The organism is Paenibacillus sp. FA6 (genome assembly GCF_051550225.1).
In the GTDB taxonomy this organism is placed as follows: domain Bacteria; phylum Bacillota; class Bacilli; order Paenibacillales; family Paenibacillaceae; genus Paenibacillus_AQ.
The window spans coordinates 461,371-519,041 of sequence record NZ_CP188820.1 but is presented as its reverse complement, the minus strand read 5'-3'; the positions used below and the strand labels follow the sequence as shown (position 1 = coordinate 519,041).

General features: G+C 42.3%; 44 protein-coding genes, 8 tRNA genes, 3 rRNA genes and 2 riboswitches (1 of these 57 running past the window's edge). Of the genes, 19 read left to right on the top strand and 36 right to left on the bottom strand.

What is annotated here, in order from left to right; all coding sequences use genetic code 11:
• Positions 1 to 275, bottom strand: the 5' end (the start) of a protein-coding gene (locus ACP8HI_RS02360) for a metallophosphoesterase (RefSeq protein ID WP_438349540.1). 961 nt of this gene lie to the left of the window's left edge; the window shows 275 of its 1,236 coding nt (coding positions 1-275); the start codon lies at positions 273 to 275; its stop codon lies off the left edge, out of view.
• Between the two features lie 521 nt (positions 276 to 796).
• Between ACP8HI_RS02360 and ACP8HI_RS02355 the strand changes: the two genes are divergently transcribed.
• Genes ACP8HI_RS02355 through ACP8HI_RS02345 form a run of 3 tightly spaced genes read left to right on the top strand, consistent with a single transcriptional unit; the run spans position 797 to position 4,143 of the window.
• Positions 797 to 1,504 carry a polyphosphate polymerase domain-containing protein gene (locus tag ACP8HI_RS02355; RefSeq protein ID WP_438349539.1) on the top strand — a complete coding sequence of 236 codons (708 nt, stop codon included), beginning with the start codon at positions 797 to 799 and terminating at the stop codon, positions 1,502 to 1,504.
• Positions 1,504 to 2,235 carry a DUF4956 domain-containing protein gene (locus ACP8HI_RS02350; protein ID WP_438349538.1) on the top strand — a complete coding sequence of 244 codons (732 nt, stop codon included), beginning with the start codon at positions 1,504 to 1,506 and terminating at the stop codon, positions 2,233 to 2,235. Before ACP8HI_RS02355 ends, ACP8HI_RS02350 begins: the two co-directional genes overlap by 1 nt.
• A gap of 21 nt (positions 2,236 to 2,256) precedes the next feature.
• On the top strand, positions 2,257 to 4,143 hold the full coding sequence (locus ACP8HI_RS02345; protein WP_438349537.1) for a CotH kinase family protein: 1,887 nt from the start codon (positions 2,257 to 2,259) through the stop codon (positions 4,141 to 4,143).
• A gap of 174 nt (positions 4,144 to 4,317) precedes the next feature.
• Here the strand turns inward: ACP8HI_RS02345 and ACP8HI_RS02340 are convergent, their stop codons facing one another.
• From ACP8HI_RS02340 to ACP8HI_RS02325, 4 genes are all read right to left on the bottom strand, one after another.
• Complete coding sequence (locus ACP8HI_RS02340; RefSeq protein ID WP_438349536.1) at positions 4,318 to 4,986, bottom strand: HAD family hydrolase; 669 nt, start codon at positions 4,984 to 4,986, stop codon at positions 4,318 to 4,320.
• A gap of 503 nt (positions 4,987 to 5,489) precedes the next feature.
• Positions 5,490 to 7,040, bottom strand: a complete 1,551-nt coding sequence (locus tag ACP8HI_RS02335) for a sensor domain-containing diguanylate cyclase (protein ID WP_438349535.1) — start codon at positions 7,038 to 7,040, stop codon at positions 5,490 to 5,492.
• A gap of 33 nt (positions 7,041 to 7,073) precedes the next feature.
• Complete coding sequence (locus ACP8HI_RS02330) at positions 7,074 to 8,900, bottom strand: ABC transporter ATP-binding protein (protein ID WP_438349534.1); 1,827 nt, start codon at positions 8,898 to 8,900, stop codon at positions 7,074 to 7,076.
• Entirely contained in the window at positions 8,881 to 10,623 is a 1,743-nt protein-coding gene (locus tag ACP8HI_RS02325) for an ABC transporter ATP-binding protein (protein WP_438349533.1), read from the bottom strand. The genes ACP8HI_RS02330 and ACP8HI_RS02325 overlap by 20 nt, the downstream gene beginning before the upstream one ends.
• 452 nt (positions 10,624 to 11,075) lie before the next feature.
• Between ACP8HI_RS02325 and qoxA the strand changes: the two genes are divergently transcribed.
• From qoxA to ACP8HI_RS02300, 5 genes are all read left to right on the top strand, one after another.
• Positions 11,076 to 12,104, top strand: a complete 1,029-nt coding sequence (qoxA, locus tag ACP8HI_RS02320) for a cytochrome aa3 quinol oxidase subunit II (RefSeq protein ID WP_438349532.1) — start codon at positions 11,076 to 11,078, stop codon at positions 12,102 to 12,104.
• A 69-nt stretch (positions 12,105 to 12,173) separates the two neighbouring features.
• Positions 12,174 to 14,117: a cytochrome aa3 quinol oxidase subunit I gene (qoxB, locus tag ACP8HI_RS02315; RefSeq protein WP_438349531.1), complete on the top strand. Its 1,944-nt coding sequence runs from the start codon at positions 12,174 to 12,176 to the stop codon at positions 14,115 to 14,117.
• Positions 14,114 to 14,710: a cytochrome aa3 quinol oxidase subunit III gene (gene qoxC, locus ACP8HI_RS02310; protein ID WP_438349530.1), complete on the top strand. Its 597-nt coding sequence runs from the start codon at positions 14,114 to 14,116 to the stop codon at positions 14,708 to 14,710. The genes qoxB and qoxC overlap by 4 nt, the downstream gene beginning before the upstream one ends.
• A 4-nt stretch (positions 14,711 to 14,714) precedes the next feature.
• Entirely contained in the window at positions 14,715 to 15,002 is a 288-nt protein-coding gene (gene qoxD, locus ACP8HI_RS02305) for a cytochrome aa3 quinol oxidase subunit IV (protein WP_438351681.1), read from the top strand.
• Between the two features lie 131 nt (positions 15,003 to 15,133).
• Positions 15,134 to 15,370, top strand: a complete 237-nt coding sequence (locus ACP8HI_RS02300) for a DUF6953 family protein (RefSeq protein WP_438349529.1) — start codon at positions 15,134 to 15,136, stop codon at positions 15,368 to 15,370.
• Between the two features lie 72 nt (positions 15,371 to 15,442).
• Here ACP8HI_RS02300 and ACP8HI_RS02295 read toward each other — a convergent pair whose 3' ends face one another.
• Together ACP8HI_RS02295 and ACP8HI_RS02290 are read right to left on the bottom strand one after the other, a co-directional pair.
• Complete coding sequence (locus ACP8HI_RS02295) at positions 15,443 to 16,117, bottom strand: pectate lyase (RefSeq protein WP_438349528.1); 675 nt, start codon at positions 16,115 to 16,117, stop codon at positions 15,443 to 15,445.
• 224 nt (positions 16,118 to 16,341) lie between these two features.
• On the bottom strand, positions 16,342 to 17,208 hold the full coding sequence (locus ACP8HI_RS02290; RefSeq protein ID WP_438349527.1) for a VOC family protein: 867 nt from the start codon (positions 17,206 to 17,208) through the stop codon (positions 16,342 to 16,344).
• A 347-nt stretch (positions 17,209 to 17,555) separates the two neighbouring features.
• Positions 17,556 to 17,659, top strand: a riboswitch (TPP riboswitch).
• A gap of 35 nt (positions 17,660 to 17,694) precedes the next feature.
• Here ACP8HI_RS02290 and ACP8HI_RS02285 point away from each other — a divergent pair.
• From ACP8HI_RS02285 to thiE, 6 genes are read left to right on the top strand one after another with little or no spacing between them, the layout of a single operon-like run.
• Complete coding sequence (locus ACP8HI_RS02285; protein WP_438349526.1) at positions 17,695 to 18,549, top strand: ABC transporter ATP-binding protein; 855 nt, start codon at positions 17,695 to 17,697, stop codon at positions 18,547 to 18,549.
• A complete protein-coding gene (locus ACP8HI_RS02280) occupies positions 18,530 to 19,306 on the top strand; it encodes an ABC transporter permease (RefSeq protein ID WP_438349525.1) in 777 nt (258 codons plus the stop codon). Before ACP8HI_RS02285 ends, ACP8HI_RS02280 begins: the two co-directional genes overlap by 20 nt.
• Entirely contained in the window at positions 19,303 to 20,346 is a 1,044-nt protein-coding gene (locus ACP8HI_RS02275; protein WP_438349524.1) for an ABC transporter substrate-binding protein, read from the top strand. The genes ACP8HI_RS02280 and ACP8HI_RS02275 overlap by 4 nt, the downstream gene beginning before the upstream one ends.
• A 24-nt stretch (positions 20,347 to 20,370) precedes the next feature.
• Positions 20,371 to 21,165 carry a hydroxyethylthiazole kinase gene (thiM, locus tag ACP8HI_RS02270; RefSeq protein WP_438349523.1) on the top strand — a complete coding sequence of 265 codons (795 nt, stop codon included), beginning with the start codon at positions 20,371 to 20,373 and terminating at the stop codon, positions 21,163 to 21,165.
• 50 nt (positions 21,166 to 21,215) lie between these two features.
• On the top strand, positions 21,216 to 22,043 hold the full coding sequence (gene thiD / locus ACP8HI_RS02265; protein ID WP_438349522.1) for a bifunctional hydroxymethylpyrimidine kinase/phosphomethylpyrimidine kinase: 828 nt from the start codon (positions 21,216 to 21,218) through the stop codon (positions 22,041 to 22,043).
• Positions 22,030 to 22,704 carry a thiamine phosphate synthase gene (thiE, locus tag ACP8HI_RS02260; RefSeq protein ID WP_438349521.1) on the top strand — a complete coding sequence of 225 codons (675 nt, stop codon included), beginning with the start codon at positions 22,030 to 22,032 and terminating at the stop codon, positions 22,702 to 22,704. Before thiD ends, thiE begins: the two co-directional genes overlap by 14 nt.
• 150 nt (positions 22,705 to 22,854) lie before the next feature.
• On the opposite strand, the gene ACP8HI_RS02255 is transcribed toward thiE, so the two are convergent.
• The 12 genes from ACP8HI_RS02255 to ACP8HI_RS02200 all read right to left on the bottom strand — a co-directional run bounded on the left by ACP8HI_RS02255 (position 22,855) and on the right by ACP8HI_RS02200 (position 30,171).
• Positions 22,855 to 22,925: transfer RNA gene (locus tag ACP8HI_RS02255), tRNA-Gly, on the bottom strand.
• A 19-nt stretch (positions 22,926 to 22,944) separates the two neighbouring features.
• A tRNA-Pro gene (locus ACP8HI_RS02250) sits at positions 22,945 to 23,018 on the bottom strand.
• 48 nt (positions 23,019 to 23,066) lie between these two features.
• Positions 23,067 to 23,151, bottom strand: a tRNA-Leu gene (locus ACP8HI_RS02245).
• Between the two features lie 14 nt (positions 23,152 to 23,165).
• Positions 23,166 to 23,241, bottom strand: a tRNA-Lys gene (locus tag ACP8HI_RS02240).
• A gap of 14 nt (positions 23,242 to 23,255) precedes the next feature.
• Positions 23,256 to 23,333: transfer RNA gene (locus tag ACP8HI_RS02235), tRNA-Asp, on the bottom strand.
• Between the two features lie 12 nt (positions 23,334 to 23,345).
• Positions 23,346 to 23,422: transfer RNA gene (locus tag ACP8HI_RS02230), tRNA-Met, on the bottom strand.
• A gap of 19 nt (positions 23,423 to 23,441) precedes the next feature.
• Positions 23,442 to 23,516: transfer RNA gene (locus tag ACP8HI_RS02225), tRNA-Glu, on the bottom strand.
• A gap of 4 nt (positions 23,517 to 23,520) precedes the next feature.
• A tRNA-Asn gene (locus ACP8HI_RS02220) sits at positions 23,521 to 23,596 on the bottom strand.
• Between the two features lie 65 nt (positions 23,597 to 23,661).
• A 5S ribosomal RNA gene (gene rrf / locus ACP8HI_RS02215) occupies positions 23,662 to 23,778 on the bottom strand.
• A gap of 162 nt (positions 23,779 to 23,940) precedes the next feature.
• Positions 23,941 to 26,869 (bottom strand): 23S ribosomal RNA (locus tag ACP8HI_RS02210).
• 397 nt (positions 26,870 to 27,266) lie between these two features.
• A 16S ribosomal RNA gene (locus tag ACP8HI_RS02205) occupies positions 27,267 to 28,824 on the bottom strand.
• The 16S, 23S and 5S rRNA genes sit together here with 8 tRNA genes alongside, the layout of an rRNA operon.
• A gap of 387 nt (positions 28,825 to 29,211) precedes the next feature.
• Positions 29,212 to 30,171 carry a DMT family transporter gene (locus ACP8HI_RS02200; protein WP_438349520.1) on the bottom strand — a complete coding sequence of 320 codons (960 nt, stop codon included), beginning with the start codon at positions 30,169 to 30,171 and terminating at the stop codon, positions 29,212 to 29,214.
• Positions 30,172 to 30,398: 227 nt separating this feature from the next.
• Positions 30,399 to 30,552: riboswitch (FMN riboswitch) on the bottom strand.
• A gap of 202 nt (positions 30,553 to 30,754) precedes the next feature.
• On the opposite strand from ACP8HI_RS02200, the gene ACP8HI_RS02195 reads away from it, so the two are divergent.
• Entirely contained in the window at positions 30,755 to 31,786 is a 1,032-nt protein-coding gene (locus ACP8HI_RS02195) for an S-layer homology domain-containing protein (protein ID WP_438349519.1), read from the top strand.
• Positions 31,787 to 31,879: 93 nt separating this feature from the next.
• On the opposite strand, the gene hflX is transcribed toward ACP8HI_RS02195, so the two are convergent.
• From hflX to ACP8HI_RS02150, 9 genes are all read right to left on the bottom strand, one after another.
• Positions 31,880 to 33,139 carry a GTPase HflX gene (gene hflX / locus ACP8HI_RS02190; RefSeq protein ID WP_438349518.1) on the bottom strand — a complete coding sequence of 420 codons (1,260 nt, stop codon included), beginning with the start codon at positions 33,137 to 33,139 and terminating at the stop codon, positions 31,880 to 31,882.
• Positions 33,140 to 33,766: 627 nt separating this feature from the next.
• Positions 33,767 to 34,132, bottom strand: a complete 366-nt coding sequence (locus ACP8HI_RS02185) for an IDEAL domain-containing protein (RefSeq protein WP_438349517.1) — start codon at positions 34,130 to 34,132, stop codon at positions 33,767 to 33,769.
• A 110-nt stretch (positions 34,133 to 34,242) separates the two neighbouring features.
• Positions 34,243 to 34,386, bottom strand: a complete 144-nt coding sequence (locus ACP8HI_RS02180; protein ID WP_438349516.1) for a hypothetical protein — start codon at positions 34,384 to 34,386, stop codon at positions 34,243 to 34,245.
• Between the two features lie 366 nt (positions 34,387 to 34,752).
• The gene (locus tag ACP8HI_RS02175) at positions 34,753 to 35,232 is read right to left on the bottom strand and encodes a hypothetical protein (protein ID WP_438349515.1); all 480 of its coding nucleotides are present in this window, start codon (positions 35,230 to 35,232) and stop codon (positions 34,753 to 34,755) included.
• 133 nt (positions 35,233 to 35,365) lie between these two features.
• On the bottom strand, positions 35,366 to 36,427 hold the full coding sequence (locus ACP8HI_RS02170; protein WP_438349514.1) for an ABC transporter substrate-binding protein: 1,062 nt from the start codon (positions 36,425 to 36,427) through the stop codon (positions 35,366 to 35,368).
• A gap of 155 nt (positions 36,428 to 36,582) precedes the next feature.
• The gene (gene yjfF, locus ACP8HI_RS02165; protein WP_438349513.1) at positions 36,583 to 37,548 is read right to left on the bottom strand and encodes a galactofuranose ABC transporter, permease protein YjfF; all 966 of its coding nucleotides are present in this window, start codon (positions 37,546 to 37,548) and stop codon (positions 36,583 to 36,585) included.
• Positions 37,541 to 38,578, bottom strand: coding sequence for an ABC transporter permease (locus tag ACP8HI_RS02160; RefSeq protein WP_438349512.1), 1,038 nt, complete (start codon positions 38,576 to 38,578; stop codon positions 37,541 to 37,543). The genes yjfF and ACP8HI_RS02160 overlap by 8 nt, the downstream gene beginning before the upstream one ends.
• Positions 38,571 to 40,097, bottom strand: a complete 1,527-nt coding sequence (locus ACP8HI_RS02155) for a sugar ABC transporter ATP-binding protein (protein WP_438349511.1) — start codon at positions 40,095 to 40,097, stop codon at positions 38,571 to 38,573. The genes ACP8HI_RS02160 and ACP8HI_RS02155 overlap by 8 nt, the downstream gene beginning before the upstream one ends.
• Before the next feature lie 95 nt (positions 40,098 to 40,192).
• Positions 40,193 to 41,236 carry an ABC transporter substrate-binding protein gene (locus tag ACP8HI_RS02150; protein WP_438349510.1) on the bottom strand — a complete coding sequence of 348 codons (1,044 nt, stop codon included), beginning with the start codon at positions 41,234 to 41,236 and terminating at the stop codon, positions 40,193 to 40,195.
• A 263-nt stretch (positions 41,237 to 41,499) separates the two neighbouring features.
• Between ACP8HI_RS02150 and ACP8HI_RS02145 the strand changes: the two genes are divergently transcribed.
• The 3 genes from ACP8HI_RS02145 to ACP8HI_RS02135 are packed head-to-tail and all read left to right on the top strand — an operon-like array spanning position 41,500 to position 45,900.
• Positions 41,500 to 43,326, top strand: a complete 1,827-nt coding sequence (locus ACP8HI_RS02145; RefSeq protein WP_438349509.1) for a histidine kinase — start codon at positions 41,500 to 41,502, stop codon at positions 43,324 to 43,326.
• Entirely contained in the window at positions 43,323 to 44,942 is a 1,620-nt protein-coding gene (locus tag ACP8HI_RS02140) for a response regulator (protein ID WP_438349508.1), read from the top strand. Before ACP8HI_RS02145 ends, ACP8HI_RS02140 begins: the two co-directional genes overlap by 4 nt.
• 1 nt (position 44,943) lies before the next feature.
• Positions 44,944 to 45,900, top strand: coding sequence for a sugar ABC transporter substrate-binding protein (locus ACP8HI_RS02135; protein WP_438349507.1), 957 nt, complete (start codon positions 44,944 to 44,946; stop codon positions 45,898 to 45,900).
• Positions 45,901 to 46,035: 135 nt separating this feature from the next.
• Here ACP8HI_RS02135 and ACP8HI_RS02130 read toward each other — a convergent pair whose 3' ends face one another.
• The 4 genes from ACP8HI_RS02130 to ACP8HI_RS02115 all read right to left on the bottom strand — a co-directional run bounded on the left by ACP8HI_RS02130 (position 46,036) and on the right by ACP8HI_RS02115 (position 50,307).
• Positions 46,036 to 47,070 (bottom strand): LacI family DNA-binding transcriptional regulator, encoded by a 1,035-nt coding sequence (locus ACP8HI_RS02130; protein ID WP_438349506.1) that lies wholly within the window; start codon positions 47,068 to 47,070, stop codon positions 46,036 to 46,038.
• A gap of 39 nt (positions 47,071 to 47,109) precedes the next feature.
• Positions 47,110 to 47,949: a carbohydrate ABC transporter permease gene (locus tag ACP8HI_RS02125; protein WP_438349505.1), complete on the bottom strand. Its 840-nt coding sequence runs from the start codon at positions 47,947 to 47,949 to the stop codon at positions 47,110 to 47,112.
• Positions 47,949 to 48,791, bottom strand: a complete 843-nt coding sequence (locus ACP8HI_RS02120; RefSeq protein WP_438349504.1) for a carbohydrate ABC transporter permease — start codon at positions 48,789 to 48,791, stop codon at positions 47,949 to 47,951. The genes ACP8HI_RS02125 and ACP8HI_RS02120 overlap by 1 nt, the downstream gene beginning before the upstream one ends.
• Positions 48,792 to 48,927: 136 nt before the next feature.
• Positions 48,928 to 50,307 carry an ABC transporter substrate-binding protein gene (locus ACP8HI_RS02115; protein WP_438349503.1) on the bottom strand — a complete coding sequence of 460 codons (1,380 nt, stop codon included), beginning with the start codon at positions 50,305 to 50,307 and terminating at the stop codon, positions 48,928 to 48,930.
• A gap of 331 nt (positions 50,308 to 50,638) precedes the next feature.
• Between ACP8HI_RS02115 and ACP8HI_RS02110 the strand changes: the two genes are divergently transcribed.
• Positions 50,639 to 50,998, top strand: coding sequence for a helix-turn-helix domain-containing protein (locus ACP8HI_RS02110; protein ID WP_438349502.1), 360 nt, complete (start codon positions 50,639 to 50,641; stop codon positions 50,996 to 50,998).
• A 1-nt stretch (position 50,999) separates the two neighbouring features.
• Here the strand turns inward: ACP8HI_RS02110 and ACP8HI_RS02105 are convergent, their stop codons facing one another.
• The 4 genes from ACP8HI_RS02105 to ACP8HI_RS02090 all read right to left on the bottom strand — a co-directional run bounded on the left by ACP8HI_RS02105 (position 51,000) and on the right by ACP8HI_RS02090 (position 57,670).
• Positions 51,000 to 51,929 (bottom strand): hypothetical protein, encoded by a 930-nt coding sequence (locus tag ACP8HI_RS02105; protein ID WP_438349501.1) that lies wholly within the window; start codon positions 51,927 to 51,929, stop codon positions 51,000 to 51,002.
• Positions 51,930 to 51,988: 59 nt separating this feature from the next.
• Positions 51,989 to 52,654 carry a hypothetical protein gene (locus tag ACP8HI_RS02100; protein ID WP_438349500.1) on the bottom strand — a complete coding sequence of 222 codons (666 nt, stop codon included), beginning with the start codon at positions 52,652 to 52,654 and terminating at the stop codon, positions 51,989 to 51,991.
• Between the two features lie 114 nt (positions 52,655 to 52,768).
• Positions 52,769 to 56,296: a hypothetical protein gene (locus ACP8HI_RS02095; RefSeq protein WP_438349499.1), complete on the bottom strand. Its 3,528-nt coding sequence runs from the start codon at positions 56,294 to 56,296 to the stop codon at positions 52,769 to 52,771.
• Between the two features lie 39 nt (positions 56,297 to 56,335).
• Positions 56,336 to 57,670: a UDP-glucose dehydrogenase family protein gene (locus ACP8HI_RS02090; RefSeq protein WP_438349498.1), complete on the bottom strand. Its 1,335-nt coding sequence runs from the start codon at positions 57,668 to 57,670 to the stop codon at positions 56,336 to 56,338.
• Between the last annotated feature and the right edge of the window lies 1 nt (position 57,671).

Sequence of the window (57,671 nt, the reverse complement as noted above, 5' to 3'; positions counted from 1 at the left end):
GTATCAATAGACGATGTTGATCCTGTAATTTCCATTACATTTTCTCCGTCGAACTTTCCTTCTGAACCCTTAACCAACTGCAACACTGAAGCTATATCTAATTTTGTTGTATACCATGTGAACGCACGACTTGTGCGCGCATCATCCTTAATCGTCATCACCAACGACTTCGGCTTCACAGTTTGTCCTGCTTTCATCCATTCTAGGCCCATAACAATGACTAAGATCACTAGAATTATCAAGCCTAACCACACGATCTCTTTTTGCAATTTCACTACGCACCTCCAAATGACTTCATGTTCATTATGACTTAATGATTTGTATATTACGATACCGTTCCATGACTCATGAAGTCAATTCGAATGGATAGAACTAATAGAGGTTGTTCAAAAAGTCACCTTTTGATCACGAAGTATATCATGAAGCTTACTCGACATCGAATATTGAATTCAGCCAGTCCTAGCATATGCTTACGAGGTATGTTTCCTTCGGAAACATTTCAGGTGCTCACGTAGGTACTGCAAGTGTAGGCTTCCGAAGTCGTTTTCTACGAAAACGTGTAGCTCCGCTCCTCACTCCCTACCTTCATCCAATCTTCTGAAGCGTTTCGAAGAAACGCAGCATCGTAAGCATCCACTTTAGTGCTGAAAACCTGACTTTTTGAACTCGCACTAATATAGTTTTGTAAATTCTACGTAAAATTTTCAGTTAACATTCAGTTTACACTCAGAGAAAAATCAGATTAGCACGCTACAATGATTTCAATGGCAACGAAGAAAAGAGGTGTGATTAAAATATGAGTCTTAAATATCGAAATGAACTTAAGTTTTTCATTAATCAGCATCAGTATCATATTATCCGTCAAAGATTAAAGAACCTAGTAGAGCAAGATGATCATGTCGGACCCAATGGCGAGTATGCCATTCGAAGTTTATATTTCGATGATATTAATAACAAAGCTTTACATGAAAAACTAGCGGGAGTTCGAGACCGCTCCAAGTATCGGATTCGAATTTACAATAATAATGATCATGTCATTCATTTCGAGAAAAAAATCAAATTTAGAGATTATATAGCTAAAATCAAAGAACCTCTCACTAGGGAAGTAGCCGATGAACTAATATCTGGTCACTATGAAGTGTTAAGTAAGTCAGACAAGCCTTTACTTATTGAACTGCATGATGAAATGAAGAACCATTTGCTACGACCTAAAGTTATTGTTGATTATGTACGAGAGCCCTTTGTATGTGTGAATGGAAATGTTCGGATTACATTTGATAAAGAACTTAGGACCGGGCTTCATTCCGTTAATATGTTCGACGCCAACCTACATTGCATAAGTGCGATTGACGACAATCTCATCATTCTAGAAGTGAAATACGATGATTATATTCCTGAGTACATCAGAATCGCTTTACAGCTTGAGGGATTAACTAGACAATCTGCTTCAAAATACGTCATGTGTCGTAAATTTCTAAAAACGAACTCTTGGGAGGATTATTAATGATGAGTGCAACAACAACTACAGCAGCAGCTGCAGCAACGACGAATGATACTACAACTAATTTTACAGACATACTAAAAAAATCGGTGACAGATAACTTTGTATCTGACATCAGCATCTCCAAAATATTGATCACGATGGCAGTTTCATTTTTAATAGGATTCTTCATATTTCTTCTTTACAAACGAGTATTCAGTGGTGTTCTATATTCTAAAAGTTTTAACGTATCCCTCATTGGGATGAGCTTGGTAACTTCTATGATCATTATCGCAATTAATTCTAACTTAGTACTATCTCTAGGTATGGTTGGCGCACTCTCCATTGTTCGCTTTAGAACACCTATTAAAGATCCTACTGATCTAATCTTCCTTTTCTGGGCTACCTCTGTCGGTATCGTATGTGGTGCTGGATTCTTCACTCTCGCAGCTATTGGTTCGATTATTATTGGCTTGGTCATGTTCCTATTTATCAAAAGGACATCTATCGAAACCCCTTATTTACTCGTAGTGAACTGTGACGGAGACGAAAGCGAACTAGCTGTTCATAAACAACTGAGTACATCCGTGAAACGATTTAACGTGAAACAAAAAACAATAACCAATGGAAACATAGAAATGACACTAGAACTTCGCCTAGATGATAAAGAAGGAAGCTTTGTCAACCAACTATCGGGAATTGCTGGAGTCAAGAATGCCGTGCTTATTAGCTACAGCGGTGACTATGTATCATAAAGATGGGATGGTGATAACAAGATGACTACAAAAACGTTGAAGCTTGTTCTATGCATCTGTTCCATCTCCATCATGATAGCCATGGTAGGATGTGAAGCAGCTGTACCTACTACAAGCATAGAAGATTCCGGAATTTCAAGTACCGCCAAAACCTCTGAGGTAGATGAGGATAGAGCTACGAAAGTATTCCCTAAAGATAAAGTCATTGATGTCAAAATCACGTTAGACGAAGAAGATTTTCAAAGTATGTTAGACAACGCTTCAGCTGAAGAAATGATGACTGCTTCTGTGGATTATAACGGGGTGCATTTAGACAATGTCGGCATACGTACAAAAGGAAACCTTAGTTTGCGAAGTGTTGTCAGTATGACGGATTCGGATCGATATAGCTTTAAGCTATCTTTTGACGAATACTTATCTAGCCAGACCCTCTTCGGGATCAGTAAAATAAACCTGAACAATAACTACAGTGACGCTAGTTATATGCGGGAATACCTGACTTATGAGCTAGCAGAAGAAATGGGACTTCCCACACCTGGATATTCATTTGTGAATATTTATGTGAACGATACACTGTGGGGATTCTATTTAGCCGTACAACAAGTAGATGAGCAATATCTTGAATCGAACTTTGGGAACTCTTATGGAGCTTTGTACAAAGGTCAAATGACAGGTACAGGAAGCGATCTCGTATGGATTGACAATAAGATAACCTCCTATACTGGACTCGCTCTGAAATCTGAATCGTCCAACAAAGATATTCTTATTGATATGTTGGACGAGCTGAATAACGGTACAGATTATGAGAAGGTTCTCAACGTAGATGATGCTTTAGGATATATAGCTCTTAATGTACTAACTAATAATACAGATAGCTATATAGGTGGTCTTAAACAAAATTATTATTTGTATGAAGATAAAGGTATTTTCTCCATTCTGCCTTGGGACTATAATATGGCCTTCGGTGGATTGGGAAGTTCTAATCTGCTGATTGATGAGCCTACACAAGGAGCCTTAGCTGAACGACCTCTCGTTGCGAAGCTGCTTGCTATTGACGTGTACAAGGATAACTATCATGAAATTCTTCAAAAAGCGACGGAAGGTTACTTGTCTACCCCTGCATTTAGCGAGCGTGTTGAAGAATTATCTGCATTGATCTCATCCTACGTTGAGAAAGATCCAAGTTCCTTCTATACGTACGATGAATATCAAAGCGGCGTCACGAAGCTCAAAACCATTAACGATTCGCAAGTCAGCAATATCAGCCAACAACTTGCTGGAACGATCGCTTCTTCAGGAGACGGTTCAGGAAGTGGTGGCGGTATGGGCGGAGGTATGGGTGGTGGCGGTCGTGGTGGTAACGGCGGCGGTCGTGATATGCCGGCTATGGCAGGAAATAACGAACAGGCTATTCCGACTGAACTCAACGCTCAGGTAGGGCAAGTCGCTCCAACCGATAAACAGGCTAATCAAGGAGATCAAGCTGCAACTGATGGACAGAATACCAATGCCCAAGGCGGATTCCCTGGTATGGGCGGTGAGTTACCAGAAGGTATGGAGGGATTTCCTGATATGGGCGGTAAGTTACCAGAAGGTATGGAGGGATTTCCTGACATGGGCGGTGAGTTACCAGAAGGTATGGAGGGATTTCCTGATATGGGCGGTAAGTTACCAGAAGGTATGGAGGGATTTCCTGACATGGGCGGTGAGTTACCCGAAGGTATGGAGGGATTTCTTGGAGGTATGGGTGGTAACCGCCCCAATGGTATAGGAGACTTTGGTGGCTTCGGTGAGCAAAACACTCAACCACAAGGTACCGTGAAAGAAGCCCTTACAGCGGGCATCGCACTGGTCGTCCTTCTCCTTTCAGGTTTGTTCATTACCTTCTACAAACGTAAAAGACTTTAAGTTCCTAACATGACGAGTTGTAGAACCCTGTCGTACTCGGATCTACGATACTTCACATAGAAAGAATAAGCACACCTTTCCGATTCCTTGCTCGGAAGATTGTGCTTATTCTTTTTCATGAACTCCTTACTCATATTACTTCCTCTTCCCCGATATGAGTGTGGAGGATAGGATCTAGAGTGAGGGGGTGAAGATATGATGGATAAGCTCTTCGAAGTCCACATCACTAAGTTGATCCGCTCTATGAAACACTGGATCGAAGTCCATAAAACTTGTGATTTCGTTCGGAGTGACCACGCAATGCATTCCCGCAGCGGCAGCAGCCCGGGCCCCATGAAGTGAATCCTCTATTGCGATAGCTTCATCAGGTTTAACTTGGAGACATTCCAATGCTTGTATATATAGTTCAGGATCAGGCTTCACATGTGTAACATGATCCGAAGTACGGATACATTCGAAGTAATCTCGAATATTTAATTGATGTAGATATTTCTCTACCCATTTCATTGATGAGCTAGAGGCCAATCCTATTCTAAGTCCAGCTTTCTTAGCTGCTTCAAGGTATTCTAGTACTCCAGGACGAATCTTCTCTTGTTCCATAAGCTTTTTATGCCGAAGATCAATAGCATTTCGGAATGAGTCGCCATCAATGGATAGCTTCTTCTCCGTGATCAAATACTCGTACGGATTAAATCCATTTAAATCCGTTCCAATACACTGGGAATACAATTCCCGTGACAGATCGACCCCATATTCCTTATATGCCTCTTGAAAAGCTACGTACCATGCCGTTTCTGTATCAATAATAGTACCATCAAAATCAAAAATGATTGCTTTTATCATCGATCGATACACCCTCTCTTGATATACTACGAATAATCTTCCCTGAACATATCATATCTTCGGAAGGTCTGCCATCTGCAGCCCATCAATCATCGCAAACAGTTACCTTCTTCCCACTCCATTCACCATTAGTTGCAGAAAGTACATTTAGATTTGGTCAATTCCCTCTAACACTAACTTTAGTTGCATAGAGTACATCTAGATTACTGAAACCCTCGCTTTTCAACGTTTCAGCCACTTTTAAGTGTACTTTTTACAACTATTTCTCGCTTTCAGCCCTTTCCCGCTAATTTAAGTGTACTTTTTGCAGCTATTCCACTGTGCGGGGTGCGGGGTGCGGGGTGCGGGGTGCTCGACTACGACACTCAACAACACATCTACTTAATCCAGCCCCAATATACGCAAAATAAGACCATCCTTATGAATGGTCTATCACGTATTCTTGTGATATCTTGATCATCTAATTCTAAGTTCTCCAGAACCATTAAGTGAGGAACATCTTACTACATTTCATCATCGGAGTAGACTGTTGTTCGATTTCTACCCTCGTTCTTCGATTGGTATAGGGCTGCATCTGCCATTTCAACCAGCTTCTGAGGGCTTTCTATATTATCACAAGAGAACGCTATCCCAATGGATATCGTAATAACTTGACCGTTAAATATTTCTGATGTTTCGAGTTTTTTCCGTAACTTCTCTGCAAGATTGACAGCATCTTGTTTTCCACCGAATTTAACTAGAATCCCAAATTCCTCACCACCATAACGGAAGCTTAAGTCCTCAGCAGAAGCCACGGCTTCTAGTTGAGATGCAACATATCTTAGAGCCTCATCTCCTCTAGTATGTCCAAATTCATCATTGATAAGTTTGAAATAATCCAGATCTATAAGGATTAGACTGAACGCTATTTGTTCATCGAACCATTCTTGGATGGTTCGGTCAAACGTTTTTCGATTGGATAGGCCTGTCAAACTATCCGTTTGAATTTCTGCGTTCAGCAAGTCTAAATATTTATCCATACTTTTATGGAGTTGCCTCACATCATAAATAAATGAGTTAACCTTGGGTAGAGATGGGGGGTTCGCTTTTTGAGAGTCAAGGGCATCTTCTGAAAATTTGACCAAGATATTCAACGGCTTTGATATGTAGCTGGAAACGCGCAAAGCAATGATTAGAATAATAAAGAACAGTGGAATATTCTTTTGCAGCATATTCCTTATCAAATCCCATTTGGGCTTATCCAGTACAGAGATGGGTGTTTGGGATACGACCCCCCATCCACTAATGGGTTCATATGCATACCCTGCAAAGAAAGTTGTGCCCATTGAATTGGTAACCTGATCTGAGCCATTTCTGCCCGATATCACTTTATTGACCACCGCATTATCTATCACAATTTCATTTACTCTACCTTCTTCAGGATGATATAATATCCGTCCTTCCGAATCAACCACGTAGACATACGATCCATTCCCATAGTAATGTTCACCTAACATTCGGCTTAGTACATTGTCGTCTTGAAGGTATATCGTTCCCCCAGCAAGGCCGATATAACTCCCTTTATCATTATATATTGGAGCGGAGATCAATAGGATGAGCCTTCCAGTCGCCCCAACATAGGGCTCAGAAATATTCGACTTTCTGTACATAGTAGCTTGAAGAGATGCATCTGATGTTATGAGTGCTCCAGCAACAAGTCCGGTGTTTCCCGGACTAACAAACTTAATTATTCGGCTTGTATCCGCTATGATGATGGAGTTGAAATACTGTTCATTCCCCTTAAACAACATGTCTAATTCTTTCTGTGAGAAGGATTCATCGCCTGCAATATCAGCAATGGACATCATATTATTCTGTAACACATTTAATAAATCATTCGTATTGGACGCTAGTTTCTTAGCGTATCCATAGTTATTCTCCAAATAGTTCGAGGATAACGATCTCACATTCCCTGATATTGCTAAATATCCACCAATAATAGCGGTTAAGAGTACAGATCCTATCACTAGCATACTTAGAATAGTTCGAAGCTTAAACCCTTTGGATTTTCTCATGGACTGACCTCACTTTGTGACACAAATACATAATTAAGCCAAATATAAACTGTTGTAAAAACCATCTTGCTTGAGTAACTCTTCATGCGTTCCCCGCTCGATGAGGTGTCCATCCTTCAGTACTAGTATCTGATCCGCTTTGCGAATAGTATTCAATCGATGTGCGATAACGAAGCTAGTTCGCCCCTCCATCAATCGTTGCAGCCCTTCTTGTATCTTAATCTCTGTCACTGTATCTATACTACTAGTTGCCTCATCTAAGATCAGAATCGAAGGGTCAGCGAGCATGGCTCTTGCAATTGCAATTAATTGCTTCTGTCCCTGACTAATACCAGCACCTCCATGCTTAAGAAGCTTATCATAACCACCATTCATCCGCTCTATAAAGAAGTGAGCATTAGCCAATCTTGCTGCCATTTCAACTTCCTCATCACTTGCAGTAAGCTTCCCATAACGAATATTATCACGAATCGACCCTTCAAATAGGAATGAATCCTGTAGTACAAACCCCATATGAGAACGCAAGTTCTCACGATGGATTGTCCTAATATCATGTCCGTCTATTGCAATTTCCCCATGATCTATCTCATAGAATCTAGCAAGTAACTGAATGAGCGAAGTCTTTCCCGCTCCTGTCGGTCCAACCAATGCGATCATCTCGCCCGGCGAAACCTCAAAGCTCACGTCACTCAACGTAGCAATTCCTTCATCATAAGCAAATGATACATTAGAAAAGCTAACGGCACCTTTCACTTCATCTAATAGGATTCCCTTTGACTCATCCTTTTCTTCATCTTCCTCGTCAAGAATCTCGAACACGCGCTCTGCCCCTGCAATCGCAGACAGCATTGTGTTCCATTGATTCGCCAAGTCATTCAGCGGTCTTGTGAACTGTCTCGCATACTCTACGAATATGACGATCACACCAATCGATATCTCCCCCCGTATAGCAAGTATTCCACCTACTCCGGCGATCAGTGCAAAGCTTAAATTATTGAGACTATTCATTAGCTTCGGAATAAATCCTGATATCGTCTGCGCCCAGAATCCCGATTGTCTGATCATCTCATTATGTTGACTCATTTGATTCATAACTCTTTGCTCTTGGGAGAAGGCTTTAATGATACGTTGACCAGAAAGCGTCTCCTCAACGTATCCATTCAATTCCCCTAAATTCCGTTGTTGTTCCTTGAATAAAGGACCTGTTCGCCGTGTAATAGCACGCATCCCAAATGCCATTAATGGTACGACCAAGAAAGTCAGCAATGTCAACAGTGGGCTAAGAAATAACATAACAATGATTGTTCCTACTAATGTCAGTATACTTGAGAAGATTTGAATGACTGAACTATTCAGTGTGGAGCTAACATTATCGATATCATTGGTAAATCGACTCATCAATTCTCCATGTTGCCGCTTACTAAAAAACGGTATTGATAAACGGTGTAAATGATGGAAAAGATCCAGTCTCATGCGATATACCGTTTCTTGTGCAATACGTATCATCCAAATATTCTGAAGCCAAAGCGTGAGCGAATGTAGCATATAAACCACGCCAAGAGCGACAAGAAAGTACAGCCACGCCGTATCCGCAGGTCGTTCAATGAATGTGTCAATGGCCACTCCGATCATAAAAGGACCAAGTAACGCCAATCCTGAACTAAGAAATACCATCGTTAGTACGAGTACTAACTTACCTTTGCGTTGCGACAAATAGATCCATAATCTTTTTAATGTTCCTGATAAATCCTTTGCTTTAGGTTTGATCCGCTTTCCAGAATCGGAGGCTCCAACCCCTTTGGGCTTGGGGTTCGCCAGTGGCCTAGCATAACGGAATGGTTCACTTAACTCCTTCCACATGACGTACACCTCCTTCTTCAAATTGTGATTTATAGATATCCTGATAAAGAACAGAATCTGCAAGTAATTCTTCGTGGCTTCCCTGCGCAATTAATTGCCCATTGTCTAACAACAGGATAAGATCAGCCTGACGAGTTGAGCTAATCTTCTGTGTAATCAGAAAAGTCGTACATGACACGTCCCTAAGGGCTCCAAGTAAGGCTACTTCTGTTCTTACATCTAGCGCACTAGTGCTATCATCCAACAACAATATCTTGGGTTTACGTACCAACGATCGAGCAATCGTCAACCGCTGTTTCTGTCCACCTGAGAGATTGATCCCTTTTTGTCCAAGCATTGTGTCGTATCCCAAGGGAAGTTTAATAATACTATCATGTATTTGGGCTAACTTCGCAGCATCCATAATTTCTTCTTGTGTTGCATCCGGCTTACCCCAAGCAATATTATCATGTATCGTACCTGAGAAGAGCATGATGTCCTGCGGAACGTAACCAACAGCATCCCTTAAATACTCGACTTCAAGCGAATGTATATCCTTCCCGTCGATTGTAATAATCCCTTCATCCCGCTCATAAAGCCTAAGAATTAGACTGACTAATGAGGATTTCCCTGAACCAGTCATCCCCATAATAGCAGTAGTAGTTCCTGCTTTTGCCTTGAATGAAATGTTGTGAAGTACAGGAGACTTCGTTTCAGGGTACTTAAATGTCACAGAATCAAATTCCACGCTTCCGTAGATACTGTGCGTAGTGTCCTCGCCATCATGTTCATCTGCAAGATCATTCTTTGTTTCAAGCACCTCAGCAATCCGTCCCGCCGAGGCTCTCGCTCTTGAGATATTAACGACAATCATGGAAAAGACAGATAAAGCCCCTGTTGTCCGTATCGAATAGTTGATGATAGCAACTACTTCTCCAATCGTAGCATCTCCTGTATGGATCTCAATCTGTCCGAACCATAGTACGGCCAGAATGACAGCATTCATAATCAATAAAACAGAAGGCATTGTTAGTTCTGTTAGCCCTAAAACTGAAATGGTACGTTCCATCAATTCCTTGCTTGTCCGTGCAAAGCGTTCTGATTCATACCTCATGCGTCCAAATACTCTAATTAATCTCATACCGATCAAATTTTCTTGAATCACCCGATTAACATCGTCAAGTTTAGCTTGAACCGTTTGAAATAAACTCCCGGCTTTTTTCAGCATCCACAATAAAAATATAAGCAGGAATGGTACAGTAAGCGTTAACAAAATTGCCAACTTTGCATACACAATAAATGCCATCACTACGCTACCAATAACAAGTAATGGTGCTCGCATCATAATTCGGAGACCCATGAATACCGTGTTCTGGAGCTGTGTGACATCATTGGTCAGCCGAGTAATTAATGATGAAGAAGCAAAACGATCAAACACCGACAAACTAAATGATTGCACTGTTGCATACAGCCTATCCCTTAGATCATAGGCGAAGCCTTGGCTCACATGGGAAGCAAAGAATGAACTTAATATGCCCGAACCCAAAGCAACAAGGGAAAATCCTGCCAAGATCCCCCCCCACATCAATACTACGGAGATTTCTCCTTGTCTGATTCCATCGTCAATCATTTTAGCAATAATAAAAGGTTGCATAAGTTCAACCATTAGCTCAATTAACATCATTAATAGGGCCGCAAAAGCAGATATTCGATATTTCTTCAAAAAAGATATACATGTGTGCATACATAGTACCTCCGCTTTTTCGTACCTTACAATAAATATAAGGTTCATCCCTTAAACGAATAATGGGTGTTGGTTTATTATAACAAAGTTTTTACCTGACTGTTGGGGGAGCCTACTCAATAAATAAAAGAACTCCAAAATTAAAGAACGAGGTATTGGTATTCATTGGTATATATTAGCATTTTAGTTGTGACAATTTGAGTAACTTTAACGATTAATGAACATTCTATGAACTCACCAGGAATGGCGCCACTATAGTGATTAAAGTCATATCACTCGCTCGCTGTAACAGTTTAATCACACTTTGTTAGATAGTTAGACATATTTGAGCAATAAACTACCATTTAAAGAGTTTTATGTCTTTTGCTTTCTGCAGTTAGTATTCCTACAATAGTCTTTAGCATGTTAATCCGCAATTAATGAATAGTAGTTCATAAAGGAAGGAGTTCATCATGAAAAAAAGAGGGTCATTATTTGTTCTGTTCATGAGTCTTGTCTTACTCATGTCTGGATGTAGTTCAGTAGCCGTATTGGATCCCAAGGGTCCAGCTGCGAGAACCTTATCCAGTACCATTATTTTCTCCATTGCCATGATGTTAGGTGTATTACTTGTTGTTTATGTTCTGTATGTCATCATCTTAGTAAAATATAGAGCGAAGAATTCGAAAGATGACTACATTCCTCCACATGAGGAAGGGAATATATGGCTTGAAGCTATTTGGATCACTATTCCTATTATTATTGTAGGTGTTCTCTCCGTAGTCACATTGCAATCAACAAGTGCAGTGGAGAAAGTTCCCGTCGGTTATGAGGATCAAGAACCTTTAGTTATCTATGCATCTTCATCCAACTGGAAATGGCATTTCAGTTATCCTGAGGAAGGAATTGAAACTGTCAATTATTTAAACATTCCTACACATCGTGCTATTGAATTAAGATTGTACACATTCGGACCTATTACCAGCTTCTGGGTACCTCAGTTGGCTGGACAGAAATATGCGATGAGCGACATGGTCAATACGTTGAATTTAGTCGCTGATGTACCAGGATCTTATTTAGGTAGAAATACGAACTTCAGCGGTCAAGGATCTGCGCTTATGGAATTCGAAACACTTGCTATGCCTCCAGCAGATTATCTGGAATGGGTAGAAGAAGTAAAAGCGACTGCTCCTATATTAGAAGAAGTTGAATTTAAAGGATTACTGTCTACATCTTATTTAGGACGTAAAACTTACTCGAGTACACATCTGACCTTTAGCCCACCTCCTGGAAGTCATGCGGATCATATGAATCATGCCGATATGGAGAATGGAAATATAGAACATCAAGAGAACAAGGATATACATCCAAATCCTGCTACTAGTCCTGAAGAAACAGAGTTCGATGCTGTTCCCAATATAGATCCAAATGAACCGTTACCTCAATCTCCAGCTGAGGATAGCAACCAAGATATCGAACACACAGATCATACAGGACATTAAGGCAGTCTACAATGATTCCTTAACCCGAATTAATTATTATTTATATTAACCGAAAGGAGTCAAATCCTAATGAAATGGGACGAATTTTTCGTTACCGGTGAACCGTTAATTTACGGCGCGATGGCTAGTATTGTTCTTGCTACGATTGCGATTATCGTCGGTCTGACCTACTTTAAGAAATGGGGTTACCTCTGGCGTGAATGGCTAACCACCGTAGACCACAAAAAAATTGGGGTCATGTATATTCTCTCCGCACTGATCATGTTGTTTCGTGGGGGAGTCGATGCCATTATGATGCGGCTACAGACCGCCGCTCCAGAGATGAAATTTCTGGATTCTCAACATTACAATGAGGTCTTTACAACTCATGGTCTGATTATGATTCTATTTATGGCTATGCCTTTTGTTATTGGAATTATGAACGTCGTTGTTCCGCTCCAGATTGGTGCAAGAGACGTAGCATTCCCTCGATTGAATGCCATTAGCTTCTGGCTATTTCTCGCAGGAGCCATGTTACTAAATCTTTCGTTTGTTATTGGGGGATCTCCTGATGCGGGTTGGACAGCTTACTTCCCGTTGGCAAGTATAGAATTCAGCCCTACAGTAGGAAATAACTATTACTCTCTAGCACTTCAGATCTCTGGTATTGGTACATTGTTAACAGGGATTAACTTTATTGTAACTATACTCAAAATGCGTGCACCTGGCATGAAGCTTATGCGGATGCCCATGTTTACATGGTCTTCCCTGATCACGAGTGTGATCATTACATTCGCTTTCCCAGTACTTACTGTTTCACTTGCTCTTATGATGTTCGACCGACTCTTCGGCTCACAATTCTTCACCATGGCTAATGGTGGTATGGATATGTTATGGGCTAACCTATTCTGGGTATGGGGTCACCCTGAAGTATATATTGTTGTTCTTCCTGCATTCGGGATATACAGTGAAATTATCTCGACATTCTCAAAGAAAAACTTATACGGCTACACATCTATGGTTGTTAGTATGGTCGTCATCTCACTCTTGTCCTTCCTAGTATGGGCGCATCACTTCTATACGATGGGTCAAGGGGCCATGATTAACGGATTCTTCTCCGTTACAACGATGGCAATTGCCGTTCCTACCGGAGTCAAGATCTTTAACTGGCTGTTCACCATGCGAAAGGGTAAGATCAGCTTCACGACTCCGATGCTGTACTCACTAGCCTTTATTCCAATCTTTACAATCGGTGGTGTTACTGGTGTCATGTTAGCTATGGCCAGTGCCGATTATCAGTACCATAATACCATGTTCTTGGTAGCACATTTTCACTACGTTCTAATTCCTGGTACAGTCTTTGCCGTTATTGCAGGCTTCCATTATTGGTTCCCGAAAGTATTCGGCTTCAAGATGAATGATCGTCTAGGGAAACATGCATTCTGGTGGATTGCCGTTTCCTTTAACGTGACCTTCTTCCCGCTGTTCTTCCTAGGACTAAAAGGAATGACGCGTCGGATGTACACGTATTCGGCAGAATCAGGCTTCGGACCACTTAACTTACTATCGTTCGCTGGTGCTTTGGGTCTTGCCATCGGGTTCGCCATTCTTGTATACAATATTTATTATAGTATCCGTTACAGCCCTCGCGAAACAAATGGAGATCCATGGGATGCGCGTACGCTGGAATGGGCAACAAGTAGCCCAATTCCTGCATACAACTTCGCCATCACTCCAAATGTAAAATCAAGAGATGCGTTATGGGCTGCTAAACACGATAACCTACCTATTTTTGATGAAGAAATTAAGCCGATTCATTTACCAAGCAATACTGGAAAACCTGTTATTCTTGGCGCTGTCTTCTTCATATTCGGGTTCGCACTCGTATTTAGTTGGTGGATTCCAGCTATTGTCTCGGGAATTGGAATTCTAATCGTTCTAGCCTCTATGTCTTTCGATAGGGATGATGGATTTACCGTATCCGTCCAAGAAATTATGGAAACAGAAAAGAAATTGCGGGGTGAAACGCTATGAAAATAGATGCCACAAAACCGCTTGAGTACGGGTCAGAGGAAAACAGTAATAAAATCTTCGGATTTTGGATCTTTCTAGGAGCAGAAATTGCGCTGTTCTCCACCCTTTTCACCGTCTATTTCGTATTGGTGAATCGTTATGCTAGTGGACCAAGTGGTGCTGATATATTTGAACTATCAGGCGTTCTGGTCGAAACATTCTTGCTACTCACAAGTAGCTTTACCGTTGGGCTTGCGATTCACAGTATGCGACTTGGTTTGAAGAAACCGATGATGATCTTTATGGGTCTCACCCTACTCATGGGTTTAGCCTTCCTTGGGATTGAAATTGCAGAGTTCTTCACCTATGTGCATGAAGGTGCCACGTTATCGACAAGCGCCTTCGTATCCAGTCTGTTCGTGTTATTAGGTACCCACGGAGCCCACGTTGGCTTTGGTCTACTATGGGGAATAGCCATCTTAATTCAAGTGAAGAGACAAGGCTTAACATTGGCTACTACGAACAAGTCATTTATATTCTCTCTTTACTGGCATTTCCTAGACGTAGTATGGGTATTTATCTTTAGTTTCGTTTACCTGAAAGGACTGATGTGACATGATGAAACAGCTATTTCCAATTCGCCATGTAATGGGCTATCTATCCTCCCTCGTCCTTTCTGCCCTTGCTTTAACCGTCCTACTAGATATTCCCTTCGCATCTAAAATGGGGATTCTAGCGGTTACGGCTACGATACAGGCTTCCTTGCAACTGTTTATATTTATGCACATTAATGAAATAGCCAGTACAAAGAAGGAGCTATACCTCAATCTTGCCTATGCACTATTTGTTGGTCTAGTTACGATTTTCGGATCACTGTTCATCTTCATCTGGGGCTGGTACAGTTAATAAATATATAATAACAATGAAAGATGCAGCTTTCCTACATTGTAGGATCGGCTGCATTTTTCATTGTACATGCTATAATTGTCGGTTACTATCAATATAAGTGCGAGTTCAAAAATTAAGGAGTGATGAAAATGGAATGGTCAGCAGAACAAGTTGCTGAATGGATGTTTACTGAAGTAAAGGCTTCTGGAAAATTAGTTCAAACAGAAGCAGTTACGCATATTATCGAACATTTTGGAGAACAATTTATTTATGTTAATGATAATGGCAACCAATCCATCTCTAAAGATGTAAAGAAAGTTTTCAAGAAATTACACGCTGGAAAAGCAGCCTGGGATCGCGATGGGTTTTTCTGGTATTGGACTTAATTAACTTGTTTTTTTATTACCTATTTAGAAAGAAGGGTGCTGGAATATTTCAGCACCCTTTTCTTTATAGCATTAATATTGTGTATTACCAGACTGACTTGTCTTCCCTGAAGCAAATCCCTTGAAAAGTGTAGGGACTCCAGAATACCTTGTATTTGTAATTTTCCCTTGGCTTGTACTGCTATCTGTTCTGAAAATGGAATCCTTCACTTTAGAAATATCCGAATTATCAAGTGTCATGTTAACCGCGTATGCAGTTCCGCCATTTTGACGAACTAGTTTCCCAATATCGTTAGCTTTAAAGTTCTTAATATTAATGGTACCTGCAGCATTCATTTGAAACACTTTATCATATGCTTTATATGCTCCACCACCCGTAATATTAACCGTACCTGAAGACTTGAGTGTTAAAGCATCCTCCCCAACATCCAGCCAAGTCACATTTGTAATGGTAGCGTTTCCATAACAATGAACTCCATCAGCCCCAGGAGCGCCGATGATAACATTCTTCATCGTTGCGCCCGCTTCTAATTTGAAAATCGGTTTTTGATTTTCAGCTTGGCTGCCATCTCCGAGTGTACTTGCATTTGCAATATAAGTCTGACCCTGACCATCAAATGTTGTACCCGCGGCAACTATAATCGTCGTACTGACAGTAATTGGCGATGCTGCTTTAACTTCTGGTTGAAACCCTACTAATGAAATCATTACTCCTGCAGCTAACACGATACTCAATATTTTTTTCATGATAACCATCCTTTACTATTTTTTGATACAAACGGATGTGCACCCCCGTCTACATCTGAGTTAAGACTAGCAGACAATCTAGGGTTCCGAAATAATCATTTTGTTATATATGGTTATAAAACTATTATATTACATGGATTAATTGATGTATTTGTATGCAACATAGCCATTATAAAAGCCGCAAGCATCATGCTTGCGACTTTTTCGTATTCCTAAGTGTTACTTCACTCTGAACTTTGACTCAACAGCTTTATTGAAATATTGGAAGGATCTTTCACGAACCAACCACCATCCCGATGAGTAACACTAATTCCCGCATTCTTTAATTGCACAATGACAGTATCAAGTTCATCCTGATTAGGAAGAACCCATGTGAAGTAATCTAATCCGACCGCATTTGCCGGTGCAGATGGTGCGCCCACTCCTGCCCATGTGTTTAAGCCAATATGATGATGATACCCTCCTGCAGATACGAATAATGCCATCGCACCATAATGAGCGGTAACGTCAAGCCCTAGAGTATTACAGTAAAATTCCTCCGCCTTCTGCAAATCTGATACATGGAAATGAACATGTCCAATAATCGTTCCTTCAGCTAAGCCATTCCACTCCTGCCCATCAGATATCGCAAGCAGCCCATCAACATCAACTGGATCCGTCGTCATCACATATTGTCCCTGTGCATCTCTCTTCCATGTTTCCCTTGGACGATCCGCATAAATCTCGATACCATTGCCGTCTGGATCACTAATATACAATGCTTCACTGACTAGATGATCTCCTTGGCCCGCATTAATGTTGTGCTTCATCAAGTTACGTAATGATAGTCCTAATGAAATGCGATCAGGTACTAGAATTGCGAAGTGATACAATCCAGCAACCGATCTTTCCGGTAAAACGACTGCATTCTCTATTTGTTCTAGAACCAACAACGGTTCTTTACCATCCACTGTCAACTCAGCCGTATTCTCTGTCAAATTCAAAACTCCTAAGCCAATAACCTCTTTATAAAATACTAAGGAACGTTCCAAATTGCTAATTTTCAATTTCACATATCCAATTTTTGTGCTTGGATGTATTTTCTTAACCATTGAGCATCTTCCTTTCAAAGTAAAATGATTTATATAAGTAATAGTAATAATTATTCTGTATGATAAATATATCATGATTTTTTTTCTTAGTCAATAGAGATGAGTCTATAAATACGAGTTCAAAAAGTCAGGTTTTCAACACCGAGAAGATTGGATGAAGCAAGGGAGAGAGGAGCGGAGCGTAGGCAGTACCTACGTGAGCACCGGAAAGACCGGTTGAATTCAATCTTCGATGTTGGATACGCCTCTTGGTATACTTCGTGATCAAAAGATGACTTTTTGAACATCCTCTATACATATTTGTAAATTGTGTTATATTGGATAGGTTATCAATTAAATAAGACCTTGTATTTCACTAGGGGAGTCTAATGACTGAGATGGAACTTGATGTTCCGGACCCTTGGAACCTGATCTGGATTATACCAGCGGAGGGAAGTGGAACGAAATCTTCAACTCATGCATATATTTGCTCACTTATTTGCCTGAATGAACTTTTTGGCCCACTCATTTCCTTTCGGAAATGGTTGGGTCTTTATTTGTTTACGGGAGGCGATTACCGCGATATTATCACTACAGAATTTAACTTACTCTTTTGCAAGTACATACGAATCCCCAATCATTCAGGAACTATCTATGGATGTTCATACGGGTGAATTCATTTCTGTTATAGGAGCTAGTGGTTCTGGTAAAAGCACTCTGTTTAAGCTGATTGCAGGACTGCTAGAGCCTATGGATGGAGAAATATATATACATGGCAAAAGGACATTGAATCGTCTAGGAACAGTGGCTTACATGCCCCAGAAGGACTTACTTCTGCCTTGGAGAACCGTTCTAGACAATTGTCTACTCCCATGGGAGCTTAATCGGAAACTTCATCGTGAACTAGATCAGCGTAATAAAGAGAAGATCACAGCAGATATTCAATTAACATTAGATCGTTTCGGTCTAGGGAAATACGCATATGCCTATCCAGATGAATTATCAGGTGGGATGCGACAACGTGTCGCTTTTCTCAGAACACTCGTAACAGGCCAAGATCTGATGTTATTAGATGAACCCTTTGGTGCCCTTGACGCAATGACCAAAAGAAAGATGCATCGTTGGTTACTAGATCTTTGGGATGATCTACATAAGACTGTCCTTTTCATTACACATGATTTGGAAGAAGCCATTTTATTAAGTGATCGCATCTACCTCATGTCCCATGACAGTCCTCAAGGTGTAGAAGAAATCATCGTTAATTTACCTAGACCAAGGCACTACGAGATGAACTATGACCCTCACTTTATACAATTGAGGCAGGACTTGGAGCGAAGATTACATGAGAAGACGCCTTTTTAAACGCTGGGCACATGATTATGGATGGTTTGCACTTCTTTTTACACTACTCCTAATAGCTTGGGAATCGGTGGTCTCTTTAGGATGGGTACCTTCCTTTATTATTCCCTCACCCACCTCGATTACCCGTGCATTATTTGAGAATGGGCATCTATTGATCAGTCGGCATTTAATCGCAACTTTAGAAGAGGTTGTCTTAGGTTTTATATTATCTGTTAGTGGGGGCATTATTCTTGCTATAAGTATGCATATTTCACGTCCACTTGAGAAAGCACTCTATCCGTTCATGATTATTAGTCAGACCATCCCCTTAATCGCGCTCTCTCCTATCTTCATCATGTGGTTCGGTTACACGATTTGGAGTAAAGTAGCGGTGGTCTTCCTAACTGCATTCTTCCCGATTGTAGTAAGCACCTATGACGGTCTAAAAAAGGGTGATCGCGAGTATGCAGAGTTACTCATGACGATGGGAGCCAACCGCTGGGAACTATTCTGCACCATTGAGATGCCTATGGCCTTACCTTCCTTCTTCTCGGGACTGAAACTCTCCATCGTATATTGTGTCGTTGGAGCTACGATTGGCGAATGGCTAGGAGGTACAAAGGGGCTAGGCTACTATAGTCGAAGAATGTCGAGCAATATGCATACGGATGAGATGTTTGCATCCATCTTGTTACTTTCTTTACTTGGGATTTCCTTATTTATGATGATCGTAATATTAGAGAACAAGTTTCTAAAGAGGAGAGGTTTATCGAAATGACTATAAATAAGAATATAAATATGGGTATGAAAAAAGTTATCCCCGTTCTACTGGCACTGGCACTCTTTTCCTTGACCGCTTGTGGCAATACGTCTAACTCGAATCAAGCAACTGACATGCCAACGGCAATCGTAGAGAATAAGCCTCAAAAGCTGAGCATTATGCTCGATTGGTATCCGAATGCCGTTCATTCTTTCCTGTATACAGCACAAGAAAATGGATACTTCGCGGAACAAGGGATTGAACTAGATATCCAAATGCCTGCCGATACCAATGATGCTTTGAAATTAGTAGCTGCTGGAAAGGTCGATCTAGCCCTAAGTTATCAACCACAATTACTTATGGCTCGCGGTGAGAATATTCCCGTTAAATCTATTGCTGCTATCGTGAGACATCCATTGAATCATCTTATGGTACCTACTAATGGAACGGTTCAATCTCCCAAAGACCTGGCTGGTTTAACCGTTGGATACTCTTCAATTCCTTTATATGAAGCTATGGTACATACCATGATTCGAAATGATGGGGGCGATCCTGAAGACGTTCATTTGGTTGATGTAGGCTATGATCTCATTCCGGCCATTGCTACTTCCAGTGTTGATGCCATTATGGGTGGATTCATCAATCATGAACAACTAATACTTGCTAAGCAAGGTCACGCTGTAGTCGCTTTGAATCCTACGGATTATGGTGTTCCGGATTATTATGAGCTTGTCCTTGTCGCTAGTGAGCAGGGATTGAAAGACAAGCAAGAGTTACTCGCGAAGTTTGTCACAGCCATTGCCCAAGGACAACAGTACGTACAACAGCATCCTGAGGAAGCACTATCCATACTTTTTGAACATGAAGATCAGACTTCACCGCTAGATAAAGAAATAGAAACGAAGAGCCTAGAGATTCTATTACCACTGATGGATGCGAAAGAACAGGCTTTCGGATATCAATCACCTGAATCATGGGAGAGCGTCAATCAATGGCTCATTTCTAACAATTTACTACCTGACACTATAAAAGCGGAAGATGCCTTCATCAATTTCTAATTCATCTTAAGGAGGAAGTTAATCATGACATTTCTACAAAAGGTACGTCAGCATAATCCACTTGTACACAACATCACCAACACGGTAGTTACCAACTTTACAGCCAATGGACTTCTCGCCCTAGGCGCTTCACCCTTTATGGCAGATGCTCATGAAGAAGTTGCCGATGTAGCGAAAATCGCTAATGCTGTCCTACTAAATATGGGTACTCTCAATACTCATATTGTAGACTCCATTCTCATGGCAGGTAAATCAGCTAATGAGAATAATGTTCCAGTCGTATTTGATCCTGTTGGTGCTGGAGCCACCTCCTATCGTACAACTATTGCCCAGAGGGTCTCTCAAGAGATTAAGCTAACCGTGCTTCGTGGAAACGTTGCAGAAGTAGCCCATGTGATTGGTGAGAACTGGTCCATTAAGGGTGTGGAGGCCGGAACTGGTGAAGGAAACGTAGTTCAACTCGCACAAAAGGCAGCTCATAAGCTAGGTTGTATTGTTGTGGTTACGGGAGCGGATGATGTTATCACAGACGGACATACCACATTCCTTGCTAGTAATGGTCACCCTATCATGACAAAAGTCACCGGTTCCGGATGTTTGCTCGGCTCCGTGATTGCTGCCTTTCTAGCTGTTAGTGAACAGCATTCGATTGAAGCTGTTACTGAAGCCGTTGCATTCTTTGGCGTAGCCGCAGAAATAGCTGCTGCTAAGACAGAAGCTCTAGGTCCTGGAAGCTTCCAAATTGAATTCCTGAATCAATTGGCGTTGGTGTCTCCGGAATCTTTTCAACAAAGATCAAGGATCCAAAGGCTTCAATAGATGTCTCAAGTATAGAAAGAACTACAAATCGGATTACCGGGAGGTTACCCATGAAGAGCATATATAAAGCTTTGACTATAGCCGGATCGGACAGCGGTGGTGGTGCTGGGATACAGGCAGATATGAAAACATTTCAAGAACTGAGTGTGTACGGAATGTCTGCCATCACAGCAGTGACAGCACAGAATACGTTGGGTGTTCAGGGGGTCTTCCCTATGAGTGCCGAAGCCCTTACGATGCAATTAGACTCGATCGGAAGTGATTTAGAACCGGACGCAGTGAAGACAGGGATGTTATTTAGCGGAGAGATTATTCGTATCGTGGCCGCTAAGGTACAGCAATATCATTGGAGTAACCTGGTCATAGATCCTGTTATGGTCGCTAAGGGAGGATCTCCTCTTTTGCAACAAGAAGCCGTTCAATCCGTCATTCGATATTTACTACCCTTAGCACTCATAACTACACCCAACCTCCCCGAAGCAGAAATACTTACCGAAATGTCTATTCGTACCTTGAGTGATCGGGAAGAAGCTGCTAGAATCATCCATCAGATGGGTAGTCGTTATGTCGTGATGAAAGGTGGACATGATGCGTCTACAGAGCAAGTTATAGATCTCCTTTATGATGGGCATGACTACATATATATGGAGAATAACAGAATTGAGACGAGACACACTCATGGCACAGGTTGCACCTACTCAGCCGCCATTACAGCAGAATTAGCCAAAGGTACATCCGTGCTTGAAGCTATCCAAATAGCCAAATCATTCATCCAAGCGGCTATCGAAGATCAATTAGGCATCGGCGCGGGGCATGGACCTACGAATCATTTTGCATATCAGAAAAGACAGCGAGGCGAGAATCATGTTAGCTATTAATTCGGATACGATTCGTCCATCCCTTAAGCTCTACTTCATCATGGGGAGTATCAACTGTCTAAAGAGCCCCGTGGAAGTATTATCAGAGGCCATTACAGGAGGTATTACCTTATTTCAATTTCGTGAAAAGGGCCCTGGTGCCCTCATGGGTCAAGCCAAACTTGAGTTGGCAAAAAAGCTTCAGAAGCTATGTTGGGAACACAATATCCCTTTCATCATCAACGACGATATCTCTCTAGCCATTGCTATTGGTGCGGACGGAGTCCATATCGGGCAGGATGATGAACCTGCAAGCTCCATGCGCGCTAGGCTAGGTCCTAATGCGATAATCGGTGTATCTGCCCATACGTTAGAAGAAGCTCAACAGGCACTACTTGATGGAGCCAACTATTTGGGTATAGGTCCTATCTTCCCGACACAATCCAAAGATGATGCAAAGGAAGTTCAGGGAACTTCCCTTATAGAAGAACTACGCGCAAAGGGAATTCAAATTCCTCTAGTAGGTATAGGTGGAATCAAAATCGACAATGCAGCATCGGTCATTCATGCGGGTGCAGATGGAGTATCTGTTATATCAGCCATCGCTGGCGCTGATTCAGTTCGAGATGCAGCTACTCGTTTCATTCGAGAGATAGAAATGAATAAGCTTAAATCATTTTAATCTGCTGGATACAAATATGATTTAGGGCTCAATGTTTAATGGGCATATCACGAAACTGAAAATGAGTAACTATTTATAAAAACACAAAAGAGCTGCGAAAATTCGCAACTCTTTTGTGTTTTTTACTATTCAATTGCTTAACAATCATTAAGCGGGTGATGGGAATCGAACCCACGCTATCAGCTTGGAAGGCTGGAGTTCTACCATTGAACTACACCCGCATAAAAAAATAAATAACGATCGGGACGACACGATTTGAACATGCGACCCCCTGGACCCAAACCAGGTGCTCTACCAAGCTGAGCTACGTCCCGTTATTTTGAAGGGCTGCAATTTATTTATTCACAGCTAAGTCAAAAATATGGTGCGCGTGGAGGGACTTGAACCCACACGTCGTGAAACGCTAGATCCTAAGTCTAGTGCGTCTGCCAATTCCGCCACACGCGCACAGTTTAAATATATGGTGGGACATGAAGGGCTTGAACCTTCGACACCCTGATTAAGAGTCAGGTGCTCTACCAACTGAGCTAATGTCCCATGAATAATAAAAATGGCGGAACCGACGGGATTCGAACCCGCGATCTCCTGCGTGACAGGCAGGCATGTTAGGCCAACTACACCACGGTTCCTCATAATATAATTGGTTGCGGGGGCAGGATTTGAACCTGCGGCCTTCGGGTTATGAGCCCGACGAGCTACCGGGCTGCTCCACCCCGCGTCATTAAAAAATATTAAAATGGTGACCCGTAGGGGACTCGAACCCCTGATACCTCCGTGAAAGGGAGGTGTCTTAACCACTTGACCAACGGGCCGTTATGGCTCCCCGAACAGGACTCGAACCTGTGACAACTCGATTAACAGTCGAGTGCTCTACCAACTGAGCTATCAGGGAATATAACATTTCATAATACATTCCTTACATCACTTATGTATGTAATCATGTCTTACAAAACTTCTGCTTGGCGACGTCCTACTCTCCCAGGACCCTGCGGTCCAAGTACCATCGGCGCTGGAGGGCTTAACGGTCGTGTTCGGGATGGGTACGTGTGGAACCCCTCCGCTATCGCCACCAAACATGATTTTTCGAAGCTTACGCTTCTCGAAATCGCTGCGAGAAAATATCAGTCCTCATAAAGGACCTGCAGCTTATCCAGATGTTTGATCACCTGAAAACTAGATACGAACGAATTTGTGTTAGAAAGTATGAAGTATACACTTCAACCGTTAAACATTTGTTAGGATAAGCCCTCGACCGATTAGTATTGGTCAGCTCCGCACATTGCTGCGCTTCCACCTCCAACCTATCTACCTCGTAGTCTTCAAGGGGTCTTACTAATTGGGAAATCTCATCTTGAGGGGGGCTTCACGCTTAGATGCTTTCAGCGCTTATCCCGTCCGCACGTAGCTACCCAGCTATGCTCCTGGCGGAACAACTGGTACACCAGAGGTGCGTCCATCCCGGTCCTCTCGTACTAAGGACAGCTCCTCTCAAATTTCCTGCGCCCACGACAGATAGGGACCGAACTGTCTCACGACGTTCTGAACCCAGCTCGCGTACCGCTTTAATGGGCGAACAGCCCAACCCTTGGGACCTACTTCAGCCCCAGGATGCGATGAGCCGACATCGAGGTGCCAAACCTCCCCGTCGATGTGGACTCTTGGGGGAGATAAGCCTGTTATCCCCAGGGTAGCTTTTATCCGTTGAGCGATGGCCCTTCCATGCGGTACCACCGGATCACTAAGCCCGACTTTCGTCCCTGCTCGACTTGTAGGTCTCGCAGTCAAGCTCCCTTCTGCCTTTGCACTCTTCGAATGATTTCCAACCATTCTGAGGGAACCTTGGGGCGCCTCCGTTACTCTTTAGGAGGCGACCGCCCCAGTCAAACTGCCCACCAGACACTGTCCCCGAACCGGTTTACGGTCCTAGGTTAGAACCTAGATACGATCAGGGTGGTATCCCAACGATGCCTCCATAGAAGCTTGCGCTCCTATTTCTCAGGCTCCCACCTATCCTGTACAGATCGTACCCAAATCCAATATCAAGCTGCAGTAAAGCTCCATGGGGTCTTTCCGTCTTGTCGCGGGTAACCTGCATCTTCACAGGTATTAAAATTTCACCGGATCTCTCGTTGAGACAGCGCCCAAATCGTTACGCCATTCGTGCGGGTCAGAATTTACCTGACAAGGAATTTCGCTACCTTAGGACCGTTATAGTTACGGCCGCCGTTTACTGGGGCTTCGGTTCATAGCTTCGGGTTACCCCTAACCACTCCCCTTAACCTTCCAGCACCGGGCAGGCGTCAGCCCGTATACTTCGCCTTACGGCTTCGCACAGACCTGTGTTTTTGCTAAACAGTCGCTTGGGCCTTTTCACTGCGGCCCCCTCGTGCTATTCACACTACCGGGGCACCCCTTCTCCCGAAGTTACGGGGTCATTTTGCCGAGTTCCTTAACGAGAGTTCTTCCGCGCGCCTTAGAATACTCTTCTCGCCTACCTGTGTCGGTTTGCGGTACGGGCACCTTCTCCTGGTTAGAGGCTTTTCTTGGCAGTGTGAGATCATGACCTTCGCTACTATAATTTTCGCTCCCCATCACAGCCTAGCCTTATAGTGTGCGGATTTGCCTACACACAAGCCTCACTGCTTAGACGGACTATTCCATCAGTCCGCGTCACTACCCTACTGCGTCACCCCATTACTCATAACGGATTACGGTGGTACAGGAATTTCAACCTGTTGTCCATCCACTACGCCTTTCGGCCTCGCGTTAGGTCCCGACTTACCCTGAGAGGACGAGCCTTCCTCAGGAAACCTTGGGCTTTCGGCGGATCAGATTCTCACTGATCTTTTCGTTACTTATACCGGCATTCTCACTTGTATAGTGTCCAGCGCTCCTCACGGTACACCTTCAACCTCTATACAACGCTCCCCTACCCCTGATACATAGTATCAAGCCATAGCTTCGGTGGTGTGTTTAGCCCCGTTACATTTTCGGCGCAGAGTCACTCGACCAGTGAGCTATTACGCACTCTTTCAATGATGGCTGCTTCTAAGCCAACATCCTGGTTGTCTGTGCAACTCCACATCCTTTCCCACTCAACACACACTTGGGGACCTTAGCTGATGGTCTGGGCTGTTTCCCTTTCGACAATGGATCTTAGCACTCACTGTCTGACTCCCGGATATAAGTACATGGCATTCGGAGTTTGACTGAGCTTGGTAACCCTTGCGGGCCCCGCACCCAATCAGTGCTCTACCTCCACGACTCTTCATTCCGAGGCTAGCCCTAAAGCTATTTCGGGGAGAACCAGCTATCTCCGAGTTCGATTGGAATTTCTCCGCTACCCCCACCTCATCCCCGCATTTTTCAACATGCGTGGGTTCGGGCCTCCAGTGCGTGTTACCGCACCTTCACCCTGGACAGGGGTAGATCACTCGGTTTCGGGTCTACGTCCACGTACTAAATTTCGCCCTATTCAGACTCGCTTTCGCTGCGGCTCCGCCTTCTCAGCTTAACCTTGCACGGGAACGTAACTCGCCGGTTCATTCTACAAAAGGCACGCCATCACCCATAGAACGGGCTCTGACTTTTTGTAAGCACACGGTTTCAGGTTCTATTTCACTCCCCTTCCGGGGTGCTTTTCACCTTTCCCTCACGGTACTGTTTCACTATCGGTCACTAGGGAGTATTTAGCCTTAGCAGATGGTCCTGCTGGATTCATACGGGGTTTCACGTGCCCCGCACTACTCGGGATACGTCTCGGAGAGAATATACTTTCAGCTACAGGGCTTTTACCTTCTATGCCGGGCCTTTCCAGACCTCTTCGCTTAATATATTCCTTTGTAACTCCGTGTGAGACGTCCACAACCCCAAAGAGCAAGCTCCTTGGTTTGGGCTAATCCGCGTTCGCTCGCCGCTACTGACGGAATCACTATTGTTTTCTCTTCCTCAGGGTACTTAGATGTTTCAGTTCCCCTGGTCTGTCTCTACCTACCCTATGTATTCAGGTAAGAGTGACTGCGTATTAACACAGCCGGGTTTCCCCATTCGGACACCCCCGGATCAAAGCTTGCTTACAGCTCCCCGAGGCAGTTTCGTTGTTCGCCACGTCCTTCATCGACTCCTAGTGCCTAGGCATCCTCCGTGTGCTCTTAGTAGCTTAACCACGATGCTCCTGTTTTGACTCTGGTGCTCTGTTGTCCGCTTATTTCCCCCGTAAACGGTTGAAACAAGCTCCCAAAGGATCCCCAGCCTCAATACACTCGCACGTACATTTTAGTCCGTATTCAGTAAACTGAATACTCGCTAGCTACTTTTACACTTTGTTTCGTTAACAAGTTAACAAAACGTACATATAAAAGAATGTTCATTCTAACTTACAAATTCGTTCGTTATCTAGTTTTCAAGGATCAAAGTCATTTCTACAAGAGAAATAACATGTTTGAAAGATTGCTCTTTCAAAACTGACAACGAGTGAGTGTGCGACTTTACATTGTAAAGTCTTACGGTGACCATAGTCACCGTGTTCGAATGTTTCCGTCTCAGGAAACGATTCTCCATAGAAAGGAGGTGATCCAGCCGCACCTTCCGATACGGCTACCTTGTTACGACTTCACCCCAATCATCTACCCCACCTTCGGCGGCTGGCTCCCTTGCGGGTTACCCCACCGACTTCGGGTGTTGTAAACTCTCGTGGTGTGACGGGCGGTGTGTACAAGACCCGGGAACGTATTCACCGCGGCATGCTGATCCGCGATTACTAGCAATTCCGACTTCATGCAGGCGGGTTGCAGCCTGCAATCCGAACTGAGACCGGCTTTGTTGGGATTGGCTCCATCTCGCGATTTCGCAGCCCGTTGTACCGGCCATTGTAGTACGTGTGTAGCCCAGGTCATAAGGGGCATGATGATTTGACGTCATCCCCACCTTCCTCCGGTTTGTCACCGGCAGTCTATCTAGAGTGCCCACCATAATGTGCTGGCAACTAAATATAAGGGTTGCGCTCGTTGCGGGACTTAACCCAACATCTCACGACACGAGCTGACGACAACCATGCACCACCTGTCTCCTCTGTCCCGAAGGCCGCCACTATCTCTAGTGGATTCAGAGGGATGTCAAGACCTGGTAAGGTTCTTCGCGTTGCTTCGAATTAAACCACATACTCCACTGCTTGTGCGGGTCCCCGTCAATTCCTTTGAGTTTCAGTCTTGCGACCGTACTCCCCAGGCGGAGTGCTTAATGTGTTAACTTCGGCACCAAGGGTATCGAAACCCCTAACACCTAGCACTCATCGTTTACGGCGTGGACTACCAGGGTATCTAATCCTGTTTGCTACCCACGCTTTCGCGCCTCAGCGTCAGTTACAGCCCAGAGAGTCGCCTTCGCCACTGGTGTTCCTCCACATATCTACGCATTTCACCGCTACACGTGGAATTCCACTCTCCTCTTCTGTACTCAAGTCACCCAGTTTTCAGTGCGACCCAGGGTTGAGCCCTGGAATTAAACACCAAACTTAAATGACCGCCTGCGCGCGCTTTACGCCCAATAATTCCGGACAACGCTTGCCCCCTACGTATTACCGCGGCTGCTGGCACGTAGTTAGCCGGGGCTTTCTTCTCAGGTACCGTCACCTTGAGAGCAGTTACTCTCCCAAGTGTTCTTCCCTGGCAACAGAGCTTTACGATCCGAAAACCTTCATCACTCACGCGGCGTTGCTCCGTCAGACTTTCGTCCATTGCGGAAGATTCCCTACTGCTGCCTCCCGTAGGAGTCTGGGCCGTGTCTCAGTCCCAGTGTGGCCGTTCACCCTCTCAGGTCGGCTACGCATCGTCGCCTTGGTGAGCCATTACCTCACCAACTAGCTAATGCGCCGCAGGTCCATCTATAAGTGGCAGATTACTCCGCCTTTCAGTATCTCTTCATGTGAAGAAATAAGTTATCCGGTATTAGCTACCGTTTCCGATAGTTATCCCAGTCTTACAGGCAGGTTACCTACGTGTTACTCACCCGTCCGCCGCTGAAATCTCAGAAGTGCAAGCACTTCTGAAATCTCCGCTCGACTTGCATGTATTAGGCACGCCGCCAGCGTTCGTCCTGAGCCAGGATCAAACTCTCCAAGTTAATGAAAAGAGCGATTATGCTCATTATGAAACATACTGACGAGAATTATTCATTCTCAATCCAAATGATTTCTCATTTGTTTGTTCTCACTTTCGTGAAAACCACTCACTCGTTGTTCAGTTTTCAAAGATCAATTTCTCTTTCGTTAATCACCAGTGTGTCTCGGTGACAACTTTTATATCATATCGCATCCGGTTTAATAATGCAAGTCTTTTTTTAATGTCTTTGTTAGACATTTTTTATTTTCTCGCTGACCGGATTTATAATATAACATGCCATCCTCTATCAGCGCAAGTCATATTTTTTTACAATTTAAAGATTCAATATAAACAAAACAATCTCTCTGCCCCACAGTTTCTATGGTTGCAAAGAGATATGGTTTAGTCGTTAAACAAGCGTCGTCTCACCATCTTGTCTAGAGATTGCAAACAGAGCTACCCAGATCAGAATAAAACCAATCAGTTGTGGTTGCGTGATCACCTCTCGGAATGCAATCCAATTAATCAGCACGCCTACCATCGGGAAACTTAACTCTGCCAATGTCGCAACCGACGCTTTCGTAGTCGTTAACCCCTTATAGTAAACCAGGAGACTGAGCAGACCAGGTAATAGAGCTTGACCCACCAGATTCAAAGATACCCATACCATAGCAGTCGATCCGATTGGTAAACTCCACACTCCTCCTTCACCCCAAGTAATAAAGAGTAGCAAAGGCAATGCCAGTATGAACCTTAAGGAAGTGACAGTCTCATACTTCATCTGGCCAACCATTAAACGCCCCATCACAGTCGATCCGCCCCATAGAGCAGCAGCGCCTAGCGAAAACAAGCTACCTACTTTAACAAAATCATTCCAATGACCTACTGGTACTGCAAATCCAAATGTGAGCAAATAAGTACCGATTATCGCTAAAAGAAACAGTTTGGAGAAATTCTTTGGAAGTCGTTCTTTCAATAGTATTCTCGCCAAGATAATGGCAAACAACGGTTGAAGCTTTTGAAGCAACAGTACAGCATTAATGTTCCCATTAGCCAATCCCATAGTAAACAGTATCGTCGCAATGGCTGAACCGCCCCAAGATATAAACAGAAGCGCCACAACATGTCTCATCCGTAATCCACGGAGTTCGTAGCGATTCTTCCATAGCACCGGAGCAACAAACACAACAATAATCATATGTTCAAGCAATACAATCTGGGTTGAAGTAAGTGAATCTAATAAAATAATTCGAAATAGAGGATCCACTCCCCATAGAGCTGCTCCCAATACTACTAGCCAAAACCCACTCTTTGAAGGCTTTTCTCTTACAGATGCAACAGGCTTCACACTCTCCACTACATTGTCCACTCTCTCTGTCCCCTTACTCTGAATATGGGGTCTTACAAAAGAAAACCCCCGCATTCGATAGTTATCGACATTTACGGGGGCTGATCAAATAAGCTTGTGCGCACAAGTAGAAACGGCTATGCCGTCCTTTTTCAAAGACGGCACCCGTTTCAGCGGAAATATAAGGAATAGAGTATCAAGTGAAACTTATACTTTCTTATATTTTCAAAAAACACGTCATGCATTTGCTTGATCTTCTCCCATCCGGACTTTACCGTCGGCCTTGGAATCACACCAAGTCAGTCGCCACCATCTTCATGATGACGAGTCGCGGGCTAGAAGTTCATCATAAACAGGAACTCTCACCGCCGGTTAGGAATTTCACCTACCCCGAAGATCCATATTCAATTTGTAAAATGCTATATCCTCTATTAAAATACTCACAATGAGATTAGTCAATGATTTATTTCTGCAAACTACTTTATTCTTACATTTCATGAATCCATTACCTCTAGCATGCATTTTCAATAGAATAAAAAAAGTTGACGCCACACTGCAACCTTTTACAAGTATTCTCCATCTATATAAGTAGAGGTGATATAAAATGAATAAACAAAAATCTAAATTCAATGTTACAAAGTTAGCTATCATTTGTAGTGTCCTGGCAACATCGCTATCACTTGGTAGTTCAGCACTTGCTTTCTCCGATCTGTCAGGTGATCCGGCTGAAGCAAAAATCAATTCTCTAAGAAATTCAAATATCATTAATGGTATTAGTACTGAACTATTCGCTCCCAAGTCCAAGGTCACATATGCTCAGGGACTTCAGTTCCTAATCAACGCCTTCAACTTACAGTTGGATAACCATCCATCTAAGGCAAGTGACCACTTCGACAAAGTAGCTGATGACGCATGGTATGCCAAGGCATTCCTTATTGCTCATGACAATGGCCTTGCTGTAGATAAGACAGTTAATCCTAGCGACACAATAACTCGAGCACAATTTGCACACTTAGTTAACCAATCTCTTTTGACGAAAGGTAACTTTCCAGTAACTTTAATGTACGTCCATATCTCAGATGGGGAGAATCTTTCATCAGAAGTTTCGAACAGCCTACAGACGCTACTTAATACGGGGATTATTACTTTAAGCGAAAATAATGGTTTCCGGCCAAACGATGGAATAACTCGCTCTGAAGCAGCTATCATGATTTATAATTCATCTGAATTTGCTAAAAAAATTGTACCCGAGCAAAAAGTCATTGCGCCTAAAAAGACCTACAAGACCAGCATTTCTATTGAGAAAGTAACCCAGGACGTGAACAAGGTATCGCTCACAGTGCATGATCTTCCTAATCCAGGATACTCGGCCTCCATTGAACGAATAGAATTTGGCCCTGATCTAACAGCAACCGTGTACTATGTTATTAATAATCCAGACCCTGACCTTATGTATACTCAGGTTATTTCTAAATCTACGGCTGTCACTTACTTATCTGCGAAATATAAGGCAGTGGCACAATACGAAGCAACTTCTATTGATCAGTCCGATCCTTCCTCATTAATGCTTCCTTTCGGAGAAGCACCGAACACGTCAAATACACCCTCTAATCCTGAGGATCTCATCGCGAAGTAAATAAAGCTTCAATAGAAAACAAGGCTCCCCTAGAAGATTCCAGGGAGCCTTGTTTTCTATGTTTAAATATTATTCCATTCGTCCTGCATCAATTCAGACTACGTACTCACGATACTTCTCAACATCCATCGCTCTGCATTCGAGTGTCAATCGTGTACCCTCATGATCATATTCAGTAGAGATCACATGTGCATGTTCATTTAAATAGGAAACCACTTGCCCTTGATCAAAAGGAATCAGCATCACACACTGTATATAATCTTTAAAGATATGTGATCTAATCAAGTCCACAAGTTCGGATATACCCACTCTCGGCTTCGCCGCAAGGTAAATACTATCACCATCTACTACTGGAATTTCACAATCGACCACATCACATTTATTGTACGCAAGGATCGTTTCAATATTTGTAATACCGATCTCTTCTAATGTATGTTCTGTAATATTCATCAACTGCTCATACTTAGCGTTAGAATAATCAATCACATGAATCAACAGATCGGCTTCTGCCACTTCTTCAAGCGTAGATCGAAACGCCTTGATAAGATGATGAGGAAGTTTACTTACAAATCCGACCGTGTCTGTCAGTAGAAAGGACTTATTATCTTCGAGATGTATATTACGAACCGAGGTTTCCAGTGTCGCGAACAACATATCCTTCTCAAACACCAACTTGTTACCGGATGGACTGAACGACTCTACCAAAGCATTCATGATCGTTGATTTCCCTGCGTTTGTGTAGCCAACTAGTGATACGACTGGAAGCTTATTTCTTTGGCGCTGCTTGCGTTGGGTTTGGCGTTGAGATACGAGTGTCTCCAGTTCTTTGTTCAAAGCGCTGATTTTATCCTCTATTCTACGACGATCAAGCTCAAGCTTCGTCTCCCCAACACCTTTATTCTTGGTACCAACACCTCCACCTTGCCGGCCCAAGGATTCACGCAAACCGATTAATCTAGGAAGCATATACTGCAGTTGGGCTACCTCCACTTGAAGTTGAGCTTCCCTTGTCTTTGCCCGCTTCTCAAATATATCTAGGATTAGAATAGTCCGATCAATCACCTTACATTGTAAGTCTGCTTCCAGATTACGAATTTGGGAGGGAGACAATTCATCGTTAAAAATAACCATGTTTGCTTCCTGCTCCTCATACAATGCTCTGAGGTCCTGTACTTTCCCTTTTCCAATATAGTGAGTTTTATTCACTTTCTCTAAGTTTTGTGTCAGCTGTTCTACAACTTCTACATGACAAGCCGAAGCCAAGTTCCCTAGTTCCTCCATAGAGTATTCGAAATCCTCTTGATGCTTCACATTGACACCTACCAGGATCGCTCGCTGTTGCAATTCTTCCATTAATTTAATCTCCTTTAAGTTCATAATAAAAAACCTCAGGCTAATCTCCTGTGGTTAAGCGAACGGGATATATCCATCTTTACCTAAAAGATGACCTTTCATATATGTATACACAAAAATGAAAGATCCTTCGGTCTAATAAGCCATGGTATGGATGATTGTAGGGGTAATTATCCATAAATACAACAAAAAGAGGGCGGGGTCGCCCTCCTCTTTATTGATGCGATTATTCGCAATAAATGGAGTTCTCTAGAAATATACAGACCAATCCCGTTCGCCCTGCACAGTAGCAGAGCCTTTGCACTATTCAATTAGTGGTACAAAGGTTGAAAACGGATTGTATCATTCATCTCTTCGAGAACCCTCCGATCATTATAGTTACTTCCATATTAACACAGATGCACCCATCTCTCAATCTAGATAAAGATAAACGGCTACGCCGTCCTTCGCTTATGCGAAGAAGGACCGTTTGTCCAAAAATATAGGAGATAAAAGTAACGAAAACTTATACTTTCCTATATTTCAAGCAGAGACGACTATGTCGTCCTTTTTCAAGGAGTTTATGCTTTTGATGCTAGCGATACTTCATATCACTTTTAGGTATCCATTGGCCCCATCATGTGCCATTTACAATATTCCTAATCGATTGCTCTTCATATCTGTAATCAAATAATCCTCTATATGTGAATTGGATGCATGATGAATTGAGTTTAATTGATCGGTTAATTCCATGAACCATTGTTCATCTTTAGCCAATAATGCGATATCGATTAGATTCTTTAATTGCTCACTATTATCTAAGGAACTCTCTTGGAGCTTTTTCACACCTTGATTACGTACATCAATAGTTGTACCAATCACCGTTTCGTGATCCGAGGCAATCACATGTATTCCCATAGTGCCAGCTAACAAATTTATTGAATCGATAAAACCATGTATTAATTCGCCTTGATTTGTATTTCCCTTGACCCAATCACCTATTTCAATACTCATTACAAATCACCACCATTTAAGTTAGTTTGAGAATAATATCTATTTAATAACTTTTCGAAAGCTATACTGTAACTATAATTGTTTCAGTAATGATTGTCAAATTGCTTTTATTAAAGAAACGCCTTCCGCCTCCACCATTCACTATTAGGTGTAATAAGTACAACTACATTCAACCCAATCCCTCTGAAGCTAACTTTAGTTGCATGGAGTACATCTAAATTACTGGAAATTCCACTTTTCAGCGTTATCGCCATTTTTAACTGTTGTTTTTACAACTAATTCTCTCTTCCCCTACTTTTCCTGCTAATTAAAAGTACTTTATGCATCTATTCTAGCCTCACCTTCACTACCTTCATGCGCGAAGCATTGTTCGTCACACTAACATCCCCACTCTATGCCTATTCCACTGAATTACATCCGCAATTTATGATCTTTCATGGAATATGGATCGAATTTGGTGGGTGTCGTATCGGCTATTCAAGTGATTTCAACACCTTATATAGACTTTCAATAATCATAAAGGGTAGAGCGGGAAGTCCTCCAAAAAGCTTATACTTTCTATTATGTTAAAAAACCTCCCGCTAAGGGAGATTTAATACGATTATATCTAGCTTCCTCTATTATGGTTGGTAAGGAGGAAGTTCCATTACTTTAAACTTTCCATCGACTTTTTTCACGGTATAAGTAAACTCTTTATCTTTTATCGTATCGACTTCCCTGGTTACGAATGCTGATCCATCTTCATTTAGATAATTAACCTCAAATATATATTCTTCTTTATTTACTTCTTTTTGTTCTAACATTTCGTTAAGAGAGATTCTAGGTACTAACCCTTGCACGACATAAGCTTCAAATAAGTTCTTCTTATCTTCTAGATCTAATTCAGGCAAGAATCCTCCCAAAAAACTTCCTATCCACTCATAGCTACCACCGTATAATTCAAATAACGCTCCAGCATCTTGATCTGCTATGGCATCCGTATACTGTCGTAATGTTACTTCCGCTTCCACTTTCCCTGAGTACTCTTGTGTATTATTACTACATCCAACAACAACAACCAACATCAACCAAATTAAGCTTGTAAATAAAAGCTTTCTCAACCCATCCACCTCTTCCAATTTATAGGTCTCTATCTAGCGTGCACTATACTGTATAGACGTCTCTCACATGATTAAGTTACAGATATTACAATAAAAATCCCCCATTCCCATAACTGGGTCGGAGGATCATATATTAGTACTTTCTATTATTTACTTCTCGTTCCGCAACAGCCTGAGTATAAATGCTCTCTGGAAGCACTATACGTTTCGGTAGGTTCTTGCCCCCGATGATCTCTTGAACAGCCTGCATCAGATTCATTCCTAATAGCGGGTTGCATTCGACAACAGCATTGATTTTACCTTCGACCATCATTTCAAAAGACTTACGTGTTCCATCTACAGATATGATGATAATATCTATGCCCGGACGCAAACCAGCCGCCTCAATAGCTTCAATTGCACCTAGCGCCATATCATCGTTATGTGAGAACAATACATCTATATCTTTACCTTGTTCTTCTATGATTGACTGCATCACTTCTTTACCCTCTTCAAGGGTGAAGTTGGCCGATTTACTCTTCAATATTTTAAAATCGGGGCGAGAAGTAATGATCTCTCGGAAACCATTCTTTCGCTCAATAGTCGGAGTAGAGTCCATCGTTCCTTGTAGTTCTACGATCCCGATAGGCCCAGGTTTCTCCCTCATTTTATCCAACAAGTACTTGCCTGCTTTACGACCTTCATCATAAAAGTCTGAGCCAATAAACGTCACATAAAGGGATGGATCACTCACATTAACGGAACGATCCGCTATGATCACAGGTATTCCAGCTTGCTTCACTTCGAGAAGAATAGGCTCCCACCCGGATTGTACGACTGGTGCAATCGCAATGACATCCACCTTTTGTTGGATAAAAGAACGGATCGCTTCAAATTGCTTCTCCTGGGATTGCTCCGCATTCTCGAATAATAGCGTAATCCCGGCTTCCTTTGCAGATTCCTTCACCGAGTTCGTGTTAGCTCTACGCCAATCACTTTCCGAACCCAACTGAGAAAATCCTAGCCTAATCGGCTCAGATGAATACAATGATTCAATCAGTTCAACGGATTCATTGTCCTGTATGGATATCTCTGAATTGCCCGTATCTGAGGGGGGGACAGAAGTCTCCGTTGTCTGAACAGACTCGCAACCTATAAACAATAAGCTGAACAATACAACCATACACATCATGAGTACTAACCGTCTATTCATCATATTCCCTTTCCATAAGCAGATTTAGGGATCATAGTCACCTTGAACTCTAGTTGAATTCCTATTTCAAAGTTTGACATATCCCGCTTCAAAATGGAAGAACCCTATTTCTACGAAAAAGTGATACCCTCCCCCTCTGAGGATGGTATCACGACTTGTTATCCTCTCCCAGACGTTCGCCTTGAAGTAAGTAGCCTTTGAAACACAATGAAGCTGAACAATAATAGTCCTATCACAATCTTTGTCCACCAAGAGCTTAAGGTTCCTTCAAAGCTAATAATCGTTTGAATAATCCCTTGTATCATGACTCCAAAGAATGTGCCTACAATATACCCAACGCCCCCAGTAAGTAGGGTCCCTCCAATCACGACTGCTGCAATGGCATCCAATTCCAAACCATTTGCATGTAGCCCATAACCAGACAGCATATAGAATGTAAATACCACACCGGATAGCGCGGAACAAAAGCCACTTAACGTGTAGACGAGAATTTTAGTACGTGCTACTGGTAGCCCCATCAATACAGCAGATTGTTCACTACCACCCAATGCATACACATTACGACCGAAGCGAGTATGATGAGCCAGATAAACAGCAAGCGCAATAGCAATCAACGCAATAAGTACACTTATGGAGATGAAGTTGCCTCCCGGAAGATGGACCTTGGTCTGTGCCATACTAGTATAGAAGGCATTATTAATCGTAATCGTATTGATACTGATCACATAACAAAGACCTCTAGCCAAGAACATGCCCCCCAACGTTACGATAAACGGCTGAATATTGAAATAATGAATAATGGCGCCCATTGCACAACCAATAATGGCACCGATCATCAGCACCAACGGAATTACAATAAATGGTGGCCAGCCTAAGTTCTGAATAAGACTTGCCGAAATCATTGTGGTAAGGGCTATCATTGATCCTACGGATAAGTCGATACCACCTGATATGATGACGAAGGTCATCCCTATAGCTACGATCAAGAGGAAGGCATTATCAATCAATAGATTCAACAGCACCTGTGCCGAGAAGAATCCAGTATATCGAAATGAGCCTGCTACGAACATAATCATAAACAAGGCTACCGTCACAATGATCGGAAGATATTGTTTCTTAAGCATGTCGTGTTACCTCCGTCTTACCCGAGTTCTTCCGGGTCTTCCCACGATCAAATAGCGTCTTGCGGAATGCTTCAGACTGAATCAGACATACGATTAACACGACAAACGCCTTAACAACCAACGTTATTTCTGGAGGAACACCAATCATATAGATCGTTGTCGTTAATGTCTGAATAATAAGTGCACCCACAAGCGTTCCTGAGAGATAAAATCTGCCTCCATTCATGGATGTTCCTCCAATAACGACGGCAAGAATAGCATCAAGCTCAATCCATAATCCGGCATTGTTCCCGTCCGCGCTGGAAACATTGGAGCTCAGTATCAGTCCCGCAACACCCGCACATACACCACAGAAGACATAGACCGAAATCAGGATCGCTTTCGAGCGAATTCCTGCAAGACGACTCGCTTGTGAATTCGTACCGACAGATTCGATAAACAATCCAAGTGCTGTTTTACGAGTTAGCAACACTGCAGCAATAAATATAGCCATCACAATGAAGATGGAAAAGGGTAATCCCACGAGCGATCCCGCACCGATATAGTTATAGCGTGGACTTGAAACCGTAATAATCTGACCACTCGTGATCAGTTGAGCCATTCCACGTCCAGCTACCATCAGAATAAGTGTTGCAATAATGGGCTGAATTCCTCCTAGCGATACCAATAAACCATTCCATATCCCTAATATCAAAGCCAATGTGAGCGAAACGATGATCGCTAGCAGTACCACAGTAAACGCGTTCTGATCACCACTCTTACTAAGGACCAAACAAGCTGATGCCCCTGTAATCGCAACAAGGGATCCGACTGAGAGATCTACTCCTTTGGTCGCAATGACTAGAGTCATTCCGATAGCGACCACAATGAGGGGTGCACCAAAGTTTAATATATCGATCAGACTTCCATACAGATGGCCGTTACGTACCTGAATTGAGAAGAAATCAGGAGAATAACATAAATTAAATAATAATAGTGCCGCTAACATAGTTATTGGCCAAAATATGTGATGCTTCGTTAACTTAGCCATGGGTTGATTGACCTCCCGCAATTGCCTGTAATACATGGTGTTGGCTTATTTCATGACCATCCATTACTTTTATCATATTACGATCTCGAAGAACTGCGATGCGATCACTAACACGAACGACTTCTTCTAATTCCGAGGATATAAATATGAAAGACATTTTTTGCTCTCGCGATAAGGATATAACCAATTTCTGAATTTCTGCTTTCGTCCCCACATCAATCCCACGCGTAGGCTCATCTAAGATGAGTAGCTTGGGCTGCATTAATAACCACCGGGCAAGAATAACCTTTTGTTGATTACCACCACTTAAGTTTTTGACTAGATGCTCTGGATTCGGGGGACTGATGTTCAGCTTCTTAATATATTCTTCTGCAATTTCTTCTTGCTTCTTGCGGGGAATGGTCCGGAACAAACCGAGACTAGCCTGAAGGGCAAGAATGATATTCTCTCGAATCGTTAAGTTCTCAATAATGCCTTCCGTTTTTCGATTCTCAGAACAGAAGGCGATACCTTGTTCAATCGCCTGTTTAGGAGAATTTACTGTTCCCCCGCTATCACCGAACTTAAGACTCCCCTGATCGGCACGATCCGCTCCGAACAATAGTCGTGCTAGCTCTGTTCTGCCAGAACCGAGAAGTCCTGCTAGTCCCACGACTTCTCCCTTTCCAATACGTAAGGAGAATGGCTCGATAGATCCCTTTCTTCCAAGCCCAGATGCCTCCATTAATACCTCATCTATTCCCTCTCGGCCTTCTTTCGTCTTAGGAAGATCTTCAAGCATATGCAGTTCCTTACCTATCATCTTCGATACTAATTCTATTCGAGGGAGATCTTTGGTTAAATATTCCCCAACAAATTCTCCATTACGGAGAATGGTTATACGATCTGACATTTCATATACTTGTTCTAAGAAATGAGTAACGAATAGGATGGCTAGTCCTTCATTCTTTAATTGGTTCATAATCTGGAATAATTGCTTCACTTCATTCTGATCCAAGCTGGACGTTGGTTCATCCAGAATAAGAACTTTAGCAGAAACATCCAAGGTACGTGCTATCGCAACAAGTTGCTGTATCGCTACTGAATAACTATGCAAAGGCATGGTTACATCGATGTCAAGCTGTAATCGCCCTTTGAGTAATTGTGAAGCTCTTCGATTAATCTCTTTCCATAAGATCCGACCGTAGCGACGTGGCTCTCGACCGATAAAGATATTCTCCGCAACCGACAAATTCGGACATAAGTTAACTTCTTGATATACGGTACTTATACCAATTTCCACAGCATGTTGTGGGCTTTGTATAGATATTGACCTACTCTCTAAATCCACCGTACCTTGATCAATCGCATAGACCCCAGTTAATACCTTGATAAGAGTTGACTTTCCAGCCCCATTCTCTCCCATTAACGCATGAACTTCTCCAGGGAATAAGCGGAAGTTAATGCCAGAGAGTGCTTTTACTCCAGGAAACTGTTTGTGAATATCCGTCATTTGCAAAATAGGTCGTTGCTGGTCCATAATCCTCTCTCCTATCCACTCTGTTGTATAAGACCACTTCGGCCAAAGGACCCTTTGACGATGAAGTGGCCTATCATTCTAACTATTGTAGAAATTTAATACATACGGTTAGGAAGTGCTTCTTTCGCTTGATCGATCGTAAATGTACCTTCTTGCACTACTGTTCGTTTCGGCACATCATTGCCAGCGACAACATCTTTAGCAGCTTGCATCAATTGCCCACCAAACAATGGGTTACATTCCACGATAAAGTTAATCTTGCCCTCGCTTGCAGCTTGGAAGCCATCTTTAATTCCGTCAACCGTGATGATGATAATATCTTCACCTGGTTTCAGACCAGCAGCTTCAATAGCCTGAATTGCCCCTAAAGCCATATCATCGTTATGAGCGTAAAGCACGTCGATATCCTTATTCGCTTTCAAGAATGCTTGCATCACTTCTTTTCCTTTAGCGCGAGTAAAATCTCCTGTTTGAGAAGCAATAATTTTGAGATTAGCATTATTTTTAATTTGATTCTCAAATCCTTCTTTGCGGTCAATCGCAGGAGCTGATCCTGTTGTTCCTTGTAACTCAACAATATTCACTTGTTTAGTAGCGTCCTTATATTGGTCCGCGAGCCATGCACCCGCCTTTTCCCCTTCAAGCACGAAGTCAGAGCCTAGAAACGTTACATAAAGTGAGGTATCCGTAGAATCGACAGAACGGTCCGTCAGAATGACCGGAATACCTGCGTCTTTGGCTTCTTTTAGAACCGTATCCCAACCGGACTCTACCACTGGAGAGAAACCAATCACATCCACCTTTTGTTGAATAAAGGAGCGTATCGCTTTGATTTGGTTTTCTTGCTTCTGCTGTGCATCGGAGAACTTGAGATCAATACCTGCTTCTTTAGCAGAATCCTGTATTGAAGTCGTATTCGCCGTGCGCCAGCCGCTCTCTGCCCCTACCTGCGAGAAACCTAACACAATTTTCTTGTCTGAAGATGTATCTGTGGCTGTATCCGTCACCGCTGTCGTCGTCTTAGCAGGTTGATTCGCTTTACCGTTATTCGCAGCACCATTGTTACCACCACAAGCCGCTACCAACAACATCAATGACATTAATACCGTAAAGGCTCCCATCTTTTTTGCTTTTCTCATTTATTTCAAACCTCCCCTTGTCATCACCAATCATTGGCGTGAACTCATTATAGAGCGCTTTCAGATCTTAAATATACGGAGGTCCTTACGTATTCTTTATGTTTTTTTGTTTATTTTTCTTTCATTCATTTGTGTTTGTTTGATTATTTGTTTAAAAATTGTGATTTTATGGTCTTTCTCTATATCCATAGAAAATAAGTCGTTTTTTTGATATGATAATTATTGATCACTGGAATCGCTTACATTATTTATAGAAGGGTTACATGACCCATATGAGATTATTGCAATGGATTAATTCAAGCGTACGAGCTAAACTGCTAACCCTATTCGTCATTCTAACTTCCATTCCCTTGATCGCGGTCGGCTCAGTTTCCTATCAGAAGTCGTTCAACACAGTCAGCGACCACAGTAAGTCGGCAACGTTGATGGTTGCTGATCAGCTAGGCCGAGATATCGACATTCTATTCCAAGATGTTGGTGAGTTACTCGAATTGAGTAATAATCCGACAGTTCATCATTTCTTATATTCTCAAACGGAGACTTATGAGGATGCCAAAGAAATATTAACAACCTTTGATTTGTACAGAGAAACCTATAAGTACGAGAGTGTTCTCAACATCTCCATGGTGAATTTGTATGGGAAAGGGATTAGTGAACAGATCGGTGTATTCCAACTTGACGTTAATCCGCTCCGCAACCCTCATTTCACCGTACTACTTAACCATCCCGATCAAGTGCTGAACATTACCCCTTCTGATGCTGATCCTCTAGATAGGTTAGACGGATTTCAATACAAGCAATCCAACGTCATTTCCATTATGGCCGCGGTAAAACAGCAAATCACACACGAGGTCATCGGGTTTATTGTCATTGACCTAGACGATTCCATCGTCGAGCAATTTATCGATAATACCACGATTGGACAAACGGGGTTCTTCCACGTCATAGATGAGATAGGTAAGCCTATTTTTGTGCCTTCACAGCCAGACAATCAGATTCAGGCGTCTCAACTTCAACAAACAGAGCTACAACATCAGTTTATCAATCCAAGAGGTAGCTTTGTGGAATCCTCCCATGGCAAACCTCAATTCATTGTATATACCACTTCTGAGGAGACGGGATGGATCATCGTTGGCTCAGCACCATTGCAGGAGATAGTCGAGGAAGCCAATGAGATCAGACAAGTCATTATCATCAGCGTTGCACTGAGCATTCTGTTTACGATGACACTATATTTCTTCATGACCAAATGGCTTATCCGACCTGTCCAATTATTGAAGAAGCAAATGCGCCAAGCGGCCTCAGGATTTCTCGAAGCCAAAGTAAAGACATCAGGTCAAGATGAAATTGCTGATCTAGGTAGAAGCTTCAACACCATGTTAGAGCAAATCAAAATGCTGCTCGAACAAAGTATCAACGAACAAGAGCAAATTCAAAAAGCGGAGCTGCGAACGTTGCAAGCGCAGATCAACCCACATTTCCTGTACAATACGTTGGATTCGATTGTATGGATGGCAGAAGCCAATAAGAATGCCCAAGTCATACAGCTCGTTCAAGCTCTCTCACGTTTTTTCCGCATCAGCCTAAGCAAGGGGCGTGACTGGATTCCGTTAAAGGATGAACTTGAGCATGTTCAGAGCTATTTAATTATTCAACAGATGCGTTATCGGGATATACTACAATACGAAATTGACGTTCATCCCTCTTTACTGAATACACCTATTCTAAAAATGACACTCCAACCCATTGTGGAGAATGCACTTTATCACGGCATTAAGAACAAAAGAAGAATGGGACTCATTCGGATCAGCGCACAGAAAGAAGACATGGGGCAGTTTACGTTAGTGGTAGAAGATGATGGAATCGGAATTAGCCCCGTGCGTATGGAACAAATTCGTAAAAGACTGGACGTTCCATCCTCGCAGGAACTAACAGAAGATGATGTTATCATCGGATTCGGTCTCTATAACGTACATCAGAGGGTCCGGTTATACTATGGAAGTAACTACGGAGTGGCCATAGAAAGTGTGGAACTACAGGGGACACTTGTATCATTATGTATTCCGATAGAACGGAGGGATAACCCTTGAAAAGAGTTATGCTAGTAGACGATGAAATATTGTTCCGAGAAAGTATACGGGACTGCATCCATTGGGAACAAGAAGGCTTTGAATACTGCGGTGATGCTTCGGATGGAGAGATTGCCTTACCTCTTATTGAGCAGTGGATGCCTGACATCCTCATTACCGATATTAAAATGCCCTTTATGAATGGTTTGGAACTCAGTTCTATCGTTCGCAAACGGATGCCTGACATTAAAATCATTATTCTCAGTGGACATGACGAGTTCGAATATGCTCGATCTGCGCTTCGAATCGGTGTCGATGAGTATTGTATGAAGCCAGTTAGTGCCGCTGATATTATCCAACAACTACATCAGATCAGTGAGAAGATTGATTCAGAACGTCAGGAGAAAGAACGGATTAATAAGCTAACACAAATCGTTACTAATCAGACGTTACGCACACAGGATATGCTTCTTGCTGATCTATGCAGTGGCTTCATTACAACGGCCGAAGCCATCCATGCAGCTTCCTTACTCTCTCTTCATCTTATAGCCAAATATTATACCGTCATGATTACTGATTTTCGTAACCGTGAAGACGGCTTATCGATGGATACCTCTCTTCTAGCACAGATCGAGGCAAAGTTTGAGTGCGACTTAAAGAAACAGGTTGAATTTCTAGCATTTAAGCGGATACGTACAGAAAAGGTGTGGGTCCTGCAAGGAAATACCGAAGAACAACTTCAGCTTGCGATCAATTCCATACAGGAGGAATATGGTCATCTTGACGAGGGACCTGTTCCAATCGAGCTATCCTTTGGTATTGGGAATATTCAAGATCGGTTACAGGGCATTCACGATTCCTACCTCGAAGCGGAGGACGATAAACATTGGCGTCGGCTTACCAAGCAGAATCGGCATGATTTCAGTACAGTTAATGGAGACTCCCCGGACCATACAATTTCACTAGATCATAATGTATTCATCGAGTTTCTTAAGTTCGGATCGCCAACCGACATTAGGACGTTCATCGAACAATTTGCTTCCGGATTGAAAAGGTTGAATTGGAATTCATCTTTTTACGGCTACTATATTCTGAATGATCTTACCTACAAAGTATTCCAAAGTGTAAAAGAGACATTTCGAAATTCGGTAGAAGCCGCCAAAATACAGGGGAAGCTACAGAAGCAAATAGAAACCGTCAATGACTGGGAAAAGGCCTTCATTTACCTAACGAATCTTGCAGAACAATACTGGTTACAGCGTAAAGATGCAGCCGATAAATACACGGAAATGCTAGAACAAGTGAAAGAATATATTCGTTGCCATTACCACAATAATCAATTATCGCTTCTAGATGCGGCCGAATCTGTCTGTGTAAGCCCGAGCCATCTTAGTAAAATATTTAGCCAGGAAACCGGTCAGACATTTATAGAATATGTGACACATATTCGTATTCGTAAAGCCATGGACCTCTTAAGGTCAACCCATGCCAAATCTTATGAAATCGCCTATCAAGTCGGTTATCATGATGCTCACTATTTCTCTAACTTATTCAAGAAATCAACGGGGATGACCACCAAGGAATTCCGACGGAATGACACATTCTCCATCCAGGCTTCTGGAACGGGAGGATCATAGCATGCTAAAAACGACTACTATGATCACCACGATACTGTGCTTTCTCGCATTATGCTCGCTCCTTATTGTAATCAATTTCAAAGGAGATCCATCCACTCCAGACAGTCCAATATCTTCGTCCAAGAACCGTGAGATTGTATCAAAGACGAAGACGTTCGGTATCATTTATCCTATGGCACATTCCTATTATGGAATGATTACACAAATTGCAGAAGATACCGCGAATGAACATGGGGTTCGCCTGATTGTAAAAGCACCAGACGAAACCAGTTCAGAGCAACAAATCCGGATGATGGATACTTTGATTCGGCAGAAGGTCGATGGGATCGCCATCGACCCCATCGATTCTGTTGCACTTATTCCAATGATCAACAAGGCCGTGGACTCAGGAATCCCTGTCATCTGTTTCGAATCGGATTCTCCTGGAAGCAAACGCCTCGCATATATCGGTACAGATAACTATCATTCTGGTAAGCAAATGGGGGTTATTATCAGTTCTTTATTGAACAATAAAGGAATGTTATTAGTCGAGACAGGTATGTCTGAGATGAACAGCTTAAGCGAACGGTTGGATGGATTACTGACTTACTTAAATGAACATACGGAAATTCAGGTTCTCGATGTACGTTATAACGAAGGGAACTCAGCAACTGCCACAGCCGATCTTGAATTCATGATTGATAACCACCCTCATTTCGACGCTTTTGTTGGCCTAGATTTCATTTCCGCTTCCTCCTCCGTATTCGTGTGGAAAGCGAAAGGTCTTGATCGATATGCCTTCACATTCGGAATGACACCAAGCATCAATGAGGCCATCCATAATGGTCAAATCACATCATCTCTATCTCAGAATGAACAGGATTGGGGGACGCTCATAGTAGAACGCCTGCTTCAGGCATCCGAAGGGAAGTCCATTCCAATATTCATTGATACAGGTGTAGTGGAAATAAACAAGTAGAAACGGCTATGCCGTCCTTTTTCAAAGACGGCACCCGTTTCAGCGAAAATATAAGGAATAGAGTATCATGTGAAACTTATACTTTCTTATATTTCAAAAAAGTCCACGGTTTTAGCGTGGACTAGAAAGTTTTATTTATGGCTCAATGCTTCTTGTAGATTCTCTAACAATTAATTCGGCTGGAAAAATTTTATGTGAATGCGTAATTTTTTTATCAATTAAATCAAATAAAATTTTTATCGTCTCTGTTGCTATTTCTACTACCGGCTGTCTAATCGTAGTAATCGAAGGATTGTAAAAGAATGAAATATCAAGTCCGTCAAAGCCAGCTACCGAGTAATCTTCCGGCACTCTTTTTCCAACTTCAAATATCGCTTTGCATGCTCCAACCGCCAAACTATCCGAAAGAGCATAGATCGCTGTAAATTCTTCATTTGATTCTAACAATTCTTTCGTAACGGCATATCCATTTTCCATCGTATAACTTTCAATATGTTCTTTCATAATGCGTACCAATTGTAAGTCCAACTCTATGCCATGATCACTCAAAGCTTTCTTATAGCCTTCATATCTTAATTTTCCGATACTCGCATCTTCCATAGGCGCGGTAATGATAGCAATTTTCCGATGTCCTTGACTACATAAATAATCTACCATCTTATAGCTTTCTTTAAAGTCATCCACGGATACGGAAGAATAAGCATTCGGTTCAAACTCTTCTGTCATCCCTATCGTACTTAGGACGAATGGAACAGTTAACTGAGTTAATTTTTCCTGAGAGTGTGAGAAATACCCGCCAAGAAATACAATGCCTTTTAGCCGTTTCTCTTTCACAAGTTCAATGGCCACATCGATTTCATCTTGATTCTCATCCACTCGTTGCAATATGAATGAATACTTCTTCCTTTTAATCTCTTCTTCAAATACTTTAATGATATGATTGAAAAATGGATTCGTGATCCCTTTAATCAATACAGCTATCGTCTTGGAAGCAGCACGTTTCAGATTTCTAGCGCTGTTGTTTGGAACATAATGATTTTCTTTAATGACCTGCATGATCATTGTTTTGGTCTCTACATTAATATCAGGATGATTATTGATCGCTCTAGATACGGTAGTTACACCAACGCCACACATTCTTGCAATATCAATAATTGTAATTCTATCCATAGTTATTCTTTCCCCGCAGTCTGGATAATAATAAACCCTTTATCCCTTAACAGCTCCAGCAACAACGCCTTCAATAATATGCTTCTGGCTTGTTAAATAGAATATGACAATAGGTACAATTGCAAGTACGAGCATAGCCATCATTGCTCCCATATCTATGGAACCAAATCCACCCTTAAGATACTGAATAGCAACAGGAATTGTTTTATATTCGTTACCAATAACTAACGCAGGGAGCAAGTAATCATTCCATACCCACATCACATTTAGAATCGATATCGTTATAGCTGTCGGCTTAAGGATTGGTAATACAACCTTGAAGAATGCCTGAACCGGATTACATCCGTCCATCATTACAGCTTCTTCGATCTCAATAGGAATTGATTTCACGAACCCGCTGAACATAAATACGGATAGTCCTGCACCGAATCCTAGATATATTAATATAATCCCAAACGGATTGTCCAGATTTAACGTGTTAGCCACCTTAGTCATCGTGAACATGACCATTTGGAAAGGGACGATCATTGAGAACACGAATACGTAGTACAACGCATTATTGAACTTCGATTTCACCCTTGTAATATACCATGCCGTCATCGAAGTAAATAAAATAATAACAGCTACAGAACATACTGTGATGAACAATGACATTCCAAATGCACTCATGAAGTTCGTCTTGGCAATCCCACTAACGTAGTTCTTCATCCCTGCGAATGTTGTGCTATCAGGAAAACGGAATGGGGCATCACTAATATAGAATTTCCCTTTGAATGAGTTCATAAAGACGATTAATATAGGCGCCAAAAATGCCAAGGATAGAACGGATAAGAATATGGTTACAATACCATTCTTCAGTTTCGTTGTGTTAGTTTCCATTAGCTCTCAATCTCCTTTCTTCTAGTAAGGACAAGTTGTATTAACGCAATCGCTGCGACCAGAAGGAAGAACACAACTGCTTTTGCTTGGCCTACACCCTCATAACCTGTTCTACTGTAGAAGGTATTGAAAATATCGAGTGCCAACATCGCTGTTTGTTTGGAAGGAGCTCCTGCCGTTAAAGCTAAGTTCTGATCAAATAATTTGAATGAGTTAGATAGTGTAAGAAATAAACATATGGTAATCGCTGGCATAACTAACGGTATGGTCACATTACGTAACACCTGAAAACGTGTAGCACCATCGATCTTTGCTGCTTCTACTATATCTTTAGGAACATTCTGAATACCTGCTATATAGATAATCATCATATACCCTATTAATTGCCAATTCATAAGTATGACCAATCCCCAGAATCCATACTGGGCATCAAAAGTCAAAGTAACCCCGAAGTACAGTAAAGCACCATTAAGAATGAGCTGCCAAATATAACCTAGTACAATACCACCGATTAAGTTCGGCATAAAAAATATAGTTCTGAAAAAGTTCGTACCTTTGACCCCTTTTGTTAGCAGCGTTGCAATGAAGAATGCAAATACGTTAATAGTTAGGACAGATAATACTGTAAATTTAACTGTAAACCAAAGAGCATTTATGAATTCCGGGTTAGAAAAAGCCTTAACGTAATTGTCGAAGCCAACCCATTTGGCATCAGTTACCGTTGTGAACTCCGTGAAAGATAAAAATATACCCATTAGAAAAGGTATAATAAATACTACCGAAAAGGCCAGTATCGTTGGCAATGCAAACAGTGCAAAGTATTTTTTATATGATTTTTGCATTTGGTCTTCTCCTATCTCAGTATGCGGAAATAGTGTATGCCACTGAGCACCTTAAAAGTGGCACTCAGTGGCATAAATATCACTAGCATAACAATTGAAATTTGCAAGGCATTCGTTCAATTGTATTTATGATTTATTATTTAGTTCTTTCAGACTTCCAGGAATCTATAACGATCTTAACAACATCATCCCAAGATTTATTACCTTGAGCATATTCTAGCAAAGCATCACCGAAGTAATTCTTGAACTCTTCACTTGGAAATGCTGCGAATGTCCAAGGTACGGATACAAGATCTTTTTCCATCCATGTTGATACTTCTTTAGCTAGTGGATCAGCTGGTTTCTCAGCTTCTGTAAATGTATTGAATGGTGCAATGAATCCTAAATCATTCGTTACGTAGCTCTTCCCTTTTTCACTTGAGAATAGCCATTCCAAGAAAGCAACAGATGCCGCTTGCTTCTCAGCCGATACTTTACTATTGATGGAGAAGTAGTTCTCTGTTCCAATAGCTAGACCTTGTTTCTCTTCACCAGGCATACCTGTGTACATTGGTAGATACTTAATATTATCAGCCTCTACTGTGTTACCTTCTACCTCACCGATTTGTCCCCATGCCCAGTTACCATTCTGAACCATAGCCGATTGACCAAGGGCAAATTCAGCCATAGAATCTGTGACTGTTTTACTACCTAGAAGTTTACCAGTAGTAACAGAATTATTGATGTATAAGTCAAATAGGTTCTTGAAGTTATCTCCGTATTTAAACGTAATTTCATCACTTGCTAAACCAGCTAAAGTGCTGTTATCAAATTCAGTATTATCATTGAACTCATAGTGCAAAGGAATATTAGCTAAGTGGGACTGCCATCTCCATTGCTCACCTGCACCTAAAGAAGTAGATGAGAATACACCTTTAATGCCAAGTTGGTCTTTCTTAGCAGTCATATCTTCAACTACTGCTTTTAGAGTAGCAAAGTTATTGATTTCAGCTGCTGAAGAGATAGCAACCGCTTTATCTGCTAATGCGAAGTATTTCTGCATAATAGCGTCATTGTAAATGATACCATATCCTTCTACAACATAAGGGATACCATACACGCCATCTTCGCTAGATACTGCTAAACTTTGATCTGACAAGTAGCTGTAAAGCTTAGTATCCTTAAGATCTAAAGTGTAATCTTTCCAAGCATCATAACCAACAGGCCCATTGATTTGGAAAATGGTAGGAGCATCTTTCTTCGCAACTTCAGACTTCAATGTTGTTTCATACGTACCTGCAGCGGCTGTTACAACTTTTACTTTAACGCCTGTTTCTGCTTCATAATCTTTAGCAATATTTTTATATGTTTCTGCAATTTCAGGTTTAAAGTTCAAGAAATAAATTTCTCCAGCTTTGCCTGGTGCCGTATCTTTCGAATCTGTAGCATTCTTATCTGTGTTGCTACCACAAGCACTTAATACTCCAATAGCTAATGTTGCTGCTAGCACAAGACCTAACATTTTTTTTACCTTCATTGTTTTTCCCCTTCTTTTCTTTGAGATTTTTAGTTCTTCATTCTGACGTACAACCCCTATTTCTCAAACAGAGCAAGTGATAACGCTTACTTGAATCATCGGTAGCGTTATCGGTAACGTTTCCAATGCTTGGTTATAATCTAACATATCGTCTTATTGTTTGCAATATGTTTTTCAAAAAATCATTATCTCTTTATTACATTAATTCCATTTTTACGTTGTGCACACAATTGATGAACATGCTATAATTATGATTCCATTTACTAGGAGTGGATTTAAGCGTATCTTAACTTAGCGGAAAAATATACTGTATCGTTGGAAGGGGGGGCGGATGATGTTCGCAAAGCGACTAAAGCAGTTGCGCAAACAGAGGAAATTAACCATGCAGGAAGTTGCCGATTACGTTGGGGTTGCAAAGAGTACGTATGCAGGGTATGAATCTGGATACCGCCAACCGACGTTAGAATCCATTCAAACCATATCCCGAAAATTGCGCACGTCTGCAGATTATCTTTTGGGGCTTACAGATTACCCTGAGCCACCTGAAAAACTAAATCATAATGCAAAGGAATATTTAAATTACGAGAAGCTTCACTGGGACGGTGTTCCTTTAGATCAGGACGATCTCGAATTGATTCGTAACTTGCTTGAACGTGTGCTCCGAGACCGTCCTTTACCAAAGGATGAATGACTTATCCTCCCATTAATTGCTGTAGCTTCGCTTCCGACTCCTTTTTAAGATTCGCCTTTAAAGCGTTATATGAGTTTCTCCACTCCTCAATAACTTTTTCTGACACTGAGTCATCATTGGCGTTGTTCATTTGTTCTTGAAATGAATCTCCACATTTGGATTCTGCAGTTGCAATCTCCTTCGTTAGTTTCTCTCTCCATTCCTGAATATTGACGGGATTCCTCATATCGAGTTGCTGGGAACTCATCTCCGCTCCACTTAGTACAACATTCATATCCTTCGTACACTTCGCATGAATCTTTATGATCTCTTGTTCATATTTCTGTGCTTGATTTACTGCAGGTTCGACTTGTTTCATGCTCGTCATCGGAGTCTGTGCATTTGAATTCGTCGGACTTTGCTCATCTGACTTCGTCGGGCTTTGCTCATCTAACTTCGTCGGACTTTGCTCATCTGGCTTCGTTGGGCTTTGCTCCTCTAACTTCGTCGGGCTTTGTGTGTTCGAGCGCATCGGGCTTGACGTATCTGGTTTCGTTAGAGTTTGTTTGTCAGATTTCGTGACTGTTTGGTCCGGTGGGTTCGGGACATCTGTAAATGGCGATAATTCTGTGTTCTTCTCCCGTTCATCATTGGCTGTCACTGTAGAATCCATGGGCTTGATCTCGTCTATCGCTGACGGCTGTTCGTTCGCCTGTATATCTATTAATCCTTCAGAGTCTGCAATAAAGAGTGCCTCTTCATTCTGTAGTATTTGCTGGCTCTGCTCCTTCACATTGGCATCTGCAATGATTGCTTTCTCTGAAGTTTCACTCCAATACAAGCCTCCCCACACACAAAGTAATATAAGGGTGAGGGAAGCTAAAATCACTACAGGAGCATCTTTTTTATAGATCCGACGTCTTCTCTTCCTGCCTTTACGTTGTTTTCCCATCGTTATTGTTACACCGCCTTTTCATGAAATGTATGAGGTGTAGCTTCACGTGCATAAGATTATGGTTGCAAGTTCAGCTCACGTTTGGCCTCATCATACGTTTTCCCTTTGCTAATCCCATATTTCTTGGCCATTTTCGATAGTTTATTATAGTCATCAGATGATAGAGTTGTTAGAAGTAGCTCTTTTGCTTCTCGCTTTTCTGCTACAGTCAGACCTCCTTTGGCCAATTCCCATAGTTTCTCCGAACTCGATCTGTCTAAATTACTTGCCATGATGGAAATAATGTTGGCTTTATCCCCTGCAGTTAAGCTTTCTTGCACATGATTCACCTGTTGATCCGATACGGTCCCAGTAGGCTGACTAGAGTTATTAACCTCCACGCCTTTGTCATTCACTTTATCTTGATCCTTCTCTTGCACTTTCTCTTTCTCTTTTACCTTATCATTCTCTTGTGTGACACCTGTCTGCTGTTCAGGCGAATCTTTCTCACTCTCTACCACCGATTGCTTGTCATGACTAGCAACTGACTCATCTAAATCTTTCAGAGGCAAAGGATCTTCTTGCAGAGTATCAGTAACTCTCCATGTCTCCTCTGTTTCAGAAGTAAAGACATCCATCAATTTCAATACTGTATAATCAGCTATAAACAAACCGCAAAAACCTATGACGAGGACAATCCCCAAGCACCATATGATCCGTTTCAGGCGTTTTCCACTCTTCATAAATGATCCGCCTTTCCATACAACCGTCTATTTCAAACTATTAATTACTACTAAGTAAATAATATAAATAGAGACCAGCCCCCTTCTAAAGTGAGAAAGAGGGCTGGTCTCTATTTAAAAATTACGTAAATCGTTAAAAATAAGATTCATTATCTTTTTAGCATGATTTTTTGCGTTGTTGATCGCTTTATCTTTCACTGCAATAGATATATTTTCTACTTTGTTAATTTTCTCAACACTTTCATTACGAGTTTTGATTACCTCTGTTAATAGATCTATTTTCACAAAGTCATCCGTGGCAGAAGTAAGTCTTATTGAGATATCATCCATTTGTTCCTTTAGAGACTCAACGATTCTTTTCACTTCAGCTTCTGGGTCAATAATTCCATCTCCATTAACAACCTTGATCTCTTGTTTGAAGATCACTTTAGAACTACCGCCGAAATAATTGCTAAGTGTTGCTTGAATAACAACCGTTCCTTCCAACACCTTTTTCGAAATGGTTACTTTCCCATTTGAGTCTACCTTAACATCCTTACTGCCAGATACCTTCTTCCATTTCAAGCTAGACGAAGGAAGTTCTACTCCAAGCACTGCCAAACCATACACATGCTGGCGTCCGCTATCTGTTATTTCCACGGTTGCTTCAGCACTGATTCGAATATAGGCTGTAGACATTGCTTTGATTGCCGGTTCATCATGTTTTAGTTTGGACTTAAATTTAAGAACCATGGAGGCCATATCTGCCGGCTTGACGCCAAGTTTGTACATGGCTTCACTCCACGCGTAGCCTTGCGTGTCGGATAGAACGGTAGCCAACGCTTCACTTTTGACTGCTGTCAGCCCATTCTTATTCTTTAATAACTTAGTAAATTCTTTAGAATCCATAGCTGCCATACGATCAAGCATCGTTCCTTCAACTCCTCGGTTCTCGCCAGCATCACCGAACATCAGAATGAGGAAGTCATCGATCGTAAGAGTTGTAACTCCGCCAGTCTTCGCGATCGTGTCCAATGTCGCTTGGAATTTCGGATTTGTCCGGATCGCTTCAAGCTGGGATGCATCAGGATCGTATTGAATCGAACCAACGGCTTTCATAATCTCGAATAAGCCTTTCTTCAGTTCTGCTTTATTAGCAGTAGCAGGAAGCTTAGCCTCAATCGGCTTCCATATCGGATCGATTAATGCTAGATCTTTCGTAACGCTAAGCCCCGTAATCTCATCCCGAAGCTTACGAACAGCCTTTATATCCGAAGTGCCCCCTTCCACAAGTGCAGTACGTAGCAGATTCATCCGCTCTAGGAATTGCTCAGCTGGGAAGATATTTCCTTCCTCCTCCAGAGCTGTTAACGTCACTTCTTTCTCAAAAATAACTCTGGAAGATGTTTCATTAACAAGCTTTGCCTGAATAACTGCCGTAGCACTTGCTACACCTCTTGGAATCGTAACTGAGCCATTCGGCAGCACAGTCACATCTTCGCTTCCCGAAGCTTTACTCCAAGTCAGCACCGCAGCTGGAACGTCAACTCCGAATACCTTTAGGCTATAATCATGCTGACGACCGTCCTCGCTTATTGTTTCCGTTGCAGATGCTTCTGCACGTATATAGGCAATAGTTATAGCGTAACTAGCTGGCTCATAATTCTGCAACTTAACCTGTAAGCCTAGCAAGGTCAATCCTAGATCCTGTGGCGTAACGCCTAATGAACTTAAAATAGCACTCAGCTTATAACCTGTAGTATCGCTAAATAAATCCTTCATCGCTTGAAGCTTCAGTGCTGTCATTTCTTGCTTATTACTAAGCAGGCTAAGCAGTTCGATGGAGCTCATGCTCGCAAGTTTTTCCCGAACGATACCTTCAATACCTTTATGAGCCTCCCCATCACCGAACATAAACATTAGAAAATCATCTATGACTAGATTAGAATTGCCACTAGCTGCTGCAATTGTCTTCAACGTCGCTCGGTATTCAGGGTTCGTCCGAATCGCCTCAAGCTCCGTTGCCTTTGGATCATATTGGATGGATCCGACAGCCTTAATCAATTGGAAGAAACTCGCCTTCAGCTTCGTTTTATCAACAGAAGCCGGTAGTTTGGTCGCAATTTTATTCCATACCGGGTCGATCAACGCTTGATCTAAGACGACATCAAGCCCGAGAATTTCATCCCGTAAGCTTTGAACTGCCTTAAGATCCGTCGGATCTCCTGCTCTGAGCGCCTCTTGTAATTTGTTCATACGCTGAAGGAACTGCTCCGCAGGGAACTCTGTTTCTTCTTCTTTAACAGTTGCGGTTAAAGTCACTTCTTTCTCAAAAATAACTTTAGCTGCTCCTCCATAGGGATTCATCAGCTTCGCTTGGATAACAGCTGAGGCACTTTCAACACCCTCCGGAATGGTCACAACTCCAGCGGTAGTTACCTTTACATCGTTGCTACCAGAGACTTTACTCCACTGCAACACCAGACCCGGAATATCTACGTTGGAGACCCTTAAGCTATACGTATGTTTTAGTCCATCCTCACTTATCTTAGCTGTTTCCTTCGTGACCGTGCGGAGATAGGCTACGGTCATCGCATTGATTGCCGGTTCATCCTTTTGCAATGTAACTTGGAAGCCTTGAATCATCGATCTGATATCTTGCGGTGTAATATTTAATTTATTAAAAATCGAGCTAACTGTGTAATCATCCGTTGCACTGAGCAGCTTGTCCGTTGATTGAAGGAGGACCGCAGTAATTCCTTGCTTATTACCTAGTAAGCTTATTAATTCCTGCAACGACATCTTTTGAATCTCACTACTTATGGTCCCTTCTATACCCTTTCGGCTATCGCCATCACCGAACATAAACACGAGAAGATCAACTATATTTACAGTCTCACCAGCGCCAGATGCGGCTGCGATCGTGTTTAGCGTTGTCCGGAATTCAGGATTCGTACGAATCGCTTCCAGTTCTGTCGCTCCGGAGTCATAACGTATTGATCCTATAGCTTTGACGAGACGGAATAAGTTGACCTTGAGCTCCGCTTGATTAACAGACTCCGGGAGTTTCACGCTTATTTTATTCCAGATTGGATCAATCAGATTCAGGTGCGTGGATTCATCGAGCCCGTTGATTTCATCGCGTAGATCTCTTACATCCTGTACATCTGACGGATCACCCGCTGCGAGTGCGGCATTTAGCGCATTCATACGCTCTAAGAAAACACTCGACGGTAGATCCGCTCGCACGGCACCCAGCTCCTCCGTATCTTCAATGGGGATACTAGGCGGTAACACGTCTTCCGCAGCTTCCAATCTCTCCTTAAGCTCTTCAAAAACGCTCGGCGGTAGTAGCGACTGCGCGGCGTTCAGCTCATTCATAAGCTCTAAGAAAATGCCTGGGTGTAGCTCCGTTCTTGCAGCTTCCAGCCTACTCTTAAAGTCTAAGAATACACTTGGCGGCAACTTCGATTCCGCCGCGTTCAGTTCGTTCATAAGCTCTTGGAATAAGCTCGGTGATAGACCCGAATCCGCAGCACTAGCAACATGAACTATACCCAACTTTTGTGCCAAACCCTTCTGACTAAGTGGTAATCCTCCAAGCGATGCAGTAAGCATAGATACAGTAAGAGCAGATACGGTCATTTTTTTTCTAAATGTCATGTTATTCACCTCTATCATAGATTTGGGTCTTACATTAAATTAAAGGACGGGCATGGGCTGTTTCACGCCTTGATTTAAGCTAGGACGGCCAACTGAATAATAAATGAAATCAGTACCTAATAAATGCTCTTCGTTAAATACATTTCGTCCATCAATAAGGATGGGTCTCTTCAATACCGATTGCAGCTGTACGAGATCAACCTCAGCAAATTCATCCCATTCTGTGAGTAAGCAAAGCGCATCCGCCCCTTGAGCGGTTTCCATCGCATCATTGCACCATTCCACGCCATCCTTACCAAATAGAGCGCGGAAGTTGTCCATTGCAATCGGGTCATAGGCTTTTACTTTAACCCCGTTATCAACCAAATGCTGAATGATCTCCAAAGCTGGCGAATCGCGTACGTCATCGGTATTCGGCTTGAATGCTAATCCCCACACTGCGACCGTCTTCCCTTTCAACTCACCCTCAAAAATCGCCCCAAGCTTCCGAATAACGTTAAATCGCTGATCCCGATTTACTTCTACAACCGAACGTAGTAGCTTGAATTCGTAATCGACATTACCGGCGATTTGAATGAGTGCACTTGTATCCTTGGGAAAACAAGAGCCTCCATAGCCAATACCGGCCTTCAAAAATGATGGGCCTATCCGTTTGTCATAGCCCATTCCTTCCGCGACCTTCGTCACATCTGCACCGACTTTCTCACAGATGTTAGCAATCTCGTTAATGAATGAAATCTTCGTTGCAAGAAAGGCGTTCGATGCATATTTAATCATTTCTGCGCTCCGAATATCCGTCACGACAATCTGTTCCGTCAATGGCTTATGCAACTGAGTCATGGTGTCCGCTGCATCTTGAGAATCAGCTCCGATAATGATTCGATCGGGATGCAGCGTATCTTGGATTGCTGAGCCTTCCCGTAGAAACTCCGGCAGTGAGATGGAGTCAAATGGTTTATTCGTCTGGGTTCGAATCAATGCTCCCAGTCTCTCATTCGTTCCGACTGGCACCGTGCTCTTCACAGCGATGATCTTATAACTGTTCATTGCGGCTGCAACTTCAAGTGCTGCTTCATCAATATAATCGAGATTCGCTTCGCCATTAGGCAATGGGGGTGTTCCAACGGCTAGTATGATAATGTCCGATTGTGTTACAGCGCTGAGCAAATCGGTCGTAAAGGAAAGTCTGCCCTTCGTACGATTCGCCGCAGCCAATTCCTTCAGACCCGGCTCATAGATGGGAATCCCTCCGGCGTTCAACATTTCAATCTTGGAAATGTCTTTATCTACGCAGATAACCTGATTCCCGAGCTCTGCATAACAGATGCCTGATACAAGCCCGACATAGCCGGTTCCGATAACCGTAATTTTCATT

Excerpts from the sequence above, each read along its gene's own strand:
- ACP8HI_RS02355 (WP_438349539.1), top strand. The coding sequence starts at position 797 with ATGAGTCTTAAATATCGAAATGAACTTAAGTTTTTCATTAATCAGCAT.
- ACP8HI_RS02350 (WP_438349538.1), top strand. The coding sequence starts at position 1,504 with ATGATGAGTGCAACAACAACTACAGCAGCAGCTGCAGCAACGACGAAT.
- ACP8HI_RS02345 (WP_438349537.1), top strand. The coding sequence starts at position 2,257 with ATGACTACAAAAACGTTGAAGCTTGTTCTATGCATCTGTTCCATCTCC.
- ACP8HI_RS02340 (WP_438349536.1), bottom strand. The coding sequence starts at position 4,986 with ATGATAAAAGCAATCATTTTTGATTTTGATGGTACTATTATTGATACA.
- ACP8HI_RS02335 (WP_438349535.1), bottom strand. The coding sequence starts at position 7,040 with ATGAGAAAATCCAAAGGGTTTAAGCTTCGAACTATTCTAAGTATGCTA.
- ACP8HI_RS02330 (WP_438349534.1), bottom strand. The coding sequence starts at position 8,900 with ATGTGGAAGGAGTTAAGTGAACCATTCCGTTATGCTAGGCCACTGGCG.
- ACP8HI_RS02325 (WP_438349533.1), bottom strand. The coding sequence starts at position 10,623 with ATGCACACATGTATATCTTTTTTGAAGAAATATCGAATATCTGCTTTT.
- qoxA (WP_438349532.1), top strand. The coding sequence starts at position 11,076 with ATGAAAAAAAGAGGGTCATTATTTGTTCTGTTCATGAGTCTTGTCTTA.
- qoxB (WP_438349531.1), top strand. The coding sequence starts at position 12,174 with ATGAAATGGGACGAATTTTTCGTTACCGGTGAACCGTTAATTTACGGC.
- qoxC (WP_438349530.1), top strand. The coding sequence starts at position 14,114 with ATGAAAATAGATGCCACAAAACCGCTTGAGTACGGGTCAGAGGAAAAC.
- qoxD (WP_438351681.1), top strand. The coding sequence starts at position 14,715 with ATGAAACAGCTATTTCCAATTCGCCATGTAATGGGCTATCTATCCTCC.
- ACP8HI_RS02300 (WP_438349529.1), top strand. The coding sequence starts at position 15,134 with ATGGAATGGTCAGCAGAACAAGTTGCTGAATGGATGTTTACTGAAGTA.
- ACP8HI_RS02295 (WP_438349528.1), bottom strand. The coding sequence starts at position 16,117 with ATGAAAAAAATATTGAGTATCGTGTTAGCTGCAGGAGTAATGATTTCA.
- ACP8HI_RS02290 (WP_438349527.1), bottom strand. The coding sequence starts at position 17,208 with ATGGTTAAGAAAATACATCCAAGCACAAAAATTGGATATGTGAAATTG.
- ACP8HI_RS02285 (WP_438349526.1), top strand. The coding sequence starts at position 17,695 with ATGAACTTTTTGGCCCACTCATTTCCTTTCGGAAATGGTTGGGTCTTT.
- ACP8HI_RS02280 (WP_438349525.1), top strand. The coding sequence starts at position 18,530 with ATGAGAAGACGCCTTTTTAAACGCTGGGCACATGATTATGGATGGTTT.
- ACP8HI_RS02275 (WP_438349524.1), top strand. The coding sequence starts at position 19,303 with ATGACTATAAATAAGAATATAAATATGGGTATGAAAAAAGTTATCCCC.
- thiM (WP_438349523.1), top strand. The coding sequence starts at position 20,371 with ATGACATTTCTACAAAAGGTACGTCAGCATAATCCACTTGTACACAAC.
- thiD (WP_438349522.1), top strand. The coding sequence starts at position 21,216 with ATGAAGAGCATATATAAAGCTTTGACTATAGCCGGATCGGACAGCGGT.
- thiE (WP_438349521.1), top strand. The coding sequence starts at position 22,030 with ATGTTAGCTATTAATTCGGATACGATTCGTCCATCCCTTAAGCTCTAC.
- ACP8HI_RS02195 (WP_438349519.1), top strand. The coding sequence starts at position 30,755 with ATGAATAAACAAAAATCTAAATTCAATGTTACAAAGTTAGCTATCATT.
- hflX (WP_438349518.1), bottom strand. The coding sequence starts at position 33,139 with ATGGAAGAATTGCAACAGCGAGCGATCCTGGTAGGTGTCAATGTGAAG.
- ACP8HI_RS02185 (WP_438349517.1), bottom strand. The coding sequence starts at position 34,132 with ATGAGTATTGAAATAGGTGATTGGGTCAAGGGAAATACAAATCAAGGC.
- ACP8HI_RS02180 (WP_438349516.1), bottom strand. The coding sequence starts at position 34,386 with ATGGCGATAACGCTGAAAAGTGGAATTTCCAGTAATTTAGATGTACTC.
- ACP8HI_RS02170 (WP_438349514.1), bottom strand. The coding sequence starts at position 36,427 with ATGATGAATAGACGGTTAGTACTCATGATGTGTATGGTTGTATTGTTC.
- yjfF (WP_438349513.1), bottom strand. The coding sequence starts at position 37,548 with ATGCTTAAGAAACAATATCTTCCGATCATTGTGACGGTAGCCTTGTTT.
- ACP8HI_RS02160 (WP_438349512.1), bottom strand. The coding sequence starts at position 38,578 with ATGGCTAAGTTAACGAAGCATCACATATTTTGGCCAATAACTATGTTA.
- ACP8HI_RS02155 (WP_438349511.1), bottom strand. The coding sequence starts at position 40,097 with ATGGACCAGCAACGACCTATTTTGCAAATGACGGATATTCACAAACAG.
- ACP8HI_RS02150 (WP_438349510.1), bottom strand. The coding sequence starts at position 41,236 with ATGAGAAAAGCAAAAAAGATGGGAGCCTTTACGGTATTAATGTCATTG.
- ACP8HI_RS02145 (WP_438349509.1), top strand. The coding sequence starts at position 41,500 with ATGACCCATATGAGATTATTGCAATGGATTAATTCAAGCGTACGAGCT.
- ACP8HI_RS02135 (WP_438349507.1), top strand. The coding sequence starts at position 44,944 with ATGCTAAAAACGACTACTATGATCACCACGATACTGTGCTTTCTCGCA.
- ACP8HI_RS02130 (WP_438349506.1), bottom strand. The coding sequence starts at position 47,070 with ATGGATAGAATTACAATTATTGATATTGCAAGAATGTGTGGCGTTGGT.
- ACP8HI_RS02125 (WP_438349505.1), bottom strand. The coding sequence starts at position 47,949 with ATGGAAACTAACACAACGAAACTGAAGAATGGTATTGTAACCATATTC.
- ACP8HI_RS02120 (WP_438349504.1), bottom strand. The coding sequence starts at position 48,791 with ATGCAAAAATCATATAAAAAATACTTTGCACTGTTTGCATTGCCAACG.
- ACP8HI_RS02115 (WP_438349503.1), bottom strand. The coding sequence starts at position 50,307 with ATGAAGGTAAAAAAAATGTTAGGTCTTGTGCTAGCAGCAACATTAGCT.
- ACP8HI_RS02110 (WP_438349502.1), top strand. The coding sequence starts at position 50,639 with ATGATGTTCGCAAAGCGACTAAAGCAGTTGCGCAAACAGAGGAAATTA.
- ACP8HI_RS02105 (WP_438349501.1), bottom strand. The coding sequence starts at position 51,929 with ATGGGAAAACAACGTAAAGGCAGGAAGAGAAGACGTCGGATCTATAAA.
- ACP8HI_RS02100 (WP_438349500.1), bottom strand. The coding sequence starts at position 52,654 with ATGAAGAGTGGAAAACGCCTGAAACGGATCATATGGTGCTTGGGGATT.
- ACP8HI_RS02095 (WP_438349499.1), bottom strand. The coding sequence starts at position 56,296 with ATGACATTTAGAAAAAAAATGACCGTATCTGCTCTTACTGTATCTATG.
- ACP8HI_RS02090 (WP_438349498.1), bottom strand. The coding sequence starts at position 57,670 with ATGAAAATTACGGTTATCGGAACCGGCTATGTCGGGCTTGTATCAGGC.